Raw genomic sequence first — 57671 nt, 5'->3', positions numbered from 1 at the left:
GAACAGAATAGGCAACCTGACCCCCGTATCGCGGCCGTGGGGCCAAGTCAGGGTCTGCACGCAGGATTTCGCCGGTCCACGAGACCACTCGGCGCCGTGCCCGGTGCGCGGGTCCTCGCTGGGCGGTGGGACGCCGGCCGGCTCACGGCCGGGGCGCCCCACCGGTGTCGCCGGCCGCGGGCCGGTCAGTTCGTGGTGCAGGAGACGGTCGGCCAGGTCCAGTTGCCGTTGGCCTGGATGGTGGTGCCGAAGGTGTTGCCGTTGCCGTTGGGCTTGGCGGTCATGATCTGTGAGCTCGGGTAGGTGGCGGTGGTGTTCCAGGTGGAGAGGACCTTGGCGGGGGAGGGGATGTTCATGGTGACGGTCCAGTTGCTCGAGCCTGCGACCGTGACGTTCAGGTTGTAGCGGTCGCTCCACTTCTGGCCCGCGCTGACGGTGGCCGTGCAGCCGCCCCCACCGCCCCCGCCGGTGCCTCCACCGTCCGGTGCCACGGCCCTGCCGGTCTGCGGGGAGATCATTCCGGCGCACAGCCCTCGGCCGGCGAGTCCCTGCGCGATGCGCGGAATCGCGGCGAGGGTGTTCGCCGGCCAGTCGTGCATGAGGATGGTCTGGCCGTTGGTGAGGCGGCCGGCGGCCTGCACGATCGCGTCGGTGCTGGCGTTGTTCCAGTCCTGCGAATCGACGTCCCAGATGATCTGGGTGAGGCCGTACTTGGCGGCCGCCGCCTGCACGGTGGCGTTGGTCTCGCCGTAGGGAGGGCGGAACAGCTTGGGAGTTCCCCCGCCGCCGGCGGAGATCGCCTGCTGGGTCCGGGAGATCTCCGATTCCACCTGGGCCTGGCTCATCTGCGTGAGGTGCGGGTGGGTGTAGCTGTGGTTGGCCACCCACATCCCGGCGTCCACCTGGGCGCGCACCTGAGCGGGGTTCGACGCGGCGTACTGGCCCTGGTTGAACATCGTGGCCCGCAGCCCGTTCTGCCGCAGCGCGTTCAGCAGGGCGGGTGTGCTGCTCGACGGACCGTCGTCGAACGTGAGACCGACGTAGCCGCTGCAGGCGGCGGCGGTTGCGGGGGTGGCTGCGGTGGCGGTGGCGGAGCCGGCCACCACCACGGTGGTCGCCGCCAGGGCTGTCACCGCCAGGGCGGTGACAGCGCGGGGGAGCGGGAATCGTGCGGAGAGGCGCATGCGGGTTCCTTCGTCCTTCGTCCTGAGGGGGTGTACGGCCGGTTCCACGGGCGACGCCGGGGCGCGCCGCCCGTGGAGGGAGAGCCCGTGGGTGGGCGGGCCGGTCAGTTCGTGGTGCAGGAGACGGTCGGCCAGGTCCAGTTGCCGTTGGCCTGGATGGTGGTGCCGAAGGTGTTGCCGTTGCCGTTGGGCTTGGCGGTCATGATCTGTGCACTCGGGTAGGTGGCGGTGGTGTTCCAGGTGGAGAGGACCTTGGCGGGGGAGGGGATGTTCATGGTGACGGTCCAGTTGCTGGAGCCTGTGACCGTGACGTTCAGGTTGTAGCGGTCGCTCCACTTCTGGCCCGCGCTGACGGTGGCCGTGCAGCCGCCCCCACCGCCCCCGCCCCCGCCGCCCGATGTGCCGCCCACGTCGATGCTGGAGCTGCCGCTGCTCTGGTAGCCCTCGGTGGCCATGATCATGTAGTTGAAGGTGCCGAGGTTCATGCCGTTGCGGGCCCACGCGTCGAAGTGGTTGCCGGTGGTGATGGTGCCTCCGGTCCGCTTCGACTGCCGGACGCTCCAGAACTGCTTGAAGGTGCGGGTGCCCTCGATGGAGGGGGCGTTCACCCGCGTGGTCTCGTAGATGTCGTACGTGCCGCCGTCGCTCGTGACCGTGCCCTTGAAGGTGCCGGTCGGGCGGTAGGTGCCCCAGTTGTCGACGATGTAGTACTCCACGAGCGGGTTCGTCGACCACCCGTACAGCGTCAGGTAGGCGTTGCCGGACGGGTTGAAGCTGCCCGAGTACGTCACGCTCCTGCGTCCGCCCGTGCTCCAGCCCTTTCCGGCGACGAAGTTCCCGGTGTTGCTCCAGGAAGTCCCGTAGCTGCCGCCGGCCCCGAGGCTCATCGAGACCGTGCCGGGGCTGTCCGTCCAGAAGGAGTAGTAGTAGCCGTTGTCCGTCCCGGTCTTGTTGGAGTTGACGACGGTGTCGGCGCTGGCCGTGCCCGGCAGCGCCAGTACGGCCACCACGGCCGTGACGGCCGCGGCGGCGTTGCGGATGGCCCGTCTGAAGCGGCCGTGGGTACGGCTCGTCGAGCGGGCGGGTGCGTCGTTCATGCGGGTGCTTCCTCCTCGTCCTGATGGGCCGGGTAGGGGTCCGGGCAGCGCGGGACCGCCTTCGGTGGGGGCATGGAGAGGCGGGGTGACGCCGAGCTGTGCTGTCGTGCGCGGCCCGGCCGGACCGGTGGAAGGCCGTCGTAGGGCGGCCTGGTGGAACACCGGGTCAGGAGCGACCTGGATCGGCGGTGGTGAGGTCTGCCGACGGCCAACAGTTTTGATCTGCCCCTGTCAGGTGTCAATCCTTTCGGCGAGAATTCCGAAAGAGTCGAAATCCGATGCCGGGCGGAGTTGACGGAAAACACCAGCTCAGCGTGAATGATATGGCGTGTGGGGGTGTTCGTTCATTGCCTGCGGGGAGAAGTGTGCCGTGGTGGAGTGCCAGGCATTTCGAAAGTTTCGAAATCGAAGATCGGTGTTGCGAAAGGGTATTCGCCCCGCTCGCCCCGTCCGCGTCATCCCTGGGTCGGGAAGGGGGTTCGCGGGGTCCGGGGCACGCCGGTGTGGGTGGCGGGGGTGCATTCGCTTAGGGTGGCTTGTGATTTGCCTAGGGGTACTAGGGAAACGCATGATCGCACGTCTCGAAGAGGGTGGTATCCATGGCGCGAGCGGGCCTGAACGCTGAACGTCTGACGCGGGCCGGAGCCGATATGGCCGACGAGGTCGGCTTCGACAAGGTGACCGTCGCCGCCCTCGCGCGGCAGTTCGGCGTCAAGGACGCCAGCCTCTACTCGCACCTGAGGAACTCCCAGGACCTCAGGACCAGGATCGCCCTCCTGGCCTTGGCGGAGATGGCCGACCGCGTGGCCGCGGCGCTGGCGGGGCGGGCGGGCAAGGACGCGCTGGAGGCCTTCGCGAACGCCTACCGGGACTACGCGAGGGAGCACCCCGGCCGCTACGCCGCCGCGCAGACCCGGCTCGACCCGGAGACGGCCGCGGCGAGCGCGGGCGGTCGCCACGCCGCAATGACGCGGGCCGTGCTCCGCGGGTACGACCTGAGCGAACCCGACCAGACCCACGCCGTCCGGCTGCTCGGCAGTGTCTTCCACGGATACATCAGCCTGGAGTCGGGCGGGAGTTTCAGCCACAGCGAGCCCGGCACGCAGGAGACCTGGTCACGAGTCCTGGACGCCCTCGACGCCCTGTTGCGCAACTGGCCCGCTCCCTGACGCGGCCTCTTCCACCGGACCTGACACCCACATACCCGACAGGCGGCCGAGAATGACCACCCATCCCCCTCTCACCACGATCCCCCTCACCGGCGAGATGCTGCGCGGAGCCCTCGACCTGGAGCGCACCGAGCACGGACTGCTGCCGCACCGGCTCCCTGCCCGTGCCCGGTCCCAGAACACCGACGGCCAGCTCGCCATGGCGCAGGCCCAGCCGTCCGGCGTACGGATCGCGCTGCGCACCCGGGCCACCGTCCTGGAACTGGACACGCTGCCCACCAAGCGCGTCTACGTGGGCGCGCCCCCGCGCCCGGACGGTGTGTACGACCTCCTCGTCGACGGCCGGCCCGCCGGGCAGGCCGTGGCTGAGGGCGGCAACGCCCTGATCATCGACATGGCGACCGGAACCACCGGGACGAGGGCGGGAGCGGTGGCCACGGTCCGCTTCGACGGTCTGCCGGTGGGGCCGAAGGAGGTGGAGATCTGGCTGCCGCACAACGAGACCACCGAACTGGTCTCCCTGCGCGCGGACGCCCCGGCGGATCCCGCCCCCGACCGTGGCCGCGCCGTCTGGCTGCACCACGGCAGCTCGATCAGCCAGGGCTCGGACGCGGCGAGCCCTGCCACCACCTGGCCCGCGCTCGCCGCGGCGCTCGGTGGGGTGGAACTGGTCAACCTGGGGTTCGGCGGGGGCGGCCTGCTGGATCCCTTCACCGCCCGGGCCATGCGTGACACCCCCGCGGACCTGATCAGCGTCAAGGCCGGAATCAACCTGGTCAACACCGATGCCATGAGGCTGCGCGCCTTCACCCCCGCAGTCCACGGATTCCTCGACACGATCCGCGACGGGCACCCCCGCACGCCGCTGCTCGTCGTCTCGCCCCTCCTGTGCCCCATCCACGAGGAGACCCCGGGCCCCAGTGCCCCGGATCTCGACGCGCTCGGCGAGGGGAAGCTGAGCTTCCGGGCCGCGGGGGATGCCGCCGAGGCCGCCGCGGGAAAACTCACGCTGGTCGCCGTCAGGCGCGAGCTCGACCGGATCGTCGGGCAGCGGGCGGCCGAGGACCCGAATCTGTACTACCTCGACGGTCGCGAGCTGTACGGCGAGGCGGATGCCGTCGAACTGCCGCTGCCTGACGCACTGCACCCCGACGCCGTCACCCACCGCCGCATCGGCGAGCGTTTCGCGCGGCTCGCCTTCGCCCAGGGCGGTCCGCTCGCGGCGCCGCCCGCACGCCGCTGAACCTGCCGGTCCGGCCGGTCCTGCCGACCCGGTCGGAAGACCGGGGAGACCGGGGCGCGGACGGGACCCGATCCCGCCCGCGCCCCGGCGCCACGGCTCACATCCGCCTCCTGATCCGGATCCGTACGGCTCCTCGCACTTGCGTCGCGGTCCCGCCCGAACGGCCCATGGCACCACCCGCGACGGTTGAGAGCCAGGTCACACGCGGGCATTCTTGGACAAGGGCCGAACCACGTGTTCGCGTGCGACCCGCCGAGGGAGGACGAGTGATGGGCCCATGACGGCGGACGAGACCGGCCCGTCCGGCCCGCCCGGAAACGGCGGACGCCCGCGGGAACACTCCGCTGCCACCCCGCCGGCCGGGCCCGCCGAGGCCGGTGTGGCGTCCGACGAGCGGCGCCGCGGGATCCTGGAGCAGTTGCCCGTCCCGGTCGCGTTCTTCGGCAGGGACCAGCGGCTCGCCATGGCGAACGGGGCTGCCTCGGTCGGCAGGACGGAGGCCGAGATGCTCGGCCTGCGGCCCGGTGAGATCGAGCCCGGCCTGTTCCTGGAGGGCGGCGAAGGGCTGTCCGAGGCGCTCGACCGCGTGCTGGAGACCGGCGAGGCCGCCACGTACGAGATGCACCTGAAGGCGCAGCACGGTGATCACGTCTGGCAGGCCGCGCTCTCGCCCGTGAAGGACCCCGCCGGCGAGGTACAGGGTGTCTGCGTCGTGATGATGGACACCACGGAGCAGTACTGGGCGAGCCGGCGCCTGGCCGTGCTGAACAAGGCGAGCCTGCGCATCGGCAGCACCCTCGACGTGGGGCGCACCGCCGAGGAGCTCACCGAACTGGCCGTCGAGGAGTTCGCCGACTTCGTCAGCGTGGACCTGCTCTCGGAGGTGGTGGCCGGCGACGACGCCGTACCCGACCGTCGCAGGGGCCCGATCCGCTTCGAGAGGGCGGCCCAGGGGTCCGTACTCGAAGGCTGTCCGGAAGCGGTCGTCTCCCTGGGCGGGACGCACGTGTACGACCGTGACTCCGTGGTGGGCCGCGCGCTCGTCCACGGCGAGCCCGTGCGCATGCTCGTCGACGACGACGCGCTGCCCCGCTGGATGAGTGGCGACCCCGCGCGCCTGCGGGCCATGCGGCGGTACAGGATCCATTCCGTCCTCGTCGTGCCGCTGAGCGCGCGCGGGGTCACCCTCGGCGTCGCGCAGTTCTGCCGGCACCGAACGCCCAGGCCCTTCGGTGCCGGCGATCTCCAGCTCGCCACCGAACTCGTGTCCCGCGCGGCCGTGTGCGTGGACAACGCGCGGCGCTACACGAGGGAGCGGGAGACGGCGCTCGCCCTCCAGCGCAGTCTTCTGCCACGCCGGGCGGCCAGGCAGAGAGCCGTCGACGTCACCGCACGCTATCTGCCGAACACCGGAGGCAACGGGATCGGAGGTGACTGGTTCGACGTCATCCCGCTCTCCGGTGCCCGTGTCGCGCTGGTCGTCGGAGATGTCGTGGGCCACGGGGTCCACGCCTCCGCGACGATGGGCCGGCTACGCACCGCGGTACGCACGCTCGCGGACGTCGATCTCGCACCGGAGGAGCTGCTCACCCAGCTCGGCGACCTGGTGCTCACGCTCGACCGCGAGCAGCCGGCCAACAGCCCCGAGGGCGCCCGGGTGACGGGCGCGACCTGCCTCTACGCGGTGTACGACCCGGCCACCGGGTCGTGCACCATGGCGCGTGCGGGGCATCCCGAACCGGTGCTCGCCCGCCCCGACGGCACCGTCGAGGAGCTCGCCCTGCCGCCCGGCCCGCCCCTCGGCGTGGGCGGCAGCGCTTTCGAGGCGGCGGAGTTCGAGCTGCCCGAGGACAGCCGGCTCGCCCTGTACACGGACGGCCTGATCGATGCGGCCGGCAGCGATTCCGCAGCCGCCGTGGCGGAGCTCCGCGCGGTACTCGGCCGTCGGGGGCTCTCCCTGGAGGAGACCTGCGACACCGTGACGAACACGCTGCTCAGAGGGCAGCAGAACGACGACGTGGCCCTGCTGCTCGCCCGGACGAGGAGGCTCGACGCCGGGCACTACGCCGTATGGGACCTGCCCGCGGATCCGGCCGTCGTCTCGAACGCGCGCAAGCGGGCGTCGGCGCAGCTGACGGCCTGGGGCCTGGACGACGCGGCGTTCACCACCGAACTTGTCGTCAGCGAGCTGGTCACCAACGCCATCCGCTACGGAGGGGATCCGATCCGGCTGCGGCTCATCCGGGACGCCGCGCTCATCTGCGAGGTCGTTGACGGCAGCAGCACCGCTCCTCACCTGCGCCGCGCCCGGATGTTCGACGAGGGGGGACGCGGCCTCCTGCTCGTCGCGAGTCTCACCCGGCGCTGGGGCACCCGCTATTCGGGCACGGGCAAGACCATCTGGGCCGAACAGCCGCTCCCCGGAGCGGAGGAGGCGGATCTGCTGTGAGGGTGACGCCCCGGCATGGGTCCCCGGCATCCCCGCCGGAGGCCGAGGACCCTGGGGGCGTCAGACGGCGGGCGCCGGGTAGGTCGGGTACTCCACGCCCGAGACGTGCTGCACGACCCGGATGACCTGGGAGGAGTAGCCGAACTCGTTGTCGTACCAGAGGTAGAGGATCGCGTTGTCACCGTCGACCTTGGTGGCTCCGGCGTCGACGATCGAGGCGTGACGCGAGCCGATGAAGTCGCTCGACACCGCGTCCGGTGCGGTGATGAAGTCGATCTGGCGGCGCAGCGGCGAGGTCAGGGACACGTCGCGGAGATGTTCGAGGACTTCCTCGCGCGTGGTGCCCCGCTCGAGCTGCAGGTTGAGGATGGCGATCGAGACGTCCGGCACCGGGACCCGGATGGAGCTCCCGGTGATCTTCGCCTTGAGATCCGGCAGCGCCTTCGTGACGGCCGAGGCGGCCCCCGTCTCGGTGATCACCATGTTGAGGGGTGCCGAGCGCCCGCGACGGTCGGAGTTGTGGTAATTGTCCAGCAGGTTCTGGTCGTTGGTGAACGAGTGGACGGTCTCCACGTGTCCGCGCACCACGCCGTACTCGTCCGCCATCGCCTTCAGCGGCGGAACGATGGCGTTGGTCGTGCACGAGGCGCAGGAGATGATCCGCTCGTCCGGCTTGATGGTGCCGTGGTTGACGCCGTGCACGATGTTGGGGACGTCGCCCTTGCCCGGCGCGGTCAGGACGACCTTCGCGATGCCGGGCCGCAGGTGCCGGGACAGGCCCTCACGGTCACGCCAGCGGCCCGTGTTGTCGATGAGGATGGCGTCCTTGATGCCGTACGCCGTGTAGTCCACCGACGTCGGGTCGTCCGAGTAGATCACCTGGATCTCGTTGCCGTTGGCGATGATCCTGCTGTTCGCCTCGTCGACGGTGATCGTGCCCTGGAACTGGCCGTGGATGGAGTCGCGGCGCAGCAGGGAGGCTCGCTTCACGATGTCCTGCCCGGCACCCCGGCGCACCACGATGGCGCGCAGGCGCAGGCCGTTGCCGGAGCCCGTCTTCTCGATGAGCAGACGGGCCAGGAGGCGGCCGATGCGGCCGAAGCCGTACAGGACGACATCGCGCGACTCGCGCCGCTCCGTCTTGTCGGGCCCGGTCGCCCCGGCCACCGCCGCGGCGGTGAACGCGTCCACCGACAGCCCCCGGCCGTCGCTGCGGTAGGTCGCGGCGAGCATGCCCAGGTCGATCTGTGACGGGCCGAGGTCGAGGGAGGCGAGGGCGCGCAGGAAGGGCAGGGTCTCCGTGACCGAGAGCTCCTCGCCGGCTATCTGGCGGGCGAACCGGTGGGTCTTGAGGATGCTGACCACCGACTTGTTCACCAGGGAGCGGCTGTGGAGCAGGATCGTGACGTCCCGCTCCCTGTGCAGCTTCCCGATGATCGGGATCATCGACTCCGCGATCTCCTCGCGGGTCTTCCAATTGGTGAACGAGTCCTCGGTGGCAGTCACAAGTCCATCTTTCGAGCTAGGCGGTGCTCATATGTTAGCCACACCGATTTCCGGTGACGCCATCGGCGTCACCGGGCACTCGTTCCACCACACCGGCCGCTTCGCTCAAAGGCGCTCCACCGCCGTCTCCGGCCGGTGGACGGGGCGGTGTCCGAACCGCACGCCCTCCCAGGGGGCCGTGCCGGGGAAGGACTCCGCGCGACGCTGCCCGGCGGGGCGGGTGGCCGCGTCCAGGATCGCGGGCCGTACCCCCTCGACCCGCTCGAGCCAGTCGAGCAGCTCCACACGCAGCCCGTCCGCCACCGTCCGGTGCGAGGCGAGCCCGGCGAGGTTGTCCAGCTGATGGGGATCGGCCTCGAGGTCGTACAGCTCGGTCTCCCTGTACTCGCCCGCGCCCGGCTCGTTCCACGCGTCCGCGTCCGGCGCGTCCACCACATAGGTCCACCGCGCGGTGCGCAGTGCGCGCCCCACCCTGTCCTCGCTGATCTGCACGAGGACGGAACCTGCGCGTCCGGGGTCCTGACGTCCGCCCGTCAACGGCAGCAGGGACCGGCCCTGGACGCCGCCGGGCACGGGGAGGCCCGCGGCGTCGAGCAGCGTGGGCATCAGGTCGACCGTGCTCACCGGGTGCCGTACGAGCCCGCCACCGGTGAACCCCGGCCCGGTGATCGCCAGAGGCACCCGCACCGACGCGTCGTGGCCCGAGCGCTTGTACTCGCCGTTGCGGGTGCGGAAGTGGGACCCGTGGTCGGAGGTCCAGGCCAGTACGGTCCGGTCCTCGGTCCCGAGACTCCGCAGCGCGTCCCTCAGACGGCCCACGCCTTCGTCCACCCGCCGGATCTGGGCGAGGTAGCCCGCGAGGTGCCGGTGAGCGCCACCCTGCGGTGCGCCCGGTGAGAGGGCGGCCAGGTCCGGCGGCAGCCAGGAGCCCTCGAACCGTCCGCGACCACCGTCAGGGGCCGGGTGATCGTCGGTGGCGTTCTGGTGGTGCGGCTCGAGCAGGGAGACGAACAGGAGGTAGGGGCGGTCGTGATGGTCGGCCGCGAAGCGGATCGCGGCATCGATCAGTGCGTCCGACCGGTATCCGGGCAGCCGGACCGGCTCGCCGTCCTCGTCGTACACCACCGTGCGGTAGGCGTCCGAGGTGAACTCGAGACGGTCCGAGGCCAGCCACCGCTCGTAGCCGCCGCGCCGTTCCCGAGGTACGGGACCGTCGGGGCCGTCCTCCCCGGCCAGGTGCCACTTCCCGATGTAGCCGGTCGTGTACCCGGCGGCCGCGCACGCCGCCGCGAGCGTGGGGATGCCTTCGGGGAGCCGGATGCCGTTGCGGAACACACCCGACGCGGTGGGGAAGCGGCCCGTCTGGAGGGCCGAACGGGCAGGAGCGCAGACGGGGTTGGGAGTGATGGCCTGTTCGAACAGGGTCCCCTCGCGGGCGATCCGGTCGAACTGCGGCGTCACCCCCGCGCGGTTGCCGTACGCCCCGGTCGTGTCCCAGCGCTGCTGGTCCGTGAGGATGACGATGATCTGGGGGCCGGCCCCGGCGGACGGTGACCGTGCACCGTCCGCCGGGGCGAGCGGGAGGGAGCCGCCGGTCATGCGTGCGACCGCTCCGGCTCCGAGGCCGTCGACGCGCCCGACGGGATCCCGTACGAGGGGGCGGGGACCTCCTCGGGGCTGATCAGCTTCGAGGAGCGGCCGTCGGTACCGACCGGGACGTCACCGTCGATGGTGACGCGGCGGAGCTTGCGCTCGTGCGCGTCGGAGTCGTCCACCCCGTAGTGCTGCGTGGCCCGGTTGTCCCAGATGGCGACGTCGCCGGCCTCCCACTGCCAGCGGACGGTGTTCTCCGGGCGCTCGATGTGGGACTGGAACAGGCCGAGCAGTGCCTGGGAGTCACGACCCGTCAGGCCGCTGATCCGCTGGACGAAGTTGCCGAGCAGCAGCACCCGTTCGCCGGTCTCGGGGTGCACCCGCACCACCGGGTGCTCGGTGAGGAACTTCGTCGAGGTGAACACCTCCCGGTACTGGGCCAGGGCCTCGGGCAGCGCCTCGGGGCGCACCGCCGCGTAGTCGTAGTCGTTGGAGTGCACCGCTCGCAGGCTGTCGGCGAGCACCCGCAGGGGCTCGGGCAGTCCCGCGTACGCCGCCCCGGTGTTCGACCACAGGGTGTTCCCGCCGTACGGCGGGACGACGACGGCACGCAGGATCGAGAAGGCGGGGTAGGCGGGCACGAAGGTCACATCGGTGTGCCACTGGTTGGCGCGGCCACCGTGGTCGGAGTCGATGCCGAGGGAGTAACGGCCGTCCGCGGAGGGGACGGTGGGGTGGGCCACCGGGGTGCCGAGGAGTCGGCCGAACGCCTCGTGGCTGTCCTCGTCCAGGTGGTCCTGGCCCCGGAAGAAGACGACCTTGTGCGCCAGCAGGGCCGCCCGGACCTCGGCGACGGTCGCCGGGTCCAGATCACCCCCGAGGCGTACTCCGGAGATGACGGCGCCGATCCGTCCGCCGATCTTTCGGACGGTGACGGTGGAGGCGGGGGCGGTGGTCGTGGAAGACATGGGAGATCCCTTCGGGGCGTGTGAACGGCCTGGGCCGATTGATTAATCTCGGAGAGGAAGTAATTACGCTGAGAGAGACTCCGGCCCTCGGAAGGCTCCGGGCGAGACGTGCTGTGCGCAGGAGGGCCGCAGAGGTGCGAGGCGGAGCGGGGCGGAACGCCCGGCCCCGGCCGGGAAGGCCGGATCAGGCGGAAGGACAGCGGCCCGGACACGCCGCCGGCGCGGTGGTGCCGCCGGTGCGGACCGGCCGAGCGGTGGGAACGGCCGTCGCGAACATGTCCTGGAGACTTCCAGCGTCCCGCCGTGGACGTCAAGCAGCCTTCCGGTGCTCCGAAGATGTGCGGGGGTGGTTGAATCAGCGCTCGCACCGCCCAGGGCGACGCCCCGTCAAACTGGCTCCGAGCTGCGAATACCCGCTCATCACGAGGGTGGCTCCAGCCCTGCCGCAGGCGGGGTGAACGGACCCCCGGCCATTTCACGCCGCCGTAACGTTGCGACCGCACCATGTCGCTGGACCGAAGGGAAACCCCTCATGCCGGCCGCCCCGCACATCCTCCGGACGACCGGCGACCCGCGGCGTGAGGCGAACGCCGCCACCGTCCTGCGTACGGTCCTCGACCATGGTCCCGTCGCCCGGAGGGCGATCGCGGAGCTCTGCGGCCTCAGCCCTGCCGCCGTGTCGAGGCAGTGTGCCGACCTCTCCCGGCTCGGTCTGGTCAGGGAGCTGTCGGGGCAGGCGGTGAGCAGCGGTGTCGGCCGGCCTCAGATCCCCGTCGACCTGCACACCGGTGCGACCTCGGGGCCGGTTGCGGCCGGCATCCACATCGGTGTGCCCGCCTCCACGTTCGGCCTGATGGACCTCCGCGGGCAGCTGCTCGCCAGGCGCCGATTCCCGCACGACGGGATCGGACCGCAGGACATGCCGGGCGCAATCGTCGAAGCGATGCGGGATTTCCTCGAAGGGGCGGTAGGGGGCCGGCCCCTGCTGGGGGTGGGCGCGGCCCTCGGCGGATGGGTGGACCCGGAGCGGGGGACCGTCGTCCGGCATGACGCGCTGGGCTGGCACCGGCGGCCGCTCGCCGATGAACTCGCCCGGGGGCTGGGCGGGATCGAGGTGCGGATCGACAACCACGCCCGGGCCGTCGCCCAGTCGGAGATCCTCTTCGGCCGCCCGGCCGCCCGCCGCGGTCTCATCCACCTCTTCGTGGGCAATGTGGTCGACGCGGCCCTCGGTATCGCCGGGGTGGTCCACCAGGGGCCGGGCTCCGGCGCCGGTGACGTCGCCCACCTGCCCGTCCCGGACTCCACGGTGCTCTGCCCGTGCGGCAGGTCGGGCTGTCTCGAGGCAACCGCCTCCAACACGGCGGTCGGGGTCACAGCGGTGCGCCGCGGGATCGTGCCCGAGCCGGACGCCTTCCTCGTGGTGGACGCGGCGGCGGCGGGAGACCGTCGTGCCGACCGGCTGCTGCGTGAGCGGGCCCGTGCGGTGGGGCGCGCGGTCGCGCTGCTGCTGGACGTCGTCAATCCCGATCTCGTGGTGGTCACCGAGCACTCCAGCCTGCTCGACCCCGACTACCTCGAGGAGATCCGCGGTGCGGCGGTCGATCTCTCTCATGTCTGCGATGATCCCGAACGCATCGTCGGTCCGCATGCCGGGACGGCTGCACTGCCTGTCGCGGCCGGTACCGTCCTGTTGAATCCGCTGTTCAGGAGGCCTTTCGAGGCGGCCCGGAGGGCGGTCGCACAGTGAGTGCGGCACGGCGCCGAGTATCAGGATGCGGACGGACCGGGTTGACCGTCCGGCGAAGCCGCTGCCATATTGCTCCCGTGAACCCGGACAAGCGCCTCATCTCCCGCAGGCACGTCGACCTCTGTCGACAGGCCAGCGCGGTCTGTGCCCGCGACTGACCCCGGCCTCTTCCCACCCGGCCCCGCGCGATCGGCGCGGTGAGGGACGCACCCCTCGGACCGGTGCGTGACCCCCTGGACGACCCGCGCTCCCCAGGGTGTTGTTCCCCGAGCCGGCATCACCCCTGAGGTCAGGGCTGTCCCGCGTCCTTCCTCGGCATGAACCAGGGTGGGTCCGCGCAGTCCCTCCGGGACCGCTGACACCCCGTGCCGGAACGATGTGGCCCCTATTCGTACCGCAGCGGAAGAAATCGAAGCGGAACCGGCCGACGTGTGAGCGGCCGACGCCGCCGCACCCCTTCCCTCGGCCTCCCTTCACCATCCCTACCCGTCACAGGCAGGCTCCGATGACCGAGCTGTACTCCAACGCGCCCACGGGACCCTCCCGGCGCTCCGCACTCCGCGCCGCCGGCGGCGGCACCCTGCTCCTCGCGGCGGGACTGGCGGGCTGCCGGTCGGCGGTCTCCGAGGCCTCGTCAGGTTCCCGGAGCGAGAGCGCCACCCCCCGCCGTGGAGGCACCCTCCAGGTCGCCGTCAACAGCGACTTCACACCCGCACTGCTCTTCTCGCAGAGCGGGCAGTCCCTGCAGCACAGGCTGATCTACAACACCCTCACCCGTTACGACGACCGGCTCAGCCCGAAGCCGGAGCTCGCGAAGTCCTGGGTGTACGCCGACGACGGGCGGAGCATCACGCTGCGCCTGCGTGACGACGTCACCTTCCACAACGGCCGGCCCTTCACTGCCGACGACGTGGTCTTCGCGGTGAAGAACCTTCAGAATCCCCTGCGTGCGGCACAGCTGAGAGCCACCGCCGCCGCGGTCACCGGCTTCGAGAAGCGCGGCGAGCACGAGCTGGTCCTTAGACTCGCGCATCCGGTGAACAACCTCTTCGACCTCTTCGAGTTCATGATCATCTCGGATCCGGAATCGGTGGAGGACGCCGTCGCGGGAAGGAAGCTGATCGGCACCGGCCCCTTCCGGCTCACCAGGTGGAGCCCCGGCTCCGGGCTGAGCCTGGAGCGCAACGACCACTACTGGCAGCCCGGCCGCCCTTATCTCGACGGCGTCGAACTGCGCGTGATCCCGCAGGCCGACGCGCTCATATCGTCACTGCGCTCCGGCCAGTCCCAGCTCTCCTTCAACGTGCCGGGCAAGAACCTCGCCGCCCTCAGGAGCGACACACGGCTGCGCATCAAGGACTACGACACCGGGGGCGGCGCCGTGTACCTCGGCGTCAACACGACGGTGTCCCCGCTGAACGACCGGACGGTCCGTCAGGCCCTCGCCCGGGCCGTCGACCGCGACAGGCTGCTCGAACAGGCCCTGGGAGGCTACGGTCTGGCCTCCTCCGCCCCGTGGCCCAAGTCCTCGCCCGCCTTCTCCGAGTCGCACCGCACCCACTACGCCCATGACCCGGGCAGAGCCCGGGAACTGCTGCGCTCCACCGGCCACCGCTCGCTCCGCTTCCCGCTGCTGCACGTCGCCCTGCCCGGCGAGACGGCGATAGCCGAGTCCGTCCAGTACGACCTCGAACAGGTCGGGGTCCGGGTGACGCTCGAACCCACCGATCCTGCGACGGCCCAGAAGAAGCTGATCTCGCAGGACATGCCCGCCCTGTGGACCGCGGGACACGGCTTCGCGCAGGTGCAGCCGTCCACGCTCGCTGTGAGCGCCTATCCGTTCAACGAGGCCAGGAACACCTCCCGCTACCGGTCCGGCCGGTACACCGAGGTGGTGCGCGAGGCATGGACGAAGCGCGAGCAGACACCTGCGGCCGCGAACGCCCTGCACGAGAACATCTCCCGCATCCTGCTCGACGAGGCCTTCATCATCGACCTCGTCGTCCGCGGGCAGGTCCAGGTGTCCGCGGCCGGGCTGCACGGCGCCACCCTGAACAAGTTCTCCTACCTCGACCTCGACAACGCCTACCTGGTGTGACATGCGCGGCTATCTGCTCCGGAGGATCCCCTCCGCCGTCCTCGTCCTGGTCATCGCCTCCTTCCTCGTCTTCACCCTTCTGCGACTCGTCCCCGGCGACCCGGCCACCACGCTCGCGGGTCCCGACGCGGACGCGGCGACCGTCGCCGCGATCCGGGAGCGGCTCGGGCTGGACGCCCCGCTGCTCACCCAGTACCTCCACTGGATCGCCTCCCTGGCGACGGGCGACCTCGGCCCCTCGTACGCGATCGGCGGCCGGACTGCCGACCTGATCCGCGACGGACTCGGCGCCACCACCGAACTCACCCTGGCCGCACTCGCGTTCGTCGTCCTGATCGGAGGAGCCTTCGGCATACTGGGCGCGACCTCGCGCAGCCGCTGGACGCGTTCCACGATCCGGGCGCTCACGACCGCGGCCCTCGCGGTGCCGCCCTTCGTCACGGGCGTCGTGCTCGTGCTCCTGTTCGCCGTGGTGCTCGGTGTGCTGCCGGCCGGCGGACGCGTCGCCTTCCTCACCGCCCCCGACCTCGCGGTCCAGTACCTCGTGCTCCCCGCGCTCTGCCTCGCCCTGCCGAGCGCGGCCGTACTCGGCCGCTATCTCAAGGACGGCATCGAACACGCACTGGCCGAGGACTACGTCCGCACCGCGACCGCCGCCGGGGTGTCCCCCCGACGGCTCCTGTGGAAGCACGCCCTGCCGAACGCGCTCCCGCCGGCCGTCACGCTCCTCGGCATGCAGACCGGGCACCTCCTCGGCGGCGCCGTACTCGTCGAGGCGATCTTCGCCTGGCCGGGTCTCGGCCGGCTCGCCGAGCAGGGTCTCGTACGCCGCGACTACCCGGTCGTCCAGGACCTCCTGCTGATCCTGGTCGCCGTCTTCGTCCTCGTCCAGCTCTTCACCGACCTCGTGTACGCCTGGCTCGATCCCCGGATCAGGTGGGAGTGACCATGACCGCACCGACCGACGGCGTCCTCACCGGACCGCCCCCTCCCACGACCTTCCGGAAGCCGCCGGGCCGCCGCCGAGGCCGCCCGCGGCACCCCTACCGCAGCGCACTGTCCACCGCCCGCGCCCGCACAGGGCTCGTCCTGGTCGGGGCCGTGGTGCTGGCCGGCCTCCTGGCGCCACTCCTCGCGGCCCACGGCCCCACCGGCCAGAGCGCGCAGAGCCTCGCGCCCTTCGGAACACCAGGCCACCCACTCGGTACGGACGACCTGGGACGCGACCTGCTCAGCCGCCTGCTGTACGGCATACGCGCCGACCTCGGGATCATCGCCCTGGCGGTGCCCCTCGGAGCCGTACTCGGCTGCCTCGCGGCGCTCCTCGCCGCCTCCCACCCGGTGGCGGACACGATCGTGCAGCGTGTCTTCGACCTCGTCCTCGCCTTTCCCGGCCTGATCCTCGCGCTCGCCGTCACCGCGATCCTCGGCCCCGGCCGTACCCCCGTCGTCCTCGTCATCGCTCTCGCCGAGATCCCGGTCTTCGGCCGGCTGCTGCGGGGGTCGGTGCTCGTCCAGCGGGAACGCGAGTACGTCACCGCGGCGCGTGTCGGCGGCAGTTCGGGGCGGCGCGTGCTGTTCCGGCACATCCTGCCCAACGCGGTGGACCCGCTGATCGTCCAGATCGCGGTCTCGCTGACCGTCGCGGTCTTCATCGAAGGAGCGATGAGCTTCCTCGGTGTGGGCGTACGCCCTCCGGAGCCCACCCTCGGAGCCGTACTGAGCCAGTCCCTGCCCTACCTGTCCGAAGCCCCGCACTTCGCCGCGGGCCCCCTGACCACCGTGACCGCGCTCGTCCTCGGACTCTCGCTCGTCGCCGAGGCGCTCAACCGGGAGATACGCCGATGACCGCGCAGGAACTCCTCGAACTCCGCCGGGGGATACGCCGATGACCGCGCAAGAACTCCTCGAAGTCCGTGATCTCGGAGTCGAGTTCACGTCCCCCGACGGATCGGTCGTGCCCGCGGTGCGCGGGGTCTCCTTCTCCGTGCGCCGCGGCGGGACGCTCGCCGTCGTCGGGGAGTCCGGGTCGGGCAAGTCCACCACCGCGCTCGCCCTCACCCGCATGCTCCCCGGCACGGGGCGCATCACCACGGGCACGGTCCGGTTCGAGGGCCGCGACCTGGCGGGCCTGAGCGAGCCGGACCTGCGCAAGGTGCGCGGAGCCCGTATCGGGATGGTCTTCCAGGACCCCATGACGGCCCTCAACCCCGTGATGACCGTCGGCCGTCACCTGGACGAGGTCCTCCGCGCCCACGGCGACCACGACCGGACGGCCCGCCGGGCGCGCGTCCTCGAACTGCTGGACAGGGTGGGCATCCCCGAACCGCACCGCCGGGCGGACGACCATCCGCACCAGTTCTCCGGCGGACAGCGCCAGCGCGTCCTGATCGCCATGGCCCTGGCCGGTGAGCCGGACATCCTGCTCGCCGACGAACCGACGACGGCGCTCGACGCCACCGTCCAGGACCAGATCCTCACACTGCTGTCCGACCTCAACCGGGAGACCGGGACCGCGCTCGTCCTGATCACCCACAACATGGGCGTCGTCGCCCGGACCTGCGAGCGGGTCCTCGTCATGTACGCGGGCGGTGTCGTCGAGGACGGCCCCACGGCCGAGGTCCTCACGCGCCCTCGCCACCCCTACACGGCAGGTCTGCTGGCGGCGGTGCCGCGCCTTGCCTCGCCGTCCGGCACCCGGCTCACCGGCATCCCCGGCAGCCCGCCCGACCTCGCTCTCCTCGCTGACGGCTGCGCGTTCGCCGAGCGCTGCGCCCTGGCCGAGGACCGCTGCCGCACGACCACGCCCCCGCCCGCCGAACCCGTGCCGGGGGTGCGGGTGGCGTGCCTGCCGGCCGCGGTACGTGCCGACCCCCTCCCCGCTCCGGTGCCACCCGCCCGTATCGTCCGTCCCGCCCCGGGGCCCGTCATCCTGCGGGCCGAGGACCTGCGCAAGACCTACGGGAGGCGTGTCCGGGGCGGGCGCGGAGGTCACACCGCGCTCGACGGGGTGTCCCTGACCCTGTCGGCGGGGGAGACCCTGGGCATCGTCGGCGAGTCCGGCTCGGGAAAGTCCACCCTGGCCCGGGTGCTGGCGCACGCCCATCCCGCCGACGGAGGGAGGATGGTCCTGCACGGCGAGGACGTCACCCGGCCGTCCCGCCGCTCCCTGCACACGGTCAGGCGCCAGGTCCAGATGGTCTTCCAGGACCCGTACGCCTCGCTCAACCCGAGGATGACGGCCGGGCAGCTCATCGCCGAGCCGCTCCTGGCCTTCGGTCTCGGCGACCGGCGGGAGCGGGACGCGCGGGTGGCGGAACTCCTGGGACTCGTGGGTCTCGACCCGGCGGTCGCCGACCGGCACCCCCGGTCGTTCTCCGGTGGCCAGCGCCAGCGCATCGGCATCGCCCGGGCTCTGGCGCCCGAGCCCTCCGTACTCATCTGCGACGAACCCGTCTCCGCCCTGGACGTGTCGGTCCAGGCGCAGGTCGTCGGGCTGCTCACGGATCTCCAGCGCGACCTCGGCCTCGCCCTCGTCTTCATCGCGCACGACCTCGCGGTGGTGCGCCAGGTCAGTCACCGCATCGCCGTGATGCACCGGGGCCGGATCGTGGAGAGCGGGGCCGCCGACGTGATCTGCGAGAAGCCCGGCCATCCCTACACCCGCGCCCTGCTGGCCGCCGCGCCGGAACCCGTACCCCGCACGGCGCGGCCCCTGCGTGCGGAGGCCGTCGCCTGAACGCGCCCGCACCCCGTCGCGTCGACGGGGTGCGGGCGGGGTGAAGCGGCGGCGCGGGGCCTCTGGGGCGGGCGGTGCCCACGGGGAACCGATCCCGGGGAGGGGGTCAGAACGGGAACCGGCCGCGGGTGCGGCGGCCGGCCGAGCCGCTCCTGCCCACCGCCTTGGAGCTGCTGCTGAACGGCTTGCTGAGCAGCCGGCCCAGTACGCCCGGAGCCTTGCTCCCCGCGCGTGACCCGAGGCCCAGCGTTCGCTGGGTGCCCCGTTCCGGATACCGGGACAGGCGCGGTACGAAGAACGCGAGCACGGCCAGAACGACACAGACGGCGACGATGCCGACCACAACCATGATTTCCTCCCAGGGTCGATGTGCCCTGGCGTGTGCCCGGACGGACCAGCGGTATGCGCGGCGAGGCGGCGGGATCGCCCGGCGGCGCCCCTCCCGCACGGACGGGTGCCGCCGGGCGGACACGGGGCCCCCGGCAGCCGGGGCCTCCTGGGGTCTCCCGGTCGCGCCCCGGCGGTGGGCGGCGGCTCAGGGGCGGCCGACGGCGGGCTCCTGGCCGGCCCGTGCCGCCGAGCCGCCCGCCCGGCCCTCTTCGAGGCGGCCGTGGACGCGGCGCAGCAGGTCCGTGAACCGCTCCCGCTCCTCATGGTCCAGTGCCGCGAGGAGTTCGGTCTCCGTGCCGGTCACGTCGGCCTGCAGGCGGGTCAGCGCGGCCCTGCCCGCCGGCGTCAGGGCGACCTCGATCCGGCGGCGGTCGGAGGCGTCGCGTGCGCACTCGACATAGCCGGCCGCGTCCAGGTCGGTGACGGTCCTGGTCAGGTCGCTCTGGTTCATGTCGAGCCGTGTGGCGAGGTCACCCTTGGAGAGGCGGCCGGCCTCGTCCAGCATGGCGAGGATGGTGAGGTGCCACAGCCGCAGGCCGTGTGCCGCCAGGGCGTCGGTGAGTCTCCGGCGAGCGGCCTTGCCCGTCGCGTACATGAGGTAGGTGTTGAGGCCGAGGACGCTCGGTGGCGGTGTCCCGGTCACGGAACACGGGGCGTCAGCGGTTCCCGGCGGGGTCGGCTGTTGCATGGTTCTTCCTCCACCTGGCGACGGCCCGAAGGCGGTCCGAGGCGGCACGACCGGACCGGGCCGTGCGGGGGCCTCTCCGGGGCCACGACGGACAACGCTTAGTGAAGCAAGCCTAACCTAAGTGTTCAATGAGTATCGTGGAACGTGGAGTTGACGCGCCGGTGCACGCCGAGAGGGCCGGTGTCCTGCCCCTGGCCCGCCCCGCGCGGGGTACGGACGCCCCGCACCCCTGGCGCGTTCCAGGTGTGCGGGGCGTGCGTCGTGCGCGGTCCGTCCGGCAGGGCCGCTCAGCCGGGGATCCGCCGGCGGCCGCTCCTGGCCGCGTCCACCAGCTCCGGGAGTGTCGCCAGCTTGACCCGGGGGCGGCCGTCCCGTCGGCCGAGGGCGAGTTCGGTCCGCTCGATCCCGGCCAGCCCGCGGGCGTCCACGACCCGGCGGTTGCGACTGCGCACGAGCCGCCGGAACGCCTTGGCCCCCGCCGCGGGGGCTGTCAGCCGTCCGCGCACGGCATCGTCCAGAAGGGCGCCGACGGTCTCGGCGGCGCAGCCCCGGTTGGCCCCGATACCGCCGGAGGGGCCCCGCTTGATCCACCCGACGACGTAGGTCCCCGGCATGCCCTCCACGCGCCCGGCCTCGTGCGGCACGGTGCCCGTCGTCTCGTCGAACGGCAGCCCCGGCAGCGGGAGTCCACGCTGTCCGACGGCGCGCAGCAGCAGCCCGGCCGGGATCTCCCGGCCGTCCGTGCCGCCCGCACCGTCCGTCACGCGGACCGTGCGGACGGCTTCCTCGCCGGTCGCTTCCAGCGCCGCGGAATGGAAGCGGAACACGATCCGGCGGCCCTCCGGCGGAGGTGCCGTCCAGTCGACCGCCTCCCGGGTCACGCCCCGCAGCAGCGCCGCCCTGTCACCCGGCTCGGCCCCGTCGACGGCGGCGCCGGTCCGGGGGTCGTGGTCGTCGACGACCAGGTCGACCCCTGGCAGGTGCTTGAGTGCCAGGAGCTCCGAACGGGTGTACGCCGCGTCCTCGGGACCCCGGCGGCCCAGGAGGACCACCTCGCGCACCGACCCCGCCCGAAGTGCCTCCAGCGCGTGGCCCGCGATGTCTCCCGAGGCGAGTGCGTCCGGCTCCGAGACCAGGATCCGCGCCGTGTCGAGGGCGACGTTGCCGTTGCCGACGACGACCGCCCGCTCCGCCGACAGGTCGACGGCGTCGGCGGCGACCTCGGGGTGCGCGTTGTACCAGGAGACGAACGTCGTCGCGCAGATGCTTCCGGGCAGGTCCTCGCCGGGGATTGACAGCCGGCGTCCCGCCGGTGCGCCCACCGCGTACACCACCGCGTCGTGGTGCGCGGCGACCTCCTCCGCGGTCACGTCCCTGCCCACCTCGACCCCCAGGTGCAGCCGCACACGGGGGTGGCTGTGGAAGCGCGCGAAGGTCTCACCGGCGCGCTTCGTCGCCGGGTGGTCGGGCGCCACCCCGTAGCGGATCAGCCCGCCCGCCACCGGCAGCCGGTCGATCAGCGTGACCTCCGCGCTCGTGTGGAGCAGCAGGTCCTCGACCGCGTACATCCCGGCCGGGCCCGTGCCCACGACCGCGACGCGCAGCGGGCCGAAGTCCGACGGCAGGGTGCGGTCGAACGACGGCTCGCCCCACGCGTGGAAGTTGGGCCCGGCGGGGGCCGGCGCCGGCTCCCGGCCGGCGAACCAGGCGGCGTTGAGCGGGCCGTACTCACGCTGCGAGGCCGGGAGGCTGTCCACGGGGAACACCGCGTCCACCGGGCAGGCGTCGGCGCACGCTCCGCAGTCGATGCAGGACTTCGGATCGATGTACAGCATCTCCGTCGTGCCGAAGTCCGGTTCCTCCGGCGTCGGATGGATGCAGTTCACGGGGCACACCGAGACACAGGTGGCGTCGCCGCAGCATGTCTGGGTGATGGCGTAGGTCATGTCGTCCGCTCAGATCAGATGGGCGCGCTTGTAGAACATCAGGGCGGGCCTGGTGAGCAGGCGGGCCGATGCGAGGAACTCCATGAGGCCCGAACAACTCGACCTCATCATCGACTTGTGGTGCTCGTTGGCCTTCGCCTCGCCCAGTGCTCGCTTCCCGTCGAGCCCGGCGTTGGCGTAGACGTCCTTGTTCACCATGCTGGTCACGATCACGTACGACGCGATCGCGATGACCAGGGCGTTGATCCGCCGCCGTACGGGCCCCGCGCCGCTGAGGTGCTTGCGCGTCTCGGCCCGGGCGAACTTCATGTGCCGGGACTCCTCGACGACATGGATGTTGTTGATGGTGCGGACGAAGGGCACGACCCGCTCGTCCCGCATCCAGTCGCGCTGCATGACGTCGAGGACCTCCTCGGCGACCAGGATCGCTGCGTAGGCCGCCTCTCCGAAGGCCAGTGTCTTGAACGCCCGCCCCAGTTCCACCGCGAACCGGTGGGGCCGGTAGGGCGGGGCGCCCAGCTTCTGCGCGCCCCGGGCGAACATGATGGAGTGCCGGCACTCCTCGGCTATCTCCGTCAGGGCCCACTGGACGTCGGCGCTCGTGGGGTCCTTCGCGTACACGTCGCGCAGGACCATCTGCTGGAGGATCATCTCGAACCAGATCCCCGTGCTGGCCACCGAGGCGGCCTCCTGGCGGGTCAGTTCCTTGCGCTGCTCATCGGTCAGCTCCCCCCAGTACGCGGTGCCGTACAGGGTGCTCCACTCCGGGCTCGCGCCGTGGAAGTCCTTGTCGAGCGGGGTGTCCCAGTCGACTTCCGTGGCGGGGTCGTACGCCAGCGCGGCAGCCGATTCCAGCAGGCGACGGGTGAGGTGGTCCTCGGGGGACCGGTCCTCGGCATCCGGTCGAACGGTGCTGCTTGCCATGGTGCGGCTCCTCGGTTCGTCAGCGATGTCCTTGGTGCTGTCACATGTGCGATGCGGATGACGGTGCGTCATGCGCCGTGCGCCGGGTGGGCGGACGGCGGAGAGCGGAGGGCAGGCTCGCGCGGGCAGGCCTGCCGCACCTCTTGTTAGACGGAAGGTATAGCAAGGGGGCGGGGTGGGCCTACCCCCAGTAACAAATGTGTGCCCCATCCCTGCGAGATCTCCCCGTGCGAGGGTGCGGTCGCGCCGGATTTCTGGATCCGGGACGCCGGAGGGCCCTTGGTGTTCGGCATGTCGAACATTGTTCGCAATATCAGCGCGAGTCATTGACGTCCCGATCTCCCCGTCCTACGGTCCCGTCCGAAGTGGCGGTCGTGCGACGAGATTTCGAACATCGGCCGCCTCTCCCACGTCCCAGCACCTCAGAGTCGAGCCGAGACGAGCCGCAATGCAACCACCCCTCCTCAGCCGGCGCCGGGCCCTCGCGGGCGGTGCCGGAGCCATCGCCGCCGCCGGAGCTCTGGGCTCCCTCTCCGGATGCGCCGCCCCCGCCACCGCCGCCGGCCCGGGGCAGACGCTGCTGCGCTACTGGCACCTCTTCGGCGGCGGTGACGGCGTCAACATGCAGGGCATGCTGGACGACTTCCGCGCCGAGCACCCCGGCATCGCACTGGAGGCCTCGACCCTGCAGTGGGGGGCGCCGTACTACACCAAGCTCGGCATGGCCGGTGCCGGTGGCCGCGCCCCCGAGCTCGCGGCCCTGCACCTCGCGCGGCTCGCCGGATTCGCCCCCGGCAGGCTGCTCGACCCGTTCGACCTCGACCTGCTGGCCGAACACGGGGTGAAGGAGGAGGACTTCCCCCCGGACATCTGGCGCCGGGGCCGGATGGGAGGCGAACAGTACGCCGTGCCGCTCGACACCCATCCCTTCGTCCTCTACTACCAGACCGAGATCTGCGAGAAGGCCGGGCTGATGTCGGGCGGGCGGCTCAAGCCGATCGAAGGCGCGGACGAGTTCGCCGACGCCCTGCGCGCGGCGAAGAAGACGACCGGACAGCCTGGGCTGGTCACCGAGACCCTGGGGCCCGACTGCATCACGCCCTGGCGCCTCTTCTCCAGCTTCTACGCGCAGACCGGCGGCACCGTCCTCTCCGAGGACGGCAAGCGCCTCGCGCTCGACGACGCCAAGGCCCTGCGGGTGCTGGAGTACCTGGCCCGGCTGGTGGAGGACGGCCTCATGGTGCGCCGCGTCGACTACCCGGGATCCGTCGGAGTCTTCAGCGGCGGAAAGACCGCGTTCCACCTCAACGGCGAATGGGAGATCACCACCTTCACGACCACGGGTCTGCCGTTCTCCATGACCCGCATCCCCGCGCTCTTCGGCACCGCGGCGACACAGGCCGACTGCCACGCCTTCGTGCTGCCGCACCAGGAGGACCGCGGCGGCGCGCCGAACGAGGCCGCGCACATCCTGGTCGCCTGGATGCTGCGCAACTCCGTCGCCTGGGCGAAGGGCGGCCACGTACCCGCGTACCTGCCGGTCCTCGACGATCCGGCGTACCTCGCCCTCAAGCCCCAGTCCGAGTACCGCGGGGTGATCGACGACGTCGCGCTGGACCAGCCCGCGTGGTTCGCCGGCTCCGCCTCCAGGATGTGGATCGAGCTCGGCGCCGTGTTCTCCGGGGTCCTCACCGGCTCGCGGACCCCGCGCAACGCCCTGACCGAGGCGAAGGCGCGGCTGCGCAAACTGCTCGACACCCGCAACCCCCTCCCTGGAGCCGCGTCATGACCTCCACCGCAGCGGCCGCCCCCGCGCCCCCGGTGCCGCCCGCCGAGGCCGGACCCGGCAGCCCGGCCCGCACAGTGCGGCGGAAGTGGACCGAGCACGGGCTCGTCTTCGTCGCACCGTTCTTCCTCGTGTACGCCATGTTCCTGCTCTGGCCCTTCATATCCGGCCTGGGCACCAGCCTCACCAGCGAGAACATCACCGGCACCGGCGGGGAGTTCGTCGGTCTCGACAACTACGCGGAAGCCGTGCGGGACCCCGAGGTGTGGTCCTCGCTGTGGAACACCGTCTGGTTCACCGTGCTGTCCACCGTCCCTCTGGTCGTCGTCGGGCTCGTTCTCGCCCTGCTCGCCCACGAGCTCCGCGTCGTGCAGTGGCTGTGGCGGCTCAGCTGGTTCGCACCCTTCCTGCTGCCGTCGGGCGTCGTGTGCCTGCTCTTCCTCAACATGATCCTGCCCTCCGACTTCGGCCTCGCGGACCAGCTCCTCGCCTCCGTCGGTCTGACGCCGGAGATCGGATGGCTGACCGACGAGCGCTACGCCATGCTCAGCATCGTGGCGACCACCGTCTGGTGGACCGTCGGCTTCAACTTCCTGCTCTACCTCGCAGCCCTGCAGGCCATACCGGCGCACCTGTACGAGGCCGCCGAACTCGACGGCGCCGGAGCCGGGAAGCGGATGTGGCACATCACCCTGCCACTCCTGCGCCGAACCACCGGGCTGGTGGTCGTCCTCCAGGTGCTGGCCTCCCTGAAGATCTTCGACCAGGTCTACATCATGACCGGCGGAGGCCCCGACGACTCGACCCGCCCGATCCTCCAGTACGTCTACCAGCAGGGCTTCACGGGATATCGCATCGGATACGCGTCGGCCGTCTCCTACATCTTCTTCGCCCTGATCCTGACCGTCTCCCTGGTGCAGCCGCTGCTGTCCCGGCGCCGAGCTGAGGAGGCCGCGAAGTGAGCGGTTCCGTCACCGTCACCACCCGCCCCGCCCCCCGCACCGGGCGTCCGGCCGACGCCGCGGGCCGCCGTCCGCGCTGGACACCGGGCCGGATCGCCCTGCTGGCCGTCGCCCTGATCCTCACCGCGGCCTGGCTGCTGCCGCTCGCCTGGGCCGTCGCCACCTCCCTCAAGCCGGAGGGCGACACCACGAAGACCCCGCTCTCCTGGATCGGCTCGCGCGTCACGTTCGAGGCGTACAGCAAGGTGTGGGAGTCGGGCGACCTGATGGTCTGGCTGATGAACTCGGCCTACATCTCCGTCATGACGACCCTCCTGACGGTGACGACCTGCGCGATGGCCGCCTACGGATTCACCCGCACCGACTTCCGCGGCCGACGGGCGCTGTACGGCCTGGTGCTCGCGGGCATCATGGTGCCTCCCCAGGTCCTCATCGCGCCGCTGTTCAAGGAGATGGTCCAGCTGGGCCTCGTCGACACCTACTGGGGTGTGATCCTTCCGCAGGTCGCCGTCCCGGCCATGGTGTTCATCCTCGTGAAGTTCTTCGAGGGGGTGCCCCGCGAACTGGAGGAGGCCGCCTTCGTCGACGGCGCCGGACGCTGGCGGGTCTTCTGGACCATCGTGATGCCGCTGTCCCGTCCCGTGCTGGCCGCCGTGGCGATCTTCACCTTCATCTCCACCTGGAACAACTTCCTCTGGCCGTTCCTCGTGACCACCGACCCGGGCGGAATGACCCTGCCCGTCGGCCTCGTCAACGTCCAGTCGAGCTTCGGGGTGCGGTACGCCCAGATCATGGCGTCTCTCGTGATCGCGGGGATGCCGCTCCTGATCGTCTTCGCGTTCTTCCAGCGCCAGATCGTGCGCGGCATAGCCCACACCGGGCTGGCCGGGCAGTAGCCGCCCCGGTCCCGCCCCGGTGTCCCGGGGCGGGACCAGGGCCGCCCGCCCGCGTCCGCGCCGCCGCCCTCCGCCGGCAGCCGCCCCGCTCCCTCCGCACGGGCTCGGCGCACCGCTCGCCCGGTGTTTGCCCAGGGTGTACAAAGGGGGACATGGCCGGACGCTACGGCCGCCCGCGTTCGTTTCTCCGGGTGAGAAGCCTCGCTGGTCAGGTCTTTCTCCTGCAGGTGGCGATCGTGGTGCTGATCGTCGCTGCCGCCGTGGCGGCCCTGGTGCTGCAGTCCCGCGCGGACAGCACCCGCGAAGCACGCAACCGCTCGGTCGCCGTCGCCGAGACCTTCGCCAATGCTCCCGGGACCGAGGCGGCCATCGAGGGGCCCGACCCCACCGCCGCGCTCCAGCCGAGTGCCGAGGCGGCGCGGAAGGACTCCGGCGTCGACTTCGTCGTCGTCACCGACCTCGATGCCATCCGCCTCACGCACCCGCTGCCCGACCGCATCGGCAAGAAGTTCGTGGGTGACGTCACGCCCGCCCTCCAGGGCCGTGCCGTCACCGAGGAGATCGACGGCACCATCGGACCGCTCATCCAGGCCGTCGTGCCGGTCATCGGCTCGGACGGCAAGGTCGTGGGACTGGTCGCGGCGGGCATCACCATCAAGAACATCAGCGGTGTGGCCGACAACCAGTTCCCCCTGCTGTTCGGCTCGGCGGCCGGCGTGCTGCTGCTCGCCCTGGGAGGCACCGCGCTGGTCACACGCCGCCTGAACCGGCAGACACACGGACTCGGGCCGACCGAGATGACCCGGATGTACGAACATCACGACGCCGTCCTCCACTCCGTGCGGGAGGGCGTGCTCATCGTCGGGGGCGACGGGCGGCTCCTGCTGGCCAACGACGAGGCGCGACGCCTCCTCGGGCTCCCCGCGGACATCGAGGGCAGGAGGGCCGAGGAGCTCGGCCTCGCCCCTGACGTCGAAGAACTGCTGACCTCCGGGCGCAGCGCCACCGACGAGGTGTACTCCGCCGGGGACCGGCTGCTCGCCGTCAGCCAGCGGGCGACCGACCGCGACGGCGGACCGGCCGGCAGTGTGACGACCCTGCGGGACACCACCGAACTCCAGGCGCTCAGCGGCAGCGCCGCGATGGCGCGCAGCAGGCTCAAACTGCTCTACGACGCGGGCACCGAGATCGGCACCGCCCTCGACGTCGTACGGACGTGCGAGGAACTGGTCGGGTTCGCCACCGCCAGATTCGCCGACTACGCCACCGTGGACCTGGCCGAGGGGGTACTGCGCGGGGACGAGCCCACTGCCACCCGCTCCACCACCGAAGGGCTGCGACGCTCAGCGTTCAGCGGCGACCGTCAGGACACCGGGCTCCACCCCCTGGGCTCCGTCATCCGCTTCCTGCCGAGTACGGAGATCGGCGCCGGCCTCCTCCGGGGCGAGGCGGTGCTCGACACCGATCTGACGGCCCGCTCCGGCTGGCAGCAGCAGCAGCCGGAGCGGGCCGAACGCATCGTGGAGTCCGGTTTCCACTCCCTGATGGCCGTCCCGATGCGGGCCAGGGGAGTCATGCTCGGCGTGGCCATGTTCTGGCGGGCGCAGCGCCCCGACCCCTTCGAGGACGAGGACCTGTCCGTGGCGGAGGAACTCGTCGCCCGGGCGGCCGTGAGCATCGACAACGCGCGCCGCTACTCGCGCGAACACAACGTCGCGGTCACCCTGCAGCGCAGCCTGCTGCCGCAGGGACTCCCCGAACAGAGCGCCATCGACGCCGCCTACCGCTACCTCCCCGCACAGGCCGGCCTCGGAGGGCTGGGCGGGGTGGGCGGCGACTGGTTCGACATCATTCCGCTGCCCGGCGCCCGCGTGGCGCTCGTGGTCGGCGACGTCGTCGGCCACGGGCTGCACGCCGCCGCCACCATGGGGCGCCTGCGCACGGCGGTCCACAACTTCTCCACCCTGGACCTGCCCCCGGACGAACTGCTCTGGCACCTCGACGAGCTCGTCGCCCGCATCGACCAGGACGAGTCCGCAGAAGGCTCGGAGGGGGCCGGCGTGACCGGGGCGACCTGCCTCTACGCCATCTACGACCCGGCGACCGGTCGCTGCAGCATGGCCCGGGCAGGTCACCTCCAGCCGGTGGTCGTCCACCCCGACGGCACCGCCACGTTCGCCGACGTGCCCGGAGGTCCGCCCCTGGGACTCGGGGGCATGCCGTTCGAGACCCTGGACGTACAGCTGCCGGAGAACAGCCGGCTGGTGCTCTACACGGACGGTCTCGTCGAGGAACGCCACCGCGACATCGACGAAGGGCTGGAACTGCTGCGCGACACGCTGGCCGGGCACCCGGACCGGACGCCGGAGGAGACCTGCGAAGCCGTGCTCCGCGTCCTCGTCCCCGCCCGGGCCCGGGACGACGTCGCCCTGCTCGTGGCCCGGACACTCCGCCTGGCCGCCGACGACGTGGCGGAGTGGGAGGTGCCCTCGGACCCGGCCGCGGTCGCCGACATCCGTGCCGCCGTCTCCCGCAAGCTGGCCGAATGGGGTCTGGTCGAGGAGGCTTTCACGACCGAGCTGATCCTCAGCGAACTCGTCACCAACTCCATCCGCTACGCCAACGGCCCCATCCGCGTACGCCTGCTCCGCGACCGTACCCTCATCTGCGAGGTGTCCGACCGCAGCAGCACCTCACCCCACCTGCGCCAGGCGGCCAGCATGGACGAGGGCGGCCGGGGGCTCTTCCTCGTCGCCCAGATGGCCGAACGGTGGGGGACCAGGTACACCGACGGCGGCGGCAAGGTCATCTGGACGGAGCAGCTCCTCCAGTCCTGAACGCAGCCCCGGTGCGAGCACGCGGGAGGACCCGCCCCTCACGCCTCACGGCGGCAGTGCAGGAAGAGATGGGGTTCCGGTACCGCGCCCGGGTGGGACGGCGTGAACACCGTCGCGTGCTCCTCCTCCACGGTGAGCCCGGCACCCGCCGCCAGGTCGTGGAACGCCTCGGGACCGAAACTCGTCACCCGGACCGCCTGCCCCATGAAGACGGCGTCCACCTCCTCGACGTCCAGGGGAACCGTCGCGAGGACCAGGTGCCCGCCGGGCCGCAGCGCCCCCGACAGCCGGCCCAGCAGGGACCGCTGCTGCGCACGCGGCATCTGCAGGAGCGAGAAGTACACGCAGACCGCGTCGAAGCTCTCCTCCTCCAGCGGGAACTCCCTGATGTCGGCCTGTCGGAAGGACGCCCCGGGGACCCGGCGGGAAGCGAGCTCCACCATGACCGGCGAGACGTCGACGCCCAGGACCGCGTGCCCCGCGCCCGCCAGGGCCGAAGCGGTCGGTCTCCCGGTGCCGCTGCCGACGTCCAGGACCCGGCTGCGGGGAGCGAGCCGGCCGATGAGCCGGTCCAGGGAGGCGCGGTGCGCGACCGAACCCGCGAAAGCACTTTCGTAGGCCTCGCCGATGGCGTCGAACGCCACCGCGGCCGCGTGCCGACGGCTGTCGGACATGGGACGTCCCTTCCGGACCGTTGTCACGGGATGCGGGCGACCGCGACGTACACGCCGCTCAGCTCCTGCGCGGGAGCGGAGGTGGAGCGGAACCACTCGGGGGCAGTGACGAGCCCGGGGTCGACGATGTCCAGTCCCTCGAAGAAGCGCGAGAACTCCGCCTTCGTCCGCAGCGCCAGCCGGATGCCGCCCTTGCCGTACTCCGCGGCTCCCTGCTCCCCGCGCTCCGGGTTCACGTCCGACGCGCCCTGCGAGAGCACCACGTAGCTGCCCGGGCAGAGTTCGGCGGTCAGGGTGCGCACGATGCCCACCGGGTCGACGTCGTCCGGCAGGAAGTGCAGAAGACCCAGGAGCGACAGGGCGACCGGACGGTCGAAGTCCAGGACCTTGCGGGCCGCCTCGACGATGGCGGCGGGTTCGAGGACGTCCGCGTGCACGTAGTCCGTCGCCCCCTCGGGGCTGCTGACGAGCAGTGCCTCGGCGTGCCTCAGGACGATCGGGTCGTTGTCGCAGTACACGACCCGTGCGGCCGGGTCGATCTCCTGCGCGATCTGGTGCAGGTTGGGCGCGGTGGGTATCCCGGTGCCGATGTCGAGGAACTGGCCGATCCCCTCACCGGCGAGCCAGGCCGTCGCACGGTTCATGAACGCCCGGTTCTGGAAGGCCCCCGCCTTCGCCTCGGCCGGCAGGTGCTCGGCGACGGCCTGGTCCACCGGATAGTTGTCCTTGCCGCCGAGCAGCGCGTCGTACACACGGGCCGAATGCGGCCTGCTGGTGTCGATGGGGGGCTGGGATGTTCCGGTCGTCATGACAACTCCGTTGCAGGTGGATGGCCGCTCCGACTGCGCAGTCTGCCAGCAACTCCCCTTTCGAGGATGTGTTTTGGTCACGGGTTCATCGCCCGGCGGTCCGGACGTGGCCCGGCGGTGCGACCTCGGTGCGGGCTTCGCCGGGGCCCGGAACCCGTCGCCCGCACCTGTGCCGGGCGGTGGGAACCGGGCACCGGCGGAGCCGCGGGCGGCCCCCGGTGGACGTGCGCCCCCGCGCTCCGGTGCGCATCCTTGCTGTGTGACCTGGAGCCACGAGGGCAGCCGGACATCCGACGAGCTGGAGCTGGTGCTCGCCCGGGCCGTGGTGAGCGCGGTAGACGCCGTCGGCGGGTACGCCGGCGGCGTCTACCTGCGCTCCCGGACCCCAGGACTGCTGCTGCTGGCCGTGCTCGCCGGGCTCCCGCCCCCGTTGCTGCGCCCCTGGTGGCGGATGCAGGTGAACCGGCCCTTCCCGGTGGCCGAGGCGTTCACCTGGGACACGCCCGTGTACCTGGGCGACGCGGAGGACGCCATGCGGCGGTTCCCCCAGCTCATGGCGGGCCTGCCGTTCCCCTTCGCGTCGCTCTACGTGCCCGTGCCGGGCGGAGCGGGCCCGGTCGGCGTGCTCGTCGTCCTGAGGTACGCGACCCGGGGCGTACCGGTCGGAGGGGCCGACCGGCGCAAGCTGGAAAGCCTCGCCGGGCGGCTGGGCGACGAGATCGCCGCGCTGGGGGTCCCGCCGGTGTGGGAGGCGGACCCCCTGCCCCTACGGCTGCCCGAGGGCACCATGAGACCTCTGCGGGTCGGACGGTTCGAGTGGGACACCGCCGGGGAGACCCTCACGGCCGACAGCGGTGCGTACGAGATCCTCGGCATCGAACCGTCGGACGCGCCGACGGGGGCCGTGGAGACACTGGCGTCGGCGCTGCCGCCCGAGGACGTGTACGGCCTGCGGACCCTGGCCGCCGGAGCCGCCGGATCGCAGGACCCCCATGTACGCCGGATGCGGATCCGGGGACCGGGGGGCCGTCCCCTGCTGGTCGAGCTCTCCGGGCGGAGCGGGCACGGCGGACGGCTGAAGGGCCTCCTCCTGGACCCCGGCCCTGACCCCTCCGACCCGGAGGCGGCGGACCGGATCCCCCGCGCGATGCTCACCCATGACCGCCTGGGACGCATCACCCTGGTGAACGGCCGGGCCGAGGAGATCCTGGGGCGTGACGGGGCGGAGCTGATCGGACGGCCGGTGAGCGAGGCGTTGCCGTGGCTCGCCCACCCTTCCTACGAGGACCACCTCAGGGCGGCACTCTTCTCGGACGACCCGGTGTACTTCCTCGCCCGCCGTACCCCCGGCCAGTGGATGTCGGTCTCGCTGTTCCCCGGTCCTGACGGCGTCACGGTCATGCTGAGCCCGTCGGGCAGGCCCGGACACACTCCCGAGTCCGGCGCGACCCCGGGCGCGGAACTCGGGTCGCCGGCGGACCGCGCCGCCATCCTCTACCGGCCGGTGGCGCTGGCCATCGCGCTGACGGAGGCCGTCACCGCGCGCCAGGTGTCCGCCGTGGTGACGGAGGAGCTGCTGCCCGCCTTCGGAGGCAGACAGCTGGCCATCTACCTGGAGAGGGAGCGCCGTCTCTACCTCGCCTGGGAGACGGGCTTCCCCAAGGGATTCCTCGACGGCTTCGACGGGGTCCGCCTCGACGCCCGCATCCCCGGCGTGGAGACCCTCACGACCGGGCGGCCGCTCTTCTTCGAGTCCATGCAGAAGCTGGGCGAGGCGTACCCGGGCATCCCCATGGACGCCAGTGTCGGAGCGCGGGCGTTCCTCCCCCTGATCGCCTCCGGCCGGCCGGTCGGTTCGTGCATCCTGGGCTTCGACCAGCCCCGGGGGTTCAACCCCGAGGAGCGCACCGTGCTCACCGCACTCGCGGGGCTCATCGCCCAGGCCCTCGAGCGTGCCAGGCGCTACGACACGGAGTCGGAACTCGCCCGAGGGCTCCAGGACGCCCTGCTGCCCCACCGCCTGCCGGTGGTCGAAGGGGTGGAGACCGTCGGGCGGTACCTGTCCGGCACCCAGGACATCGACGTCGGCGGCGACTGGTACGACGTGATCGAGACCGACGGCGGACTCGTGCTGGTCATCGGGGACGTCCAGGGGCACGGTGTGACCGCGGCCGCCACCATGGGCCAGCTGCGGAGCGCCGTCCGGGCCTTCGCGCTCACCGGGCACGAGCCGCAGGAGGTGATGAGAGCGACCAACCACCTGCTGATCGGGCTCGATCCCGGTCAGTTCGCGACCTGCTGCTACGTACTGCTCGACCCCGTGACCGGTGTCACCCGCGCCGTACGCGCCGGACACCCCCAGCCGGTGATGCGGCATCCCGACGGAAGGACCGAGGTGCTGGACCTGGCCGGAGGCGTCGTCCTCGGGGTCGACCCGGACGCCGCCTACCCCGTCACCGAACTGCGCCCCGGGCCCGGGGCGGTCCTGGCGCTCTTCACCGACGGCCTGGTGGAGAAGGCGGGCAGGGACATCGACGAGGGCATCGAGCGGCTGCGCGACACCCTGTCGACCGTGGGCCACATGCCGCTCGCCGAGGCCGCGGACCGGGTCATCGGGCAGGCGCGGCAGGACGAGGACCGCCCGGACGACATCGCGCTGCTGCTGGCCGCGCGCCGGGCACCGGCCCGCTGACCGGCGTGGACGGGCCGGTGGGTACGTCCGCGATCCGGACGGGACGGAGGCGGGCTGCGAGGTAGGTGCCGGGGTGAGGCATCCTCTGCTGGTCGGGCAGAACGGGTCCGTGGCGGTCGGTGATCCGCCGTCGCGGTCCGTGACGGAGAAGGATGCGGAAACCAGATGGCAGACAACACGGACCTGTTGGCCTTCGTGCGGGCACGCCTCGCCGAGGAGGAGGACATCGCGCGCGAAGCCGGTGGTGACGGCTGGCGGATGCCGGCCGAAGCGCCGGGCGAGGTGCACGACCGGACGAGCGGCATCGCGTTCGTCGTGCGGTCGCGCGGCTACGACCGGCACATCGCCTACCAGGACCCGGCGCGTACCCTGCGCCGCATCGAGACCAACCGGGTCCTCCTCGACGAGTACGAGGAGATCGCCGGCCTGGACGCCGACAGGCCGGCCCAGGACTTCTCCTCGGGCCGGGCCGTCGGGCTGGGATTCGTCGTCCGTCAGATGGCGGCCGAGCACGCCGGTCATCCGGACTACAAGGTGAAATGGCTGCCCCGGTTCTCCCACTGGGGCCCGTCCGCGGGTCCGGAGGGGTCCTGACCCCGTCCCGGGCGCCGCAGCCGATCACGTTCCGGCGGCCCGGGGTCCGATGACGTTCCGGCGGACCGGGAACGGGGACGGTGCGCTTCCAGTACGTTCCGGCGGGCCGGGGTCTGAGTACGGGGGAGCGGCGCGTCTGAGTACGCCGCCGGATCCCGGAGCGGTCCCGGGCCGGTGGAATGGCCGCATGGTCTCCGACGCGCCCGCGCGCCCCCGTCTCCAGCATCTGACCTCCGCCGGTACGGCGCTGGCAGTGACGCTGCTCCCGCTCGCCGCCGGTGTTCTGCTGGCCCGGTCGATGGCGCTCGACCCCATGGCGCCCGTGAACGCCCTCGCCACCGGCCAGCGCGTCCGTCTCGCGCCTTCTCGATGGATGCTCAGGGCTCGAACGCGCGAACTCGTTTCCTGGCGGTAACGAAACATTTGTCCAGGTAAGCGCTGTCGCTTCTGTTACACGTCCGCAACCTCCCCCGCCCGCGGGGCCGGCGCGGGGGCGGGATCGGCGGGACGGCGCCTCCGCCCGGCGTGCGGTCCCCCGAAAGGGTCGGTGCAACGATCAACGGTTGACAGGTCTACGACCGCGCGGGTCGGTGTCGGCTGCAGTCGTGTGTGACAGAAATGTCCGTACTTCGTCACACGAACCAGGGCGCCTTCCGGTCACCTCGAAAGCAGGACAAAGTTTGCGTTCCCGGCACGACGCCGGGATCGGAAAAACGCCCGGCACTCCATTCCGGGCCTGCATGATGAGGGGTTTCCATGTCCCGTTCCGCACGACGGATCACCGCCACCGTTCTCGCCTCGGGTGCCCTGCTCGCCGCAGCGGCCCTGCCGGCATCGGCCGATGGCCGGGACCACGGCCACGACAGGCCGACCCACCGCTCGGCGATCGTCCTGGGCAAGATCCAGTACGACAGCCCCGGCCGCGACAACGGCTCGAACCGCAGCCTGAACGCCGAGTGGGTCACCGTCACGAACACCAGCCGTCACTCCGTCAACCTGCGCGGCTGGACGCTCAGCGACGAGAGCCACCGCACGTACCGCTTCGACATGCGGCTGCCGGCCCGCTCCTCGGTCCGCGTCCACACCGGTGTCGGCCGCGACACCCGGCACGACGTGTACCAGGACCGCCGTTTCTACGTGTGGGACAGCAAGGACACCGCCACGCTCCGCGACAACCGGGGCAACCGGGTCGACACCAAGTCGTGGGGCCGCTTCCGTGACAACGACCGCCGCGACGGCGGTCACCGCGACGGGGGCCACCGCGGCAACCGATGAGCAAGCGGTAGGGAGAAGCGGCGTTCTCCCTGACTGACACCGACGGCGGCGTACCGCGGATCACCCGTGGTGCGCCGCCCTTTCGTGCTGTTCGCGCCGTTCGTGACGGTGGGGCCCGTGCGCGGGAGGGGGCCGGGTGATGTCAGGATGGACCCATGACCATCAAGGCTTACTTCGACATCACCATCAACAACGAGCCCGCCGGGCGGATCGTGTTCAACCTCTTCGACGACGTGGCCCCCAAGACCGCGGAGAACTTCCGCGCGCTCGCCACCGGTGAGAAGGGCTACGGCTACGCCGGCTCGCCGTTCCACCGCGTCATCCCGGACTTCATGCTCCAGGGCGGTGACTTCACCAACGGCAACGGCACCGGCGGCAAGAGCATCTACGGCGAGAAGTTCGCCGACGAGAACTTCACCCTGAAGCACGACAAGCCGGGTCTGCTCTCGATGGCCAACGCCGGACCGAACAGCAACGGTTCGCAGTTCTTCATCACCACCGTCCTCACGCCGTGGCTCGACGGCAAGCACGTGGTGTTCGGCGAGGTCGCCGACGACGACAGCATGAAGCTCGTCCGCAAGATCGAGTCGTACGGCTCCCAGAGCGGCAGGACCAGCGCGGCGATCGCCGTCTCCGGCTCCGGCGTCCTCTGACGCGTGTGTGACGGGGCTCCCGGCCGGAGGGAACGGCCGGGAGCCCCGTGCCGTCGGCGCCGGTGGCCGTCGATCGCGGCCGCCCGTCGTACGGGGACCGTCGATCGTGGGCCCGGGGTGCGGGCTGGCATGATCGGGGTCATGGAAGAGCGCATCATCGCCGCGTGTGACGGCGCATCGAAGGGCAATCCGGGGCCTGCGGCCTGGGCGTGGGTCGTGGCGGACGCCGAAGGGAACCCCGTGCGGTGGGAGGCGGGCCCGCTGGGCAGTGCCACCAACAACATCGCCGAGCTCACCGCCCTGCTCGAACTCCTCAGGTCCACCGACCCGGCGGTGCCCGTCGAGGTGCGGATGGACTCGCAGTACGCGATGAACGCCGTGACCAAGTGGCTGCCCGGGTGGAAGCGCAACGGCTGGAAGACCTCCGGCGGCAAGCCGGTCGCCAACCGTGAACTGGTGGTCGGTGTCGACGAACTCCTGAGCGGCCGGAGCGTGACCTTCCGATATGTGCCGGCGCACCAGGTGGACGGCGACCCGCTGAACGCCCTCGCCGACCAGGCCGCCAGCGAGGCGGCGGTGTCGCAGCGGGAGGCGGGAACGGCTCACGGAAGCCCCGTCCCGGTGCCCGCGCCCGCACGCGCGTCGAAGAGCCGACCCGGCGCGGCAGGCGGGAGCGGCGCGGCGGGCAGGACGCGTACCGGCGGAACGATCAGGGCGAAGTTCGCCGGCCGTTGTCATTGCGGGAGGCAGTACGCGGCCAAGGACATGATCGCGAAGAATCCGAACGGCTGGGGCCACCCCGAATGCAGGATCGCTCCCGCCTGAGCCGCGAGGCCCGTGATCGCCGGGTGCCGGGGCCGGGCGTCATCAGGGTGATCCGTCCCGGCACGCGCTCGTGCCCCTCGGCCGTCAGGGGCTGACCGGACGAGCTGTCCGGGCGCGGTGGTCCGCCTCGGGTGCCGGCCCGCGCCCGCGGCCCGTGAGCACCGGTCGTCAGAGATCGGCCCAGACGAGGCGTCCGGACACACTGGTGCGCGTGCCCCACCGCGCCGCGAGGGCGTCCACCAGCATCAGCCCTCGTCCGCCCTCGGCGACCGACGCCAGGGCGAACCCCTCGTCCGCGCCGCCGGGCCCGGCAAGGGCCACGGGCCCAGGACCCTCCGCCCCGGCCGGAGCGAGAGCCGCGGCGGTCCGCACCCCATGGGAGTCCGGATCCCGGGGTGCGGGCAGGCCGGGTACGTGGCGCCGGCCCCGGTTCCACACGCAGATGCGCACCCGGCCGGGCGTCCGCAGCAGACGGCAGCGGATACGGCGCCCCGCGGTGTGCTCCACCGCGTTCGTGACCAGTTCGGTCACGACGAGGGCCGCCATCTCGACACGGTCGTCCGGCTCACCCCAGTGCCGCATGGCTTCCTGCACCCGGTGCCTCGCCACGGGGACGCCCCTGGGGAGGCGGGGGATCCACCAGCTGTGAGCGCTCCGCCCGCCCACAGGGGCCGGACGTGCGCACGGAACTATTTCCGACATGTACGCACTCTCCGCGCGATGTGCATACTTTGCAAGAGGCAGAATGCCCGGATGGCTCCGATTCGTCGCCGACACCGCTCCGCAGGCCATCCTGTCGGAGCACATGTGGAAGGGATGATGGATGAGGCCCCGGTCAGGCCCGACCGTCGAACACCGGGTCCTCGCGGCCCGGCTGCGCATGCTCAGGGAACGCGCGGGCGTCACCCTCCAGGCGGCGGCCGTGGCACTGGGTGCCCACCCCGCGACGGTGCGGCGCATCGAACGCGCCGAGACCGGCCTCGACGCACACCAGGTCCGTGTCCTCCTCGAACGCTACGCCGCGCCCGCCGAGGTGGCCGAGGGGATCATGAGAGCGCTGGTGCCCGCGAACCTCCCCGGCTGGTGGCACGAGTGGCGTGACGCGATGCAACCGTGGCAGCAGGAGGTCATCGGTATCGAGTCGTCCGCGGCACTCGTCCGGACCTGGCATCCGGCACTCGTCCCCGAACTGCTGCGCACCCCGGACTACGAGGCCGCCCTGTGCCGGACCCTCGGCGCCGTACCCGCCGCGAGGCTCGACCGGCACCTCGAACTGCTGGCGGAGCGCCGGCGCCGGCTCCACCGACGCGGCGCGGCCCTGTGGGCCCTGTTCCCGGCGGCAGCCCTCCGTACGACGGTCGGCGGTCCCGCGGTGATGGCGGAACAGCGCGCGGCGCTCGAGGAGGCGGCGCACCTGCGTCGTCCGACCGTCCAGGTGGTGCCCCTCGACGACCCGCCGCACCCGATGACCGGTGCTCCGCCGACGCACCTGCTGCGTGTCCCCGAGCCGGAGATCGGCGACCGCGTCGTGCTGGAGATGCCCGGCAGGGTGGTCGTCGTCGACGAGCCGGCGGCCGTCATGGACCACCGCATCCGGATGGACGGGGCGTGCGCGGTCGCACCACACCCGGGAACCCCGCTGCCGGCCTCCGCCGAGGACGCCGGCGGAAACCCCTGAGACTGTTGGCGGTCGAGGGTTTCAGGCGTCCGATGAGGGTCACGCGCACTGTACGGAACGTGCACCGACACCCACATCCCCACGATGCAAGGAGTGAGTGACATGGACAACTGGAGGATGCACGCGGCGTGCCGCGATGCCGACCCCGACCTGTTCTTCCCCATCGGGAGCAGCGGGCCCGCGCTCGTGCAGGCCGAGGAGGCCAAGGCCGTGTGCGCGACCTGCCCGGTCCAGGAGCAGTGCCTGGAGTGGGCCCTGGAGAACGCACAGGACTCCGGTGTCTGGGGAGGCACGGACGAGAACGAACGCCGCGCCCTCAAGCGCCGCCGCGCCCGCCGGCAGGCCCGGAGTCACGGATGACCCCCGCGGTCCCGCCCCGCAGGAGACGATGAGCCATGGACATCTCGGTCTGGCTCATCGTCGCGGCGGTCGTGCTCCTGCTCGTCGCCGGTGTCGCGGCGGTCCTCCTGGTGCGGGTGATCCGGGCGAGGAAGCTCCTCGTCGACGCCGGGATCCCCCTCCGCGACAAGGCGCTCTTCTGGGCGGCGGTCATCTACACCGTCTCCCCGGTGGACCTCCTGCCGGACCCGGTCTACCTCGACGACGTCGGCTTCCTGCTGCTGGCCCTGCGCTCACTGCACTCGGCCGCGCGAGCGGCCGGCATCGGGCGTACGCGGGCGTCCGCAACACAGGGGCAACAGGGCGGCAACCTTTCGGCGTCCGGGAGCAACTGAGGGTGCGTAAGCCATCCCCTGCCAGAAGGTGCCTCTCGTGGAACCTCTGCTTCCCCCCTCCGTGTCCCGTCCCCACCGCAGACGCCGTGTCACCCGCACCCGGACGCTGGTCGGCGCCCTGACGGCCGGACTGCTCGCGGCCGGCACCCTGGTGGCGCTCGGCCCGGTCTCGCAGGCGGCGACCGCCCGACAGGCCGAGGCGCTCGACCGCGGTGTGGTGAGCGTGCACACCGACAGCGGCAACCTGGTCAGCTGGCGCTGGCTGGGCACCGACCCCGACAACGTGTCCTTCAACGTCTACCGGGCCGGCACCAAGGTGAACTCCTCGCCGGTCACCGACTCGACGAACTACTTCCACTCCGGTGCGCCCGCCACCGCCGACTACACCGTCCGCGCGGTCGTCGACGGAGTGGAACAGAGTGACTCGGTGCACGCGGTCCAGTTCCGCGCCGGGTACAAGGACGTGCCGATCAGCCCGCCCGCCGGGGGCACGACACCCGACGGGGTCGCCTACACCTACGAGGCCAACGACGCGTCCGTCGGGGACCTCGACGGTGACGGGGCCCTCGAGTTCGTGCTGAAGTGGCAGCCCACCAACGCCAAGGACAACTCCCAGTCCGGCTACACGGGCAACACGATCGTCGACGGGATCAAGCTCGACGGCACCCGCCTCTGGCGGATCGACCTCGGCCGCAACATCCGCTCCGGGGCCCACTACACCCAGTTCCAGGTGTACGACTACGACGGGGACGGCCAGGCCGAGGTCGCCATGAAGACCGCCGACGGCAGCGTCGACGGAACGGGCAAGGTGATCGGCAGTTCCTCCGCCGACCACCGCAACTCCTCCGGCTACGTGCTCTCCGGCCCGGAGTTCCTCACCATGTTCAACGGGCGGACCGGTTCGGCGATGGGCACCGTGGACTACGTTCCCGCCCGGGGCACCGTCTCCTCGTGGGGCGACTCCTACGGCAACCGGGTGGACCGCTTCCTCGCCGGGACGGCCTACCTGGACGGCGCGCGGCCGTCCCTGATCATGGCACGCGGCTACTACACCCGGAGCGTCATCGCCGCCTGGGACTGGCGCAACGGTGCCTTCACCCGGCGCTGGACGTTCGACACGAACAGCTCGACCAACTCCGGCAAGGGATACGACGGGCAGGGCAACCACCAGTTGTCGGTCGCCGACGTGGACGGCGACGGCAAGGACGAGATCGTCTACGGAGCGATGGCCGTGGACGACAACGGCAGCGGACTCTGGACGACGAAGAACGGCCACGGCGACGCCATGCACGTGGGGGACCTCGACCCCTCCCGGGCCGGTCTGGAGGAGTTCAAGGTCGATGAGGACAGCTCGAAGCCGTCCTCGTGGATGGCCGACGCGAAGAGCGGGAAGATCCTCTGGTCGACCCCTGCGAGCGGCGACAACGGCCGGGGCGTGTCCGCCGACATCTGGGCCGGCAGCGCCGGTGCCGAATCCTGGTCCTCCGCCGTATCCGGGGTGCGTGGCCCTTCGGGGAACCAGGTCAGCAGCCGCAAGCCGTCCAGCACCAACTTCCTTTCCTGGTGGGACGGCGACACGACCCGCGAACTCCTCGACGGGACCCACATCGACAAGTACGGGACGTCCGGTGACACCCGGCTGCTGACCGGAGCGTCGGTCCACTCCAACAACGGGACCAAGGCCACCCCCGCGCTGTCGGGCGACATCCTCGGCGACTGGCGCGAGGAGGTCGTCTGGCCCACCACCAACAACACGGCCCTGCGGATCTACTCCACGCCCCACGAGACCGGGACGAAGATCACCACGCTGCTCCACGACACCATGTACCGCACCGCACTGGCCTGGCAGAACACCGCCTACAACCAGCCGCCGCACCCCAGCTTCGCCATCGGGAGCGGCATGGCGACGGCACCCCGGCCGTCCATCACCACGCCGTGACGGCGGACCGGGGGACCGTCTGACGGCCCGAGGGGAGAGCCGGTGCCCCTGTCCCGCGCGGAGTCGCGGGGCAGGGGCACCGGCTGTGTTCTGCCTGTGCGTCAAGTCCGGTGACCCGCGAGTCCCGGCGCGCGTGCACGGCGCCCGTGCCGGCCGGATCCGTCCGGGGCATTCCCTCCAGCGCCTCGGGCGCCTACGCTCGGCTCCGAATCGATCATCGGTGTCGCCGTCGTGCGGGGTGACAACGTTGTCTAAGCGGAGAGGACCGCTACGGCGCACGGAGCCGCGGCCGCACTGTCCGCAGCCGCCCCCCTTGGCGGGCCGTGCCGGACCGGCTGTGGGGAGAAGCGGCCCTGACCGGTGGCGCGGGAGGATGCGACACATCCGTACATCACGAGGGGTGTCCGGCGTGGCGGCCCAGGGCCGAGCCTGCGGCCGGCCGCTCCGTGGGGCGTCGCCGGCCTCTCGGCAAACCTCCGACCCGGCGACGTATCGGCTGCCGGACCTGGGGATCTGCCGAAGTGGCGTACGGCGGAGGGGTGTCAGGAGTGCCGGTGTGCGGCCAGGGGCCGCTCGCCGGGGCTGGTGTGCCCAGGGGGCGGCGGTGTTGGGTGAGCAATCTTTCTATCGTTGAAAATTCTCCGTGCACGACCGTTGTCAGGTGTTTGAAGCTGTGGCTCAATGTTCGACTATGTGCAGTGCTCCGCGGTTCGGGGCACTTCGGCTTCTTCGACGAGGACGACGCCTTGATACGACAACTAGTCCGCCCCCGCACGCTTCTGAGAACTCTCGCCTGTACGGCGGCCCTCCTGCTCCCTGTTGGGGCGACCATGGTGCCGGCCGCTTCCGCGGCCCCCGCCACGGATGCCGCGGCGAGCGCCGGCGCCGGAGTTCCGACGTTCGTGAAGGGGAATCCCGCCACCGAGGTCCACGGCCTCAAGGGCGAGTACTTCGCGATGTCCGCTCCGGGCGCACGCGACTTCGCGAAGCTGGGCACCACGGCGCTGGACCCGGAGATCAACTTCCCCGGTCTGACGGGCGCGTTCGAGTCGGCCACCGGGAGGACGGAGAACACCACCGCCCGATGGACGGGCCAGATCCAGGCTCCCGAGGACGGTGACTACACCTTCTCCGCCATCGGGGACAACGGCTTCCGCCTCTTCATCGACGACAAGGCCGTCATCGACCACTGGGAGCCGGACTGGGACAAGGAGCAGACCAGCGCGCCCGTCACCCTGAAGGCCGGGGAACAGCACACGTTCCGCCTGGAGATGTTCCAGGACACCGGCGGGGCGAACATGTTCCTGCGCTGGTCGAGCGCGAAGCTCGCCAAGCAGATCGTCCCCGAGTCCGCCTTCACCCCGCCGGCCGATTTCGAGGTCTACCCGGTCGGACTGAGCGTCGCCGAGAACGGCACGAAGCTGCAGGCCACCTTCGACCACGAACTGAGCGGCGTCGACGCGGTGAAGGACCACCTCGCCGTCGAGGCGGACACCGTGCCGATGCCGGTGAAGTCGGTCGCCAGGGCCTCGAACGACCGCAAGTCGTTCATCGTCACCCTGGGCGCAGCGGTCCAGAAGAACCAGCAGGTCAGGTTCGCCTACGACGGCGAGGGCGGGCTGAGGAACGGCGACGAGACCGTCCCGGAGATCAGCCGCAGGGCGAAGAACCTCTCCACGCACCGGCTGACCACTCCGTGGGGCGACAAGGTCGACCCCAGGAACCCGCTGCCCGAGTACCCCCGCCCGCAGCAGGTGCGCGACGACTGGAAGAACCTCAACGGACCGTGGGAGTTCGCGGGAGCCGCCGCCGACGAGAAGCCGGTGTTCGGCAAGTCCCTCGACGAGCGCATCACCGTGCCCTACCCCGTGGAGTCCCAGCTCTCCGGACTGGAGCGCCACGAGGACCACATGTTCTACCGCAAGCTGGTCACCGTGCCGAAGAAATGGTCGGTGGGCAAGCGGAACAGTGACGACCGCCTGAAGCTCAACTTCGGCGCCGTCGACTACCACGCGACGGTCTGGGTCAACGGCAAGCAGGTCGCCGAACACAGCGGTGGCTACACCGCTTTCAGCGCCGACATCACCGACGCCCTCAAGGGCGGCGGCCCGCAGGAGATCATCGTCGCGGTCACCGACACCACCGGTGCCGACCAGCCCACCGGCAAGCAGTCGGCCAACCCCAGTGGCATCTTCTACACCGCCTCCTCCGGGATCTGGCAGACCGTCTGGATGGAGCCCGTCGCTCCCGCCTCCGTGGACTCGCTGAAGACCACGCCCGACATCGACAAGGGCCGGCTCGCGCTGACGGTCAACTCCGAGGACGCCTCGAAGTCCGCCCGGGTCACCGCTGTCGCCCGTGACAAGAAGGGCAAGGTCGTCGGGTCCGTGACAGGCCCCGCCAACAGTGAGCTGAGCCTGCCGGTCGCCAAGCAGCACCTGTGGTCGCCGGACGACCCGTACCTGTACGACCTCGAGGTCACGCTGAAGGACGGCCGTTCCAAGGACACCGTCGACAGCTACTTCGGCATGCGCTCGTTCGGTGTCGCCGAGGTCGGCGGCTACCAGAAGCTCGTTCTCAACGGGAAGCCGTTCTTCTCGCTCGCCCAGCTCGACCAGGGCTTCTACCCCGACGGCCTGAACACGGCGCCCAGTGACGCCGCGCTGGTCTTCGACCTGAAGGCCCAGAAGGACCTCGGCTTCAACTCCGTGCGCAAGCACATCAAGGTCGAGCCGGCGCGCTGGTACTACCACGCCGACCAGCTCGGGCTGCTGGTCTGGCAGGACTTCGTCTCCGGCAACATCACCGGCGAGAAGGGCCAGAAGGCATTCCTCGACCAGGGTGCCGAGATGATGGAGCAGCTGCACAACTACCCGTCCATCGGCGCCTGGATCGTCTTCAACGAGGGCTGGGGCGAGTGGGACCGCACCGAGACCGGCAAGATCACCGAGAAGGTGCAGGCCGCGGACCCGTCCCGGGTCGTCAACGCCCACAGCGGTGTCAACTGCTGCAACTCCAAGGGTGACAGCGGCAAGGGCGACATCATCGACCACCACGACTACAACAACACCGACCCCGCCTTCCCGGACGACACCCGCGCGGCGATGGACGGCGAGCACGGCGGCTTCACCCTCCGTATGCCCGGACACATGTGGCCGGGTGCGCCCACCGCGATCTACAGCGGTGTCGCCGACAAGGACGCGCTCACCGCGAAGTACGTCGACAACACCCGCACCTTCTACCTGGACGCGGCGCGCGCCGAACTCTCCGGCTCGATCTACACCCAGGTGACCGACCTGGAGAACGAGCTCAACGGCCTCTGGACGTACGACCGCCGTGAGATCAAGGTCGACCCCGCCAAGGTGCGGAAGATCAACCAGGAGGTCATCGCCGCAGGAGCCGCGGCAGGCGAGCGGGACGAACTCAAGGGCGGTGGCTCCTGGTCGCTCGACGAGAACAAGGGGACCAAGGCCGCGGACAGCGGTCCGAACCACAAGGACCTGACCCTCTCCGAGGGCACCTCCTGGACGCAGGGGGTCACGGGATCGGCGCTGAAGTTCGACGGCTCGGGCCAGTACGCCGAGACGGACGGCCCCGTGGTGGACACCACGGGTGACTACACCGTCTCCGCCTGGGCGTCGCTCGACGCGCTGCCGGGGAACTACGCGACCGTCGTCAGCCAGGACGGCCGCCGTCAGGAGAACCCCTTCTACCTGCAGTACGGGCAGGGCGGATTCGCCTTCTCCACCCCCGGCGCCCACCGCGCCCGGCTGGAGATCAAGCCCGAGACCGGCAAGTGGTACCACCTCGTCGGTGTACGCAGCGGTGACCAGATCAAGCTGTACGTCGACGGCAAGCTCGCCTCCACCGCCGAGGCGGGTTCCGCCGACGTGAGCTCCGGCCCGCTGGCCGTCGGCAGGGCCAAGTGGGGCGGCGCCGACACCGACTTCTGGAACGGATCGATCGACCAGGTGAAGGTGTACGACAAGGCGCTCACCGACCAGGAGGTGACCGCCCTCCACGACGGCGACCAGCCGTAGGGGGCTTCCCGCAGGACCGCTCCCGGCGACGCGTGCGACAGGCCGCGGCGCCGGGAGCCCTTGCGTCCCGGCTGCTCCGCCGCAGCCGAACGGATGCCGCCGGGGGAGGGGTGTGCGGCGAGCCGGCACACCGACGCTCCGGGGCCGGCGGCGCCATCCGATGCCACGTCAGGGGGCGTCGCATCTACCCTGACCGGGCTCGACGGGCAGGGTGGCGTAAGGGCGTAACGGCCTCCGGCTCGACGCTCAAGGACGGCGTACAGGCGTCCGGTTCGAGCGTCAAGGACGGCGTCCGGCCGGTGTCCGGGTGGCGCTTCGCCCGGTCTCCTCAGTTGGAGGGCGCGTCGAACACCGACGCCATCCTCTCCGCGGACTTCAGCCCGGCGCCGGTGAGCACGACCACGGTCGTCTGGCCCGGAGCGATGTCCCCGGTGGCGATGAAGTGATCGAGGGCCGCCGCGGCGACACTGCTCGTCGGCTCCGCGTACAGGCCCCGAGCGGCGAGCGCACGGACCGCTGCGCGGATCTCGTCCTCGGGGACGGCGTACGCGGCGCCCCGGGAGCGTTTGATCGCCTCCACCGCCTCGGGCAGCCGTACGGGGTGTGCGATGGAGGCGCCTTCGGCGATCGTCGGCATCCGCTCACCGCGGCCGGCCGGATCGGTGCCGCTCCAGGTGTCGGCGATCGTCGCCCAGTGCTCGGGCTGGCCGACGAACAGCCTCGGGCGCCTTTCGATCTGCCCTGAGTCGAGCAGCTCCCCGAACGCGATGTCGCACCCGATGATGTTGCTGCCCGCCCCGGCCACCAGGACGACGTTGTCGGGCGCACTGAAGCCGAGCGACTCCCACATCTCGTAGGCGATCGTCTTCGTGCCCTGGACGAACATGGGATGCCAGTTGTGGCTGGCATAGGGAATCCGCGCCGACTGCCGCATCGCCTCTGCCGAGACCTCGTCGCGGGTGCCTCCGACGAGTTCGATCTCCGCCCCGTACGCGCGGGCCTGGAGGATCTTGGCCGCCGAGGTGGCGGCAGGAACGATGATCTTCGCCTGGATGCCTGCCGCCGCGGCGTACGCGGCGACCGACGCACCGCCGTTTCCCGAACTGTCCTCGAGCACTCGGCGGGCGCCGTGCGCCGCCAGATGGGAGATCATGACCGACACCCCCCGGTCCTTGAAGCTGCAGGTCGGGTTGAACCACTCCAGCTTGAAGTGGACCTGCCTACCCGCCCACTTCAGCGGGATCATGGGTGTGCATCCTTCGCCCAGACTCACTCGTCGGGCGGCCGGGACGGGCAGTGCGCGGTGGTACCGCCAGAGGGACCGTTCGGCCGTGTCGATCCGGTCGGGGCGCAGCCCCGGCTGCGGACAGACCGAGAGAGGGCTGTGGTCCTCGCCGTGCCAGCGCGGGTCGTCCAGGCCGTAGCGGTTGCCCGACCGGTCGTACAGGTGGGGGGCGGGGGCTGCCGGTGGCTGTGCGGCGTTCATGGTCTGTTCCGGCTTTCCGTCGGGGAGCGGTCGGCGGGCCCTTCCCGTGGCCGCAGCCGTCGTGGCGGCATGCCCGACGATCACAGGGGCGGCGTGGCGAGCCCTTCGTGAACGGGGTTCCCGGGAGATGGCGGGGGGCACGGGCGCAGGACCATGAGCGAGTCCTCCACGGTCGCCACCATGGCGAAGGGGAACCGGTCGAGTTCCAGGCAGAGGGCGACGTCATCGGGGTGGACGCCCTGACGTATCCCCTGGGTGAGTTCGGCCGCGGCTCGCGACTCACCGGCCCGACGGAGGAAACCGTTGGCATCGGACTCTGCACCGGCGGCCCTGCCCGCGATGTACTGGGCGCACGCCAGGTCCTCGTCGGCCCGCCCTCCCTCGCCGGTGACGACGTAGGTGACCGCGTCGGCCGTACGCGCCCGCAGCAGCCGGGCCGTGGCCTCCGCGACCACGAAGGAGGCGCACAGTACGAGCGAGGCGTCCCTGACCGCGAGGGCACCGACCGTCCCCGCCGTGGTCTTCTGCACCACGGTCCGTCCGCCGAGGTCGAGGGATCTGAGCAGCCCGGGAGAGTTGACGGCGTCGAAACCTGGCGCCGCCGGACCGTCCTTGACGGCCAGCCACCCCGGGTGGCGGGCCTTGAGCGTGAGTGCCTCGGCCCGGGACTCGGCGAGCACGATCCTCTCGGCGCCCCGGCCGAACGCCCACGCTGCGACCGTGAAGGCACGCATGACGTCGACCACGACTGCCACGGACGGGGTCTCCACCAGATCGTCGATGCCGAGGAATTGAGCGTTCATCAGAAGGATCATCGCACATGCACGGCCGGAGGCGTCCGGGTTTCAGCCCCTCGCCGGCGCGAAGCCCGGAGGCCGTCGGCTGTCGGGCCGGGCGCGCCTCCGGCGCCCGGCCGGCGTTGAGCGCGGGCCGCTCCTCCGGCACACGACCCGGACGTGGACCGGGGCGGCCGCCGCGGACCGAAACGGCGGGCCACCGGCATTCGGTGGCCCGCCGGACGAGCGCCGGCCACCGCCCCTCGCGGGTGATCAAGGATCGGGCCGGAGGCGTGAGTGGCCCGCCGGGAGCGGCCCTTCATCCCACCGGGGGAACGCTCCAGCCGGTTTCCTCGGCCCACCGTTCGGCCGCCGCCATCAGTACCTCCGTGGCGGGGGCCTTGATCTGCCCGTAGTCCGACAGGTCCGGCACGCTCAGCGCCAGCCGCTGCTTGAACGCGCCCCACGCCCGGCAGGCGTTCCTGTCCGCACGCAGGAAGTCCCGGAACAGCAGGGCGAAGCGTGCGTTGGGTCCGCCGTCCACCCTCAGGTGCACGTTGCAGGCACGGGCGCCGGCCGGTGGGGCGAAGACGAGCTTGTGGCACCGCCTGCCGCCGGCGACCTCGACGCGGTTCCACGGCTCCGGGCGGCAGCGGAAGCCGATCCCGGCCAGCAGCGGTGCGTCCCGGGCCTCGTCGATCGACCTCATCCGCACCTGCACGTCGATGCAGTCCTTGGCCGGCAGGCCCGGAACGGAGGTCGACCCCACACGACAGTATGATCAGCAGGCTAGGCGCTCTCCAGAGCCTTGATCATGTGGTCCAGCTCCGGCGGCATGACTGCGATCAGGACCTCCCCATCGGACGAGTCGCATACCACGATCCGGGATCCCGGGTTGACCGCCACCGCCTCACGCAGTGAGGGCGAGCGCACCCCTGCCCGACACAGATCGGCCGGCAGAACGGCTTCCTGCGTACCGAAAGAGGGCTTCCAGACGAGGGGACCAGCACTGATCAGCAGGCGTCCGGCCCTCCAGCGAGAGCCCTGAGCAGACCACTTGAGCATGCACGGCACCCCAGCTGGCTTCCCGTCGGCTATCGCTGTCGACCTCTGCTGCTGCCTCCGGCGCATCAGCCATCCAATGAGGGCTGCAGCGACCACACCCATCGTCAGTTCGATCACGCTCGCATTCAAGCAGGCGGAGCTCATCACCGAACAGCAGGTCCTTGGGCCTTCAAGAACACCTACTGAAGTGTCAGCGCGGCGGTCAACGTCGCCAGGGCGGCCGGACCGGCCGTGTCAGCCTGTGGAGCGCAGGCAGGGCCGGGACTCGTCCCGGCGCCGCGGGGCGAAGCAGGAACCCGCCCGGCACCCCGGCCTCCAACGGCAGGGTAGGCGGGAATCGCCGCCCTTCAGAGCGGCGAGGATGTCAACTCCCGGACGGCTGCCCCCCGGCGACCGGCCTCGCGATCCGGGGCCGGTCCGGGCCGCCAGGCAGCCCGGTCCCGTGGCCGTGGCGGAATCCTGGGGACAGCCCGCAGGACACACGGAGATACCCCGGGGCGGCGTCACGCGGGGGAGGGCACGGGGGGCGTGCTCTCCCGTGCCAGCACGCGATGCGGAACCACGATCCGGCGGCCGGGCATGGCCTCGAACCTGCCCAGGACACGCTCGGTCAGGCACTGCACCGCCCGCTCGGCGATCTGCTCGCGGTCCGGGGCGATCGTGGTGAGCGACGGAGTGGCGAAGCGGCCGTCCTCGATGTCGTCGAATCCCACCAGCGCCAGGTCCCCGGGCACCTCGATGCCTCGTTCGAGGGCGACGCGCAGGGCGCCCAGGGCGAGTTCGTCGCTGAAGCAGAAGACGCCGTCGACGGGACGGGGCCCGTCCAGGAGCGCCCGCAGCGCCCGCGCCCCCTCGGCCCGGTGGAGATCGGACACCTCCATCTCGGCCACCGGGCTCATCCCGGCCTCGCGCAGCGCCTGGCGGAAGCCCTCGGCTCGCAGTTCGGCCGTGCCGTGTCCGAGCCCCGGCTGCAGGCCGATCGCCGCGATACGGCGCCGGCCGCCCGCGACGAGATGGCGGGTGGCGTCCCTCGCGGCCGCCACGTTGTCCAGGGCCACGTGGTCGATGTCCCCGTCCGGCTCCAGCTCGCCCAGCACGACGAGGGGGAGTCCCCCCGCGATCGAGGACAGGCGGGACGGCGACGTCGACCACGGGCTGATGATCATCCCGTCCACCTGATGCCCCTCGGAACCGTCGAGCAGGCGCCGCTCCAGATCCGCGCGTCCTCCGGTCCTCTCCAGCAGCACCGTCCAGCCGCGTTCCCGCGCCGCGTCGATGAGGAGGCCGGCCAGCGCGCCGAAGTAGGGGGAGTGGATCTCGGGCACGACCACGCCGATGAGCCCGGTGCGGCCCTGCCGGAGGTTGCGGGCGGCGAGGTTGGGCCGGTAGCCCAGCTCCGCCACAGCCGCGAGCACCCGGGCGCGGGTGTCCGGCGCGACGGCCGCGGCGTTGCTCACCACGTTGGAGACGGTCCGGACGGACACACCGGCGAGCGCGGCCACGTCCTTGAGTCTCGCTGCCATCGTCGGTGACTCCTCGTCTCCCGGGCGAGGCATCCGGTCCGCCGCGCCCCTGCGCCGAGCACCGTAACAGCACCGCGCCGTCATCCTGAGCCGACCCCATTGCCTCGTTGCCTGCAACGTTGCAAAATGATCCGCGGCAGGGCCGGGGAGGAGGAATCCCGGCTGTCCGCCGTCCCGCCGACCGCCGACGAGAGGACCATCGTCATGCCTGAAGCAGCCCCCGCCGCACCCGGACCCGCCACGGCCGCACCCGACATCGCCACGGCCGTCCGGGATCTGTACACGGCCGGGATCACGGCCCGCCGGGGTGCCTTCACGTCCGAGTGGGCAGACGCGATGCGTGAGGACATAGAGGCCGCCTTCGCCGAGGCACGCGGCAGGGAGGGCGGTGCTGTGGGCCGCGGACCGCACCGGTACTACGTGGAGATCCACCCGGAGCAACTGCGGGGCTTCGTGGACCTGGTGGACCATCCGTGGGTGCGTGCGGTGTCGGAAGCCGTCCTCGGGGCGGACTACCGCGTCGTGGAGCTGGGCTTCGACGTGCCGCTCGCCGGGGCGGTGGACCAGCCCTGGCACCGGGACTTCCCCATGCCCCCCGAGACCAGGCACCACCGCCGCCTCACCTCGCTCGCCTTCAACCTGACCGCCGTCGACACGCGTGAGGACATGGGCCCCTTCGAGATCGCGCCGGGCACCCAGTGGGACGACGACGCCCGGTTCGACCACGCGATGTTCCCGCCCAGCGACGCTCGTGCGCGCTATACCGGTCTGGCCGAACGCAAGTACCCGCGGCGCGGGGACATCTCGGCCCGCTCCGCGCTGACGGTCCACCGGGGCACGGCGAACCGGTCCGCCGACCCGAGGCCGGTCCTGGTGCTGGGCGTCGACGCCCCGGGCGCGGGGAACGACGCCCAGCACGACATGGCGGTGACCCGCGCGTACCGGGACTCGCTTCCCGGCCGGGTCAGGGCACGCCTGCACTGTCCCGTCGTGGAGGAGCTGACCCCCATCGTCCAGAAGCACACCATCGAAGGGCTGGTGATGGGGGAGGCCTGACACGTCCGAGCCCGGCGCCGGCCCCTGCGGGCCGTGCGCCGGGCTCGGCGGGGTCACCTCAGGGCGCCCAGGGAGCGTCCACCGACCAGGTGGTGTCCTCGGTGAAGGTGGCCGGGTTGTCCCAGGCGTGACCGCCGCCCGGAGTCGCCAGCCACACCTCGGAGCCGATGTGACGCATGTAGCTGCCGGGCAGGTTCACGCTGGAGAGCCTCACCCCGCCCGTGCCCGCGAGTGCGCACCAGGTGGCATCGGCCTTGAAGAGGGCCGAACCGTCACTCGCGTCGCGGCGGACCCGGAAGTCCCGGTGGCGGAGGTACTCACCGGGGTAGTTGCGGGACTCGAACGAGTAGCAGTTGCTGTTCGCCAGGCCCGTGACGACCTTCCAGGTGGCGTCACTCTTCAGCAGCGCGCTGCTGCCGCTGTCGACGACCGCGGTGTAGGCGAGCGCCTCCGAGTGGCGCAGGTACTTGTTCGTGTGACCGGGGGTGGTGACCCGGAGCGACTTGTACTGCCCGGTGGGCAGGGTGACGGGAGGCGCCGGGGTCTTCGACGCCTGGATGAGGGCCTGGTTGGCGGCCTTCACCCGCGCCGTGTCCACCTTGACCACCTGGCGGTCGTAGGTGAGCAGCCCGTTGGCCTCGTTCTCCACGTCGGTGATCTCCGTGTAGACGGAGGCGGAGAGCCCTGCCGGCAGCTGGCCGATCCGGATGGCGTCGAGCAGCCCCACGAGGCGGTTGTTCAGGGCGGAGACGCTCGCCTGGTCCTCGTAGCTGAAGCCGCCGCCCGGGTACCACTCGTGGCCGGAGACCTTCCACCCCAGGCCCCCGAACTCGCCGAGCACGGCCGCCCGGGTCGCCGTCGGCGCGGTGTTGCCGGGGCCGACGTAGATGTGGTTGTCGACCACGTCGCCGTTGCCGCCGTCCACGGAACCGCAGCAGTTGACCCCGCTCATGTTGTTCACCAGCCGGGACGGGTCGTAGGCCTTGACCTCGGTGGCGATCCTGGCCTGGTCGTACTGCCCCCAGCCCTCGTTCTGGTTCACCCACATGACCAGGGAGGGCGAGCTGCGGTGCTGGTCGATGATCGCGTGGTACTCCGCCTCCCACTGGGTCCGGGCCGCACCGTCAGGGGTCTTGCCGGTGTCCATCGCCGGCATGTCCTGCCAGACGAGCAGGCCCAGCTTGTCCGCCCAGTAGAACCAGCGCTGCGGCTCCACCTTGATGTGCTTGCGGACCATGTTGAAGCCCAGGTCCTTGTGGGCCTGGAGGTCCGACCTCAGTGCGGCGTCGGTCGGAGCCGTGTAGATGCCGTCGGGCCAGTAGCCCTGGTCGAGCGTGCCGGTCTGGAAGACGAACTTCCCGTTGAGGACGGGGCGCAGGATGTTGTCGACCTTGGCCACGGCGATGGACCGCATGCCGGCGTAGCTGCCGACCGAGTCGACCACGGACGAGCCGTCGAGCAGCTCGGCCCGTACGTCGTAGAGGAACGGGTCGTCCGGGCTCCACAGCCGGGGGTTCGGCACGGACACGGAGATGTCGGCCCCGGGCGCGCCCGTCGCCGTGCCCACGACCGTGCCACCGCTGGAGACGGTGACCCGTGCGGTCCGTCCCGACGCTCCCGCGGCCTGCACCTTCACGCGCAGGGTGCTGTTGCCGAGGTTCGGCGTCATGTCGAGCCGCGTGACGTGCGCCGCGGCGACCGGCTCCAGCCATACCGTCTGCCAGATGCCCGAGGCCGCGGTGTAGAAGATCCCACCGCCCGAGTGCGGGTTGACGTCGTTGATCCGCTGCTTGCCGACGGCCTGGCCACCGGTCTGCGTCGGGTCGTACACGGAGACCACGACCGTGTTCGTCCCACCGTTCAGCTGGGGCGTGATGTCGTACGAGAACGCGTCGAAGCCGCCCTTGTGGGCGCCGACCTGGGTGCCGTTGACCCAGACCGTGCTCTGCCAGTCCGAGGCCCCGAAGTTGAGCACGACGCGGCGGCCGTTCCAGTTCGACGGGACGGTGAAGGTGCGCTTGTACCAGAGCTTGTCGTTCTCGGTGATCTTCCGCTTGATGCCCGAGAGCGCGGACTCGGCGACGAACGGGACCCTGATCTGCTCGGAGAACGAGGCGGGCTGTCCCGCGTCGCGGCCGGTCACGGCGAAGTCCCAGATGCCGTTGAGATTGGCCCAGTCGGGCCGGGTGAGCTGGGGGCGCGGGTACTCGGGCAGCGGGTTGTCGACGGACACCTGGTTCGTCCAGGGCGTCGTCATGGGGGAGGGTTTGGGAGCCCAGGCGGTGGGTGCCGCCGCGGCGGGACCGGCGCCGGCTCCCACGACCGCGGTCGCGAGCAGGGCCAGCAGTCCGGTGCCCGAGACTAACCGTCTCCACCATGTACGGGTGCGTGGTGCGGGTGCGTGCTGCATTCCTGGAACTCCTCCGGGAGGAAGGGCTCCCCGCACCAGGGCGGTGCGGGGAGTGGTACGCCTGAGGTGCGGAACCGGGTCAGACGAGCCGCCAGAGGTGGTCGGCCGTGCCGTTGTCGTCGAACTGCACGACATGGGCGCTGTCGGCGGTGGACATGCCGTCCACCCCGAGGACCTTGTCCGAGTTCCGGTTGCGGATGCGGTACCAGCCGTCGCCGTTCGCCACGAGCTGCCAGAGGTGGTCGGCGGTGTCGTTGTCGTCGAACTGCACGACGTGGGCGCTGTTCGCCGTCGACATCAGGTCGACACCGAGCACCTTGCCGGAGTGCTGGTTGCGGATGCGGTACCAGCCGTCGCCGTTCGCCACGAGCCGCCAGAGGTGGTCGGCCGTCCCGGTGTCACCGAACTGCACGACGTGGGCGCTGTTCGCCGTCGACATCCCGTCCACACCGAGCACCTTGCCGGAGTTCCGGTTGGCGATCCGGTACCAGCGGTCCGCCAGCCAGGGTGCGGCGTCGGGGCTCACCGTCGGGAAGGACGTGATCCGCAGACGGGCCGCGCCCATCGGGACGAGGGTGACCTCCTCCACCGGTTCGGTGCTGCGGGCGGGGCTCTGCTGCAGCGGGGCCACCACGTGCTCGTCGTCGGCGCCCCACTCGGGGATGCGGCGGGCGCGGGCGGTCATGAGGAGCGGCGTGTTCTCCAGGGTGAACGGGTTGTCGCCCGGGGCCCGGCCCGTGGCGCGGCGGTGCAGCGAGTACGCGGGCCGGGCGCCGTCCAGGACCAGGCCGTAGTTCCACGGGGTGGTGGCGTGGACCGCGTACTCCGGGAACCGGTCGGTGCCGCCGATGCGTTCGTACGACTCACCGATGCGCAGCGAGTAGGTCAGCGGCCCGTGGTCCACGCTGACCGAGCCGTGGTTGTCCGTCCAGGTGCGGACGGTGGTCCGCTGGGGGAGCCGCAGGGTGACCTTGTCGCCGTCGTGCCAGGTCCGCTCGATCCGGGTGAAGGCGGGACCGGCCGGGGCGGACACCCGCTTGCCGTTCACGCGGACGTCCGGCTCGGCGCACCACGCGGGAACCCTCAGGACCAGCGGGAAGGCCAGCGGCTCCGGGGACCTGAGGGACAGGGTGACGGTGTCCGTGAACGGGTAGTCCGTCTCCTCGGTGAAGGTGACCTCGGTGCCGCCGGCGACCTTCGCGGTGACCTCGCAGGCCGCGTACATCGCCGCGGCGAGACCGCCGTCCGGCGTGGCGAGCCAGAGCTCCTCGGTGAAGTAGGGCCAGCCCATGCCGTAGTTGTGGGGGCAGCAGCGGTACTGGTCGACGCCCGGCAGGAAGGCCTGCATGGCGAAGCCGTTCTGGAACTGCCGTTCCTTCTTGGGGACGTTGTCGAGGTCGACGCTGTTGGCGCTGGTGACGTAGTGGATCGCCTTGCCGGACGGGTCGAGGGATGCGGGCAGCGAGTTGAAGGCCAGCTCCTCGCAGCGGTCCGCCCAGAGGGGATCCCCGGTGACACGGGTGAGCAGCTGGTGGCTCGCCATGAACTCGACGATCCCGCAGGTCTCGAAGCCCTGCCGGGGGTCGCCGTGGCCGGGCCTGGCGTTCTCGTCCCCGGCGAATCCGCCGCCCGGGAACTGCCCGTACGCGTCCATGGCCTTGGCGTACGTGCCGTAGGTGTCGCGGGTGTCCTGGGCCGAACCGCTGCGCAGCGCGTACTGGGCGGGTTCGCGGAAGCCCTGGGCGATGTTGACGTTGTGCGGGTTGACGAGGTTGTCGCCCCAGTCGGCGCCGTACCGGTGGATCTTGTCGGCGAGGTCCAGCAGGAAGGTGTCCCCGGTGCGGTTGAACAGCCAGTAGACGCTGTCGAGTCCGTCGCCCCAGCGGAGGGCGATCCAGCTGGTGTCGAACGCGCCGGGACCCTGGGCGTTCATGTAGCGGAAGAACCTGCTCAGGAACGGGATGATCCGGGTGTCCCCGTCGTACTCCTGCCAGGAGCGCAGGGCCTGGACCAGGGGCAGGAAGGGCCAGAAGTCCGGACCGCCGTTCAGCGAGGTGCGCAGGGCCTTCGGGCCGAAGAAGCCGTCGGACTGCTGGGTGGTGAGTACGGCGTCGATCCAGCGCCGGGCGCCGGCCAGGGCCGCCGCGTCGCCGGTGACGATCGCGAGGTCCGTGTATCCGCGCAGCCAGTAGGGGACTTCCTCCCAGCCGCCCTTGTCGGGGCGTACCCAGCCGGACTCGCCGAAGTCGAGGAAGTGGGAGAACTCCTCGTACCGGCCGCACAGTCCGTCCAGCTGCATCCGGAGCTGGCCGGCGAGCCAGCCACGGGCCACGACCCGGCCGGGCGGCAGCTTCAGGAACGCCGTCGGACGGAGCGGGGCGGCGTTGGGGGCGTAGTGACCGCCGTGCGCGGGGGCCATCACCCCCTCGGCTGCGGTCGCGGTGGTGGCCCATCGGCCGGCCGCCGTGGTCGCGGCGACGGTGGCGATGCCGCCGGCCATCAGTTGCCTGCGGTTCAGTGGCATGTGTGGGGCTCCGCTTCTGCTCTGCCGGGCGTGTGTGGGGGTGACCGGCCCGGACCGGGCCGGCGCATGGCGAAGGAGGCCGCCGCGTCCGGTCCGGTCGGCGCGACAACTCATATGCAACGTTGGAAAATTGATGTCGGCGGTATGACAGCACGCGGTCATGCCGGTGTCCAGAGGTGGCGCAGCACCTGGTGCCGGCCGGCCTCCCTGAGCGGCGTGCCGGGTCGCGACACATTTTGGAAACGCAGCCACAACTCTCTTGCCGCTGGCGCCGACTCGCCTATATAACGTTGTAAACCGAGCCGCCGAGAGGCCGCAAAAGCCCTCGCGAACACCGATTTCCGCTGCTGGAAGCCGGTTTCGTGAGGGGCACGTCGTCGTCCGCCGCCGAGCGGCTGACGCACCCTCCCGCCATGCCCGACCGCACGCCGCACGGTGTGCCGTCACCTCGCCAAGGAGCGTCCCGCGCATGATGACCCAGCGTCGATCCCGTACCCTCGCAGCGGCCTGCCTGCTCGCCGCCACCGCCACGCTGGCCGTTTCCGGCTGCTCCAAGTCGGAGACCGCGGACAACGCGGGTGGTGACAGCAGCCAGGGCGCGCAGGCGGCCAAGACGCCCGAGGCGTCCTCCGGAGCGGGCTGCTCCCTGAAGACCTACGGCGCACCCGAGATCGACCTCAAGAACGCGGTGGTCGGCTTCTCCCAGTCGGAGAAGGAGGCGAACCCGTTCCGTATCGCCGAGACGCAGTCCATCAAGGACGAGGCCGCCAAGATCGGCGTCAAGAAGCTGCTGACGACGAACGCCCAGTCGCAGCTGTCCAAGCAGATCAGCGACATCCAGGACATGCTGTCCCAGGGCGCCCAGTTCCTGATCATCGCCCCGCTCAACTCCGACGGCCTGGAGCCGGCGCTCAAGGCCGCGGCGGCGAAGAAGGTGCCCGTCCTCACGATCGACCGCAAGGTCAACTCCACGGCCTGCAAGGACTACGTCGCCTTCCTCGGTTCCGACTTCGTCGAGCAGGGCAAGCGCGCGGCCGACGCGATGATCAAGGCAACCGACGGCAAGGGCAAGGTGGCCATCCTCCTCGGCGCCTCCGGCAACAACGTCACCACCGACCGGACCAAGGGATTCGTCGACCAGATCAAGGCGAAGGCGCCCGGTATCGAGATCGTCGCCCAGCAGACCGGCGAGTTCGCCCGTGACAAGGGCCAGCAGGTCATGGAGCAGCTGATCCAGTCCAAGCCCGACATCACCGCCGTCTACGCGGAGAACGACGAGATGGGCCTCGGCGCGGTCACCGCGCTCAAGGCCGCCGGCAAGAAGCCCGGCAAGGACGTCAAGATCGTCTCGGTCGACGGAACCCGCAACGCCGTGCAGGCCGTGGTGAACGGCGAGTACAACGCCGTCATCGAGTCCAACCCCCGCTTCGGCCCCCTCGCCTTCGCGACCGCCCAGAAGTTCTACGGCGGCGAGGAGATCCCCGAGAACGTCATCATCAGCGACCGCGCCTACGACGAGACCAACGCCAAGGAATCGCTCGGCGGGGCGTACTGACCGGCTCCTGAAACCGACGGCCCGGCCGCCGTGGGCGCGCGTCCTCGCGCCGCCCCCGCCCCCGCCCGCCCCCCCCCGGACAGGCGGGATGACAAACCACACACACCCACCCACCCCCACACCGACGCCAGCCCCCGC

The 57671-nt window shown here is 71.3% G+C and carries 45 protein-coding genes; 26 read left to right on the top strand and 19 right to left on the bottom strand.

The window, feature by feature from the left end:
* Positions 1-185: 185 nt before the first annotated feature.
* Together ACFXOA_RS12375 and ACFXOA_RS12370 are read right to left on the bottom strand one after the other, a co-directional pair.
* Complete coding sequence (locus tag ACFXOA_RS12375) at positions 186-1184, bottom strand: polysaccharide deacetylase family protein (protein ID WP_385025684.1); 999 nt, start codon at positions 1182-1184, stop codon at positions 186-188.
* 104 nt (positions 1185-1288) lie between these two features.
* Positions 1289-2281 (bottom strand): glycoside hydrolase family 11 protein, encoded by a 993-nt coding sequence (locus ACFXOA_RS12370; protein WP_385025681.1) that lies wholly within the window; start codon positions 2279-2281, stop codon positions 1289-1291.
* A gap of 599 nt (positions 2282-2880) precedes the next feature.
* Between ACFXOA_RS12370 and ACFXOA_RS12365 the strand changes: the two genes are divergently transcribed.
* The 3 genes from ACFXOA_RS12365 to ACFXOA_RS12355 all read left to right on the top strand — a co-directional run bounded on the left by ACFXOA_RS12365 (position 2881) and on the right by ACFXOA_RS12355 (position 7142).
* Complete coding sequence (locus tag ACFXOA_RS12365; RefSeq protein ID WP_385025678.1) at positions 2881-3450, top strand: TetR/AcrR family transcriptional regulator; 570 nt, start codon at positions 2881-2883, stop codon at positions 3448-3450.
* 52 nt (positions 3451-3502) lie between these two features.
* The gene (locus ACFXOA_RS12360; RefSeq protein ID WP_385025675.1) at positions 3503-4693 is read left to right on the top strand and encodes an SGNH/GDSL hydrolase family protein; all 1191 of its coding nucleotides are present in this window, start codon (positions 3503-3505) and stop codon (positions 4691-4693) included.
* Positions 4694-4970: 277 nt separating this feature from the next.
* On the top strand, positions 4971-7142 hold the full coding sequence (locus tag ACFXOA_RS12355; protein ID WP_385025672.1) for a SpoIIE family protein phosphatase: 2172 nt from the start codon (positions 4971-4973) through the stop codon (positions 7140-7142).
* A 60-nt stretch (positions 7143-7202) separates the two neighbouring features.
* Here the strand turns inward: ACFXOA_RS12355 and ACFXOA_RS12350 are convergent, their stop codons facing one another.
* The 3 genes from ACFXOA_RS12350 to ACFXOA_RS12340 form a co-directional block, all read right to left on the bottom strand.
* Complete coding sequence (locus ACFXOA_RS12350) at positions 7203-8648, bottom strand: glyceraldehyde-3-phosphate dehydrogenase (protein WP_385025669.1); 1446 nt, start codon at positions 8646-8648, stop codon at positions 7203-7205.
* Between the two features lie 105 nt (positions 8649-8753).
* Positions 8754-10247 (bottom strand): sulfatase-like hydrolase/transferase, encoded by a 1494-nt coding sequence (locus tag ACFXOA_RS12345; protein WP_385025666.1) that lies wholly within the window; start codon positions 10245-10247, stop codon positions 8754-8756.
* Positions 10244-11209 (bottom strand): TauD/TfdA dioxygenase family protein, encoded by a 966-nt coding sequence (locus tag ACFXOA_RS12340; RefSeq protein WP_385025663.1) that lies wholly within the window; start codon positions 11207-11209, stop codon positions 10244-10246. The genes ACFXOA_RS12345 and ACFXOA_RS12340 overlap by 4 nt, the downstream gene beginning before the upstream one ends.
* A gap of 532 nt (positions 11210-11741) precedes the next feature.
* On the opposite strand from ACFXOA_RS12340, the gene ACFXOA_RS12335 reads away from it, so the two are divergent.
* The 6 genes from ACFXOA_RS12335 (at position 11742) to ACFXOA_RS12310 (ending at position 18796) form a co-directional block, all read left to right on the top strand.
* Complete coding sequence (locus tag ACFXOA_RS12335) at positions 11742-12959, top strand: ROK family protein (RefSeq protein WP_385025660.1); 1218 nt, start codon at positions 11742-11744, stop codon at positions 12957-12959.
* A complete protein-coding gene (locus ACFXOA_RS12330) occupies positions 12956-13117 on the top strand; it encodes a putative leader peptide (RefSeq protein WP_385025657.1) in 162 nt (53 codons plus the stop codon). Before ACFXOA_RS12335 ends, ACFXOA_RS12330 begins: the two co-directional genes overlap by 4 nt.
* 347 nt (positions 13118-13464) lie before the next feature.
* Positions 13465-15057 (top strand): ABC transporter substrate-binding protein, encoded by a 1593-nt coding sequence (locus ACFXOA_RS12325; protein WP_385025654.1) that lies wholly within the window; start codon positions 13465-13467, stop codon positions 15055-15057.
* 1 nt (position 15058) lies between these two features.
* A complete protein-coding gene (locus ACFXOA_RS12320; protein ID WP_385025651.1) occupies positions 15059-16003 on the top strand; it encodes an ABC transporter permease in 945 nt (314 codons plus the stop codon).
* Between the two features lie 2 nt (positions 16004-16005).
* Positions 16006-16905, top strand: a complete 900-nt coding sequence (locus ACFXOA_RS12315; protein WP_385025648.1) for an ABC transporter permease — start codon at positions 16006-16008, stop codon at positions 16903-16905.
* 40 nt (positions 16906-16945) lie between these two features.
* Positions 16946-18796: a dipeptide ABC transporter ATP-binding protein gene (locus ACFXOA_RS12310; protein WP_385025645.1), complete on the top strand. Its 1851-nt coding sequence runs from the start codon at positions 16946-16948 to the stop codon at positions 18794-18796.
* 106 nt (positions 18797-18902) lie between these two features.
* Here ACFXOA_RS12310 and ACFXOA_RS12305 read toward each other — a convergent pair whose 3' ends face one another.
* The 4 genes from ACFXOA_RS12305 to ACFXOA_RS12290 form a co-directional block, all read right to left on the bottom strand.
* Positions 18903-19145 (bottom strand): DUF6411 family protein, encoded by a 243-nt coding sequence (locus ACFXOA_RS12305; protein ID WP_385025642.1) that lies wholly within the window; start codon positions 19143-19145, stop codon positions 18903-18905.
* Positions 19146-19331: 186 nt separating this feature from the next.
* Positions 19332-19874 carry a MarR family winged helix-turn-helix transcriptional regulator gene (locus tag ACFXOA_RS12300; protein ID WP_385025639.1) on the bottom strand — a complete coding sequence of 181 codons (543 nt, stop codon included), beginning with the start codon at positions 19872-19874 and terminating at the stop codon, positions 19332-19334.
* Between the two features lie 287 nt (positions 19875-20161).
* Complete coding sequence (locus ACFXOA_RS12295) at positions 20162-21820, bottom strand: FAD-dependent oxidoreductase (protein ID WP_385025636.1); 1659 nt, start codon at positions 21818-21820, stop codon at positions 20162-20164.
* Positions 21821-21829: 9 nt separating this feature from the next.
* Positions 21830-22744: a diiron oxygenase gene (locus ACFXOA_RS12290; RefSeq protein WP_385025633.1), complete on the bottom strand. Its 915-nt coding sequence runs from the start codon at positions 22742-22744 to the stop codon at positions 21830-21832.
* 448 nt (positions 22745-23192) lie between these two features.
* Between ACFXOA_RS12290 and ACFXOA_RS12285 the strand changes: the two genes are divergently transcribed.
* From ACFXOA_RS12285 to ACFXOA_RS12270, 4 genes are all read left to right on the top strand, one after another.
* Positions 23193-24533: an extracellular solute-binding protein gene (locus tag ACFXOA_RS12285; protein ID WP_385025630.1), complete on the top strand. Its 1341-nt coding sequence runs from the start codon at positions 23193-23195 to the stop codon at positions 24531-24533.
* Complete coding sequence (locus tag ACFXOA_RS12280) at positions 24530-25492, top strand: carbohydrate ABC transporter permease (protein WP_385025627.1); 963 nt, start codon at positions 24530-24532, stop codon at positions 25490-25492. Before ACFXOA_RS12285 ends, ACFXOA_RS12280 begins: the two co-directional genes overlap by 4 nt.
* Positions 25489-26388: a carbohydrate ABC transporter permease gene (locus ACFXOA_RS12275; RefSeq protein WP_385025624.1), complete on the top strand. Its 900-nt coding sequence runs from the start codon at positions 25489-25491 to the stop codon at positions 26386-26388. The genes ACFXOA_RS12280 and ACFXOA_RS12275 overlap by 4 nt, the downstream gene beginning before the upstream one ends.
* A gap of 152 nt (positions 26389-26540) precedes the next feature.
* Positions 26541-29225, top strand: a complete 2685-nt coding sequence (locus ACFXOA_RS12270; protein ID WP_385025622.1) for a SpoIIE family protein phosphatase — start codon at positions 26541-26543, stop codon at positions 29223-29225.
* 38 nt (positions 29226-29263) lie between these two features.
* Here the strand turns inward: ACFXOA_RS12270 and ACFXOA_RS12265 are convergent, their stop codons facing one another.
* Positions 29264-29899 carry a class I SAM-dependent methyltransferase gene (locus ACFXOA_RS12265; RefSeq protein WP_385025619.1) on the bottom strand — a complete coding sequence of 212 codons (636 nt, stop codon included), beginning with the start codon at positions 29897-29899 and terminating at the stop codon, positions 29264-29266.
* A 23-nt stretch (positions 29900-29922) separates the two neighbouring features.
* The gene (locus ACFXOA_RS12260) at positions 29923-30708 is read right to left on the bottom strand and encodes an SAM-dependent methyltransferase (RefSeq protein ID WP_385025616.1); all 786 of its coding nucleotides are present in this window, start codon (positions 30706-30708) and stop codon (positions 29923-29925) included.
* 259 nt (positions 30709-30967) lie between these two features.
* Here ACFXOA_RS12260 and ACFXOA_RS12255 point away from each other — a divergent pair, with 259 nt between their 5' ends.
* The 6 genes from ACFXOA_RS12255 (at position 30968) to ACFXOA_RS12230 (ending at position 36747) form a co-directional block, all read left to right on the top strand.
* A complete protein-coding gene (locus tag ACFXOA_RS12255; protein ID WP_385025608.1) occupies positions 30968-33400 on the top strand; it encodes a SpoIIE family protein phosphatase in 2433 nt (810 codons plus the stop codon).
* Between the two features lie 165 nt (positions 33401-33565).
* Entirely contained in the window at positions 33566-33994 is a 429-nt protein-coding gene (locus ACFXOA_RS12250) for a DUF6221 family protein (RefSeq protein ID WP_385025606.1), read from the top strand.
* 187 nt (positions 33995-34181) lie between these two features.
* Positions 34182-34409: a hypothetical protein gene (locus ACFXOA_RS12245; protein WP_385025603.1), complete on the top strand. Its 228-nt coding sequence runs from the start codon at positions 34182-34184 to the stop codon at positions 34407-34409.
* A gap of 341 nt (positions 34410-34750) precedes the next feature.
* A complete protein-coding gene (locus tag ACFXOA_RS12240) occupies positions 34751-35269 on the top strand; it encodes a lamin tail domain-containing protein (RefSeq protein ID WP_385025600.1) in 519 nt (172 codons plus the stop codon).
* Positions 35270-35424: 155 nt separating this feature from the next.
* Positions 35425-35922, top strand: coding sequence for a peptidylprolyl isomerase (locus tag ACFXOA_RS12235; protein ID WP_385025597.1), 498 nt, complete (start codon positions 35425-35427; stop codon positions 35920-35922).
* A 141-nt stretch (positions 35923-36063) separates the two neighbouring features.
* On the top strand, positions 36064-36747 hold the full coding sequence (locus ACFXOA_RS12230) for a ribonuclease H (RefSeq protein ID WP_385025594.1): 684 nt from the start codon (positions 36064-36066) through the stop codon (positions 36745-36747).
* A gap of 168 nt (positions 36748-36915) precedes the next feature.
* Here the strand turns inward: ACFXOA_RS12230 and ACFXOA_RS12225 are convergent, their stop codons facing one another.
* Positions 36916-37383 (bottom strand): ATP-binding protein, encoded by a 468-nt coding sequence (locus ACFXOA_RS12225; RefSeq protein WP_385025957.1) that lies wholly within the window; start codon positions 37381-37383, stop codon positions 36916-36918.
* 187 nt (positions 37384-37570) lie between these two features.
* Here ACFXOA_RS12225 and ACFXOA_RS12220 point away from each other — a divergent pair, with 187 nt between their 5' ends.
* The 5 genes from ACFXOA_RS12220 (at position 37571) to ACFXOA_RS12200 (ending at position 45138) form a co-directional block, all read left to right on the top strand.
* On the top strand, positions 37571-38425 hold the full coding sequence (locus ACFXOA_RS12220; RefSeq protein WP_385025591.1) for a helix-turn-helix domain-containing protein: 855 nt from the start codon (positions 37571-37573) through the stop codon (positions 38423-38425).
* A gap of 102 nt (positions 38426-38527) precedes the next feature.
* Positions 38528-38785 (top strand): WhiB family transcriptional regulator, encoded by a 258-nt coding sequence (locus ACFXOA_RS12215; protein WP_385025588.1) that lies wholly within the window; start codon positions 38528-38530, stop codon positions 38783-38785.
* A gap of 35 nt (positions 38786-38820) precedes the next feature.
* Positions 38821-39159 carry a YkvA family protein gene (locus ACFXOA_RS12210; protein WP_385025585.1) on the top strand — a complete coding sequence of 113 codons (339 nt, stop codon included), beginning with the start codon at positions 38821-38823 and terminating at the stop codon, positions 39157-39159.
* Positions 39160-39196: 37 nt separating this feature from the next.
* A complete protein-coding gene (locus ACFXOA_RS12205) occupies positions 39197-41098 on the top strand; it encodes a rhamnogalacturonan lyase (protein ID WP_385025582.1) in 1902 nt (633 codons plus the stop codon).
* Between the two features lie 698 nt (positions 41099-41796).
* Positions 41797-45138, top strand: a complete 3342-nt coding sequence (locus ACFXOA_RS12200) for a LamG-like jellyroll fold domain-containing protein (protein ID WP_385025580.1) — start codon at positions 41797-41799, stop codon at positions 45136-45138.
* Between the two features lie 328 nt (positions 45139-45466).
* Here the strand turns inward: ACFXOA_RS12200 and ACFXOA_RS12195 are convergent, their stop codons facing one another.
* The 5 genes from ACFXOA_RS12195 to ACFXOA_RS12175 form a co-directional block, all read right to left on the bottom strand.
* Positions 45467-46624 (bottom strand): pyridoxal-phosphate dependent enzyme, encoded by a 1158-nt coding sequence (locus tag ACFXOA_RS12195; protein ID WP_385025577.1) that lies wholly within the window; start codon positions 46622-46624, stop codon positions 45467-45469.
* Between the two features lie 80 nt (positions 46625-46704).
* Entirely contained in the window at positions 46705-47427 is a 723-nt protein-coding gene (locus ACFXOA_RS12190; RefSeq protein ID WP_385025574.1) for a 2-phosphosulfolactate phosphatase, read from the bottom strand.
* 292 nt (positions 47428-47719) lie between these two features.
* On the bottom strand, positions 47720-48169 hold the full coding sequence (locus ACFXOA_RS12185; RefSeq protein ID WP_385025571.1) for a GrpB family protein: 450 nt from the start codon (positions 48167-48169) through the stop codon (positions 47720-47722).
* Between the two features lie 20 nt (positions 48170-48189).
* A complete protein-coding gene (locus tag ACFXOA_RS12180) occupies positions 48190-48582 on the bottom strand; it encodes a hypothetical protein (protein ID WP_385025568.1) in 393 nt (130 codons plus the stop codon).
* A 386-nt stretch (positions 48583-48968) separates the two neighbouring features.
* Positions 48969-49988 (bottom strand): LacI family DNA-binding transcriptional regulator, encoded by a 1020-nt coding sequence (locus tag ACFXOA_RS12175; RefSeq protein ID WP_385025565.1) that lies wholly within the window; start codon positions 49986-49988, stop codon positions 48969-48971.
* A gap of 204 nt (positions 49989-50192) precedes the next feature.
* Between ACFXOA_RS12175 and ACFXOA_RS12170 the strand changes: the two genes are divergently transcribed.
* Positions 50193-51044 (top strand): phytanoyl-CoA dioxygenase family protein, encoded by an 852-nt coding sequence (locus ACFXOA_RS12170; protein ID WP_385025954.1) that lies wholly within the window; start codon positions 50193-50195, stop codon positions 51042-51044.
* A gap of 58 nt (positions 51045-51102) precedes the next feature.
* Here ACFXOA_RS12170 and ACFXOA_RS12165 read toward each other — a convergent pair whose 3' ends face one another.
* Together ACFXOA_RS12165 and ACFXOA_RS12160 are read right to left on the bottom strand one after the other, a co-directional pair.
* Positions 51103-53454: an AbfB domain-containing protein gene (locus ACFXOA_RS12165; RefSeq protein WP_385025562.1), complete on the bottom strand. Its 2352-nt coding sequence runs from the start codon at positions 53452-53454 to the stop codon at positions 51103-51105.
* A 79-nt stretch (positions 53455-53533) separates the two neighbouring features.
* On the bottom strand, positions 53534-55978 hold the full coding sequence (locus tag ACFXOA_RS12160; RefSeq protein WP_385025559.1) for an RICIN domain-containing protein: 2445 nt from the start codon (positions 55976-55978) through the stop codon (positions 53534-53536).
* A gap of 469 nt (positions 55979-56447) precedes the next feature.
* Here ACFXOA_RS12160 and ACFXOA_RS12155 point away from each other — a divergent pair, with 469 nt between their 5' ends.
* Entirely contained in the window at positions 56448-57533 is a 1086-nt protein-coding gene (locus ACFXOA_RS12155) for an ABC transporter substrate-binding protein (RefSeq protein ID WP_385025556.1), read from the top strand.
* Positions 57534-57671: the final 138 nt, after the last annotated feature.

This window comes from Streptomyces sp. NPDC059166 (assembly GCF_042755185.1).
GTDB lineage: Bacteria > Actinomycetota > Actinomycetes > Streptomycetales > Streptomycetaceae > Streptomyces.
The sequence above is the reverse complement of the archived record's forward strand: the minus strand, read 5'-3'. Positions and strand labels throughout refer to the sequence as shown.

What these genes read in the sequence shown, in the direction of transcription:
- ACFXOA_RS12375 (WP_385025684.1), bottom strand. Translation starts at nt 1,184, where the DNA reads ATGCGCCTCTCCGCACGATTCCCGCTCCCCCGCGCTGTCACCGCCCTG.
- ACFXOA_RS12370 (WP_385025681.1), bottom strand. Translation starts at nt 2,281, where the DNA reads ATGAACGACGCACCCGCCCGCTCGACGAGCCGTACCCACGGCCGCTTC.
- ACFXOA_RS12365 (WP_385025678.1), top strand. Translation starts at nt 2,881, where the DNA reads ATGGCGCGAGCGGGCCTGAACGCTGAACGTCTGACGCGGGCCGGAGCC.
- ACFXOA_RS12360 (WP_385025675.1), top strand. Translation starts at nt 3,503, where the DNA reads ATGACCACCCATCCCCCTCTCACCACGATCCCCCTCACCGGCGAGATG.
- ACFXOA_RS12355 (WP_385025672.1), top strand. Translation starts at nt 4,971, where the DNA reads ATGACGGCGGACGAGACCGGCCCGTCCGGCCCGCCCGGAAACGGCGGA.
- ACFXOA_RS12345 (WP_385025666.1), bottom strand. Translation starts at nt 10,247, where the DNA reads ATGACCGGCGGCTCCCTCCCGCTCGCCCCGGCGGACGGTGCACGGTCA.
- ACFXOA_RS12340 (WP_385025663.1), bottom strand. Translation starts at nt 11,209, where the DNA reads ATGTCTTCCACGACCACCGCCCCCGCCTCCACCGTCACCGTCCGAAAG.
- ACFXOA_RS12335 (WP_385025660.1), top strand. Translation starts at nt 11,742, where the DNA reads ATGCCGGCCGCCCCGCACATCCTCCGGACGACCGGCGACCCGCGGCGT.
- ACFXOA_RS12325 (WP_385025654.1), top strand. Translation starts at nt 13,465, where the DNA reads ATGACCGAGCTGTACTCCAACGCGCCCACGGGACCCTCCCGGCGCTCC.
- ACFXOA_RS12320 (WP_385025651.1), top strand. Translation starts at nt 15,059, where the DNA reads ATGCGCGGCTATCTGCTCCGGAGGATCCCCTCCGCCGTCCTCGTCCTG.
- ACFXOA_RS12315 (WP_385025648.1), top strand. Translation starts at nt 16,006, where the DNA reads ATGACCGCACCGACCGACGGCGTCCTCACCGGACCGCCCCCTCCCACG.
- ACFXOA_RS12310 (WP_385025645.1), top strand. Translation starts at nt 16,946, where the DNA reads ATGACCGCGCAAGAACTCCTCGAAGTCCGTGATCTCGGAGTCGAGTTC.
- ACFXOA_RS12305 (WP_385025642.1), bottom strand. Translation starts at nt 19,145, where the DNA reads ATGGTTGTGGTCGGCATCGTCGCCGTCTGTGTCGTTCTGGCCGTGCTC.
- ACFXOA_RS12300 (WP_385025639.1), bottom strand. Translation starts at nt 19,874, where the DNA reads ATGCAACAGCCGACCCCGCCGGGAACCGCTGACGCCCCGTGTTCCGTG.
- ACFXOA_RS12295 (WP_385025636.1), bottom strand. Translation starts at nt 21,820, where the DNA reads ATGACCTACGCCATCACCCAGACATGCTGCGGCGACGCCACCTGTGTC.
- ACFXOA_RS12290 (WP_385025633.1), bottom strand. Translation starts at nt 22,744, where the DNA reads ATGGCAAGCAGCACCGTTCGACCGGATGCCGAGGACCGGTCCCCCGAG.
- ACFXOA_RS12285 (WP_385025630.1), top strand. Translation starts at nt 23,193, where the DNA reads ATGCAACCACCCCTCCTCAGCCGGCGCCGGGCCCTCGCGGGCGGTGCC.
- ACFXOA_RS12280 (WP_385025627.1), top strand. Translation starts at nt 24,530, where the DNA reads ATGACCTCCACCGCAGCGGCCGCCCCCGCGCCCCCGGTGCCGCCCGCC.
- ACFXOA_RS12270 (WP_385025622.1), top strand. Translation starts at nt 26,541, where the DNA reads ATGGCCGGACGCTACGGCCGCCCGCGTTCGTTTCTCCGGGTGAGAAGC.
- ACFXOA_RS12265 (WP_385025619.1), bottom strand. Translation starts at nt 29,899, where the DNA reads ATGTCCGACAGCCGTCGGCACGCGGCCGCGGTGGCGTTCGACGCCATC.
- ACFXOA_RS12260 (WP_385025616.1), bottom strand. Translation starts at nt 30,708, where the DNA reads ATGACGACCGGAACATCCCAGCCCCCCATCGACACCAGCAGGCCGCAT.
- ACFXOA_RS12250 (WP_385025606.1), top strand. Translation starts at nt 33,566, where the DNA reads ATGGCAGACAACACGGACCTGTTGGCCTTCGTGCGGGCACGCCTCGCC.
- ACFXOA_RS12245 (WP_385025603.1), top strand. Translation starts at nt 34,182, where the DNA reads ATGGTCTCCGACGCGCCCGCGCGCCCCCGTCTCCAGCATCTGACCTCC.
- ACFXOA_RS12240 (WP_385025600.1), top strand. Translation starts at nt 34,751, where the DNA reads ATGTCCCGTTCCGCACGACGGATCACCGCCACCGTTCTCGCCTCGGGT.
- ACFXOA_RS12235 (WP_385025597.1), top strand. Translation starts at nt 35,425, where the DNA reads ATGACCATCAAGGCTTACTTCGACATCACCATCAACAACGAGCCCGCC.
- ACFXOA_RS12230 (WP_385025594.1), top strand. Translation starts at nt 36,064, where the DNA reads ATGGAAGAGCGCATCATCGCCGCGTGTGACGGCGCATCGAAGGGCAAT.
- ACFXOA_RS12220 (WP_385025591.1), top strand. Translation starts at nt 37,571, where the DNA reads ATGAGGCCCCGGTCAGGCCCGACCGTCGAACACCGGGTCCTCGCGGCC.
- ACFXOA_RS12215 (WP_385025588.1), top strand. Translation starts at nt 38,528, where the DNA reads ATGGACAACTGGAGGATGCACGCGGCGTGCCGCGATGCCGACCCCGAC.
- ACFXOA_RS12210 (WP_385025585.1), top strand. Translation starts at nt 38,821, where the DNA reads ATGGACATCTCGGTCTGGCTCATCGTCGCGGCGGTCGTGCTCCTGCTC.
- ACFXOA_RS12195 (WP_385025577.1), bottom strand. Translation starts at nt 46,624, where the DNA reads ATGAACGCCGCACAGCCACCGGCAGCCCCCGCCCCCCACCTGTACGAC.
- ACFXOA_RS12190 (WP_385025574.1), bottom strand. Translation starts at nt 47,427, where the DNA reads ATGAACGCTCAATTCCTCGGCATCGACGATCTGGTGGAGACCCCGTCC.
- ACFXOA_RS12175 (WP_385025565.1), bottom strand. Translation starts at nt 49,988, where the DNA reads ATGGCAGCGAGACTCAAGGACGTGGCCGCGCTCGCCGGTGTGTCCGTC.
- ACFXOA_RS12170 (WP_385025954.1), top strand. Translation starts at nt 50,193, where the DNA reads ATGCCTGAAGCAGCCCCCGCCGCACCCGGACCCGCCACGGCCGCACCC.
- ACFXOA_RS12165 (WP_385025562.1), bottom strand. Translation starts at nt 53,454, where the DNA reads ATGCAGCACGCACCCGCACCACGCACCCGTACATGGTGGAGACGGTTA.
- ACFXOA_RS12160 (WP_385025559.1), bottom strand. Translation starts at nt 55,978, where the DNA reads ATGCCACTGAACCGCAGGCAACTGATGGCCGGCGGCATCGCCACCGTC.
- ACFXOA_RS12155 (WP_385025556.1), top strand. Translation starts at nt 56,448, where the DNA reads ATGATGACCCAGCGTCGATCCCGTACCCTCGCAGCGGCCTGCCTGCTC.